Source organism: Pseudoalteromonas sp. MMG006 (assembly GCF_018101025.1).
Taxonomy (GTDB): Bacteria; Pseudomonadota; Gammaproteobacteria; order Enterobacterales; family Alteromonadaceae; genus Pseudoalteromonas.
On the sequence record NZ_JAGJEJ010000001.1, the window covers coordinates 1 to 57,671 of the forward strand.

Consider the following 57,671-nt stretch of genomic DNA (forward strand, 5'->3'; position numbering starts at 1 on the left):
TTTGACCCCGTCGGTCACCTGAATGTATGAAGTCAAGATTTGACCCCGTCGGTCACCTTTTCAAAATTTAAAAGCGTGCTAAATAAATTCAGTGCGTTACTTGCACATAGGTAACTTAATGAGACATATTAAACTCCCCGAATACCTTATACTACGAAAAGAACGTTACTATTTTTCGTTATGTTTTCCGTCGTAAATTTATCTGCTCCGATATACGCATTTCACTTAAAAGCAAACTATGAAAAGTCCTGTTTTGTTCTCATTTTTCTTTAAATTTTATAGCTAAATTCTGCTTTTTAACGTCTCACTTTTGCATTTACTTTACATGAATGAGAACTTTTTATTTGGTTACCTATGTTAATTATATATTTCTTGTCGACAAAAAAGGTAATATAATAAAAATAGTTATCATTTATAATTATTAATGTGGAGTTTAGTTTTATGGGTTTTTATCCATCGAAATCGTTATTAGCGTGTGCTATTTCGTTCGCTTTTTCAGGTTTGGCATTTAGTAGCATGGCGCATGCTGATGACATTAAAAAAATAGAAAAAATAATGGTGAAGGGTCAAAAAATAGACCGTACTTTACAAGATACGCCAGCAAGTGTGGCGGTTTTAACGAGCCAAACTATTGAAAATGAAAACTTAAACGACTTTTTTGATGTATTAGCACGTACGCCTAATACTTCTGGCACTGATGGTTCGGGTTTTAATATTCGTGGTATTGATGCTTTTGGCGTTACTGATGGCGGCTCTGGTGGTCTTGCTAGTGTTTATGTTGATGGTGCGCCTATACCGTTTCGTATGATGCAACAAGGTGCATTTTCAACGTGGGATATTGGTCAGGTTGAAATTTTACGTGGCCCGCAATCTACATTACAAGGGCGTAACTCACTGGCCGGTGCCGTGGTAATGAAAACCCGTGATGCAGTGCAAGAATATGATTTTAAAGCGCGTGTTGGTATGGGGGAATACGGTAGAAAGGAAGCGGGAGTTGCCTTTGGTGGTGGGTTAATCGAGGATGAGCTTGCATTTCGTGTGAGCGCTGAAAAGCGTGACTTTGATGGCTACAATACCAATGTTGGTACGGGTAAAGAGTCAGACCATGATAATAATGAATTTTATCGTGCTAAGCTTCGTTACACACCTTCTGCATTGCCCGAATTTGAAGCACAATTGAGCTTTATGCACAGTGAAAACGACAAAGGTGTTCCTTGGGTCGCGCAGCAAAGTGGTGATGCGGCGTTTCCTATTAATAACATTTACGATGACCGCTACGTATATTTAGACTCGCCAACATTTGAAACAACAGATACTGATTTATATATTTTAAATCTTAATTACGATATCTCAGATGAGTGGTCTTTCTCTTCAATTACGACTTACTCAGATGCTCAATACAGTTATGAATGGGACGGAGATGCAAGCTTACTTCTACCGCAATCAGTATTAACTGATACACGCACAGATGAAACGACGACTCAAGAGCTTCGCTTTACTTATGAAGGCGATAAGTTAACAGGTTTAATAGGTGCTTATTACTCTGATTTAGATGTGTTTGATAGCAGTACGGGTGAACGAGGTATTACATTTGAACAGCTTGGTGTGCGTACGTTATTAACTGCGCCTGCTGAGTTTGGTGGTTTGGGGCTACCGAGTGCGTTGGCTGATCAGGTACTGCAATTTTATGTAGGTGCTGATCCCGTTTTTATTGGCCAGTCTTCTGACTTTACACAAAAAGTAAAAACAAAAGCATTATTTGCTGATTTTACGTATGAAATAAACGATGCGTGGGATGTTTTTGCTGGTGTTCGTTACGATAAGGAAGAGCAATCAAACGGGACGATTGCTGACGTTTATATTACCGATGAAACCAAAAATGCTTTACCTAATCCAAGTGATTTTGCTACAAATCCTGTACTAGCGCAGTTAATTACAGGTATTAATCAACAGTTGTACGCTATGGCTGATGGTGCTTCAGGCGATGAACCCGTTGAGGATGCGTCTTTTTCTGCTTGGTTGCCAAAGTTGGGTGTAACGTACCGTTTTAACGATGATGTGTCGAGTAGCTTTACTGTTCAAAAAGGGTATCGCTCAGGTGGCGTAGGTACCAATGTTGCCCAAGCAACTGCGTTTACGTTTGACCCTGAATATACATGGAACTATGAGTTAGCATTACGCTCTGTTTGGCTTGATGATTCATTAGTTGTAAATACAAATATATTTTATCTAGATTGGACCGATCAGCAGGTATCCGTTTATTTATCAGGGAATCAGTATGACCGTGAAACGCGCAATGTTGGTGAGTCGCATGTTCAAGGGTTTGAAACTGAGATTAGTTATGATTTATCACCAACAATAAATGTGTACGGTGGTATTGGTTATTCAAAAACAGAGTTTGATGAGTTTAGCGCCAGTTTTAATGGTGAGGAGCAAGACTACAGCGGCCTTTCGTTTGCAGGCGCGCCAGAATGGACCGCTTTGTTTGGTTTTGATTATGCAAATGACGCTGGGTTTATAGCAAATATAAATGCTAGTTACACTGGCAGCTCGCAGCGTCTTGCTACGAGTAATGACCCTCGAAATGACGCGTACTGGTTAGTTAATACACGTGTTGGTTACGAGTGGGGTAATTATGGTGTATACGCGTTAGTAGATAATGTATTAGATGCTGAGTATATCGCGTTAGCCCCGGCTGGTTTTGGTAATCAAACACTTGGTGATCCACGTACTGCAAGCGTTCGCTTTGAAGCTAAGTTTTAATATGAAAAATGGCTGCTCATTAAGTAGTCATTTTAGGAGTTGTAATGAATATAAAACGCACTTTCTCAGCCACTAAGCGGCGCCATTTAACGGCTTGTGTGCTGGCGTTAATAACCGCAGTGGTTATGATCCCCGGTATGACGACTTATTTGCCATTTGCGATGGAGCAGCAAATATTAATACCCATTATGTTATTTCCGCTTATTTGGGCGGGGTTATTTATATATGCCTACATGGCTGAAAAAGCATGGGTACCTTTTGTGCTTATGCTGGCAATTATTGCAAGTCATGCGGGTTTAAGCTTTTTTGCATTATCAGGAGCGCAAGGATGAAGTCTATTTCGTTAAAAAAGCTATTTTTACTGCATAGCTGGGTAGGGATTGTTACCGGAATTTTACTTTTTATTGTATGTTTTAGTGGGGCAATTGCTGTGCTTAGCCGCCCGGAGCTTAAAATTTGGGCGAACCCAGAGCTACATCAATTAAGTGCACTGCCTAGTGAAAAAGTAACAGCGCTTATTAATCAGTATCATCAGCAAGTACCGCCTTCGTTTGGTAAAAATATACATGTGTATTTACCCTCAGGGCATAACACGCATCTATTGACTATTTTATTTGAATCGCATGAAGGTGATGAAAACTATGATGAGGAGGCTGCGTATGTTTATCAGTTTGATCCGCGTAATTTTGAGCTAGTTAACCAATATTATGGAGCCGCTGATTATTTTTATGAGAATCGTAAAACGGATGCACCATCGTTTATTGGGCACTTTCATGCTGATTTACATTTAGGCCGGCCTATTGGCTTGATTTTAACAGGATTTTTAGGTCTTACATTACTGGTATCTACTATTACTGGGCTTTTTATACATCGCCAACTAATAAAGGAGCTATTTACGTTTAGACGTAATAAAGACCTGGATGTTGTGGTTAATGATGCCCATAAAATTATGGGCATTTGGGGGAGTTTGTTTCATGGTGTTATAGGTTTTACGGGCGCATTTTTGGGTCTTGCGACAGTTATACTATTGCCTGCTGCTGCGTTTGTAAGTTTTGGTGGCGACCAAGATAAATTGGTTCAAAAATTTACAGCTATGCCCGAGCCGGTTATTTCTGAGCAATACCAAATGACTGATATTAATTCTATTTTAGTAGACGCTAAAACGCGTTACCCTAAAGCAAAGGTGGTTGATCTAACTATCATGGCGCACAATGACCAAAACGCAGAGGTGTATTTACGTTTAATTGGTGGCGATGCGGTGGCCTCTCAGCTTTTGCAATATCATGGCTCGGGTGAGTTTAGCAAAACAATGAGCAGTTTTGGTGATATTCCTGGCCCTGCGATTAAAGTGCTATCACTTTTGTTCCCTTTACACTTTGGCAATTTTGCTGGTGTATTCGTGAAAATAATTTGGTCTCTACTTGGATTAACAACAGCATTACTACCTTTGTCGGGCATGATGATGTGGTTAGCTAAGCGCAGCCGTGGCAGTAATCCCACGTTATCACAAAGCGCTTATCAAGCGTGGAATCGGGTTATTATTGGAAGTTGTGGCGGGTTAGTGCTTGCAACCGCTATTTTGTTCCCAGCTCAAGTGTTATTAAATCATTTTGTTGCGGCGCAATTTCATAATGCCTACTTTGGGCCTCTATTCTTTTATTCGTGGTTAGCTTGGTGTTTACTCGCTATTTTTCCACTAAATTATCATCGTTACTTACAGATGACTTTAGTTATAACCGGTCTTGCGTGTATTACGGTTTTACCTTTAAACCTTTTGTTGTCAGAAAGTCATGCATTTATGGCTGATAACTTATTAGTGACGGTGGTTGATATTAGCTTTTTAATTCTTGGAGCAGGAATTATATATCTCAGCCAACGTGTTGTGGCAAATCGCTTTGAGTTAAAACAACAAACAGTACTTAAACAGGAGCCTGTATGACTACATTTTACTTAGCTGTTGCGTGTATTTTATTGTTAATTAGTAGCCTGTTACTAAGAAAGGCCAACACTCTAAGTCGCTTTTTAAGCCTATGTGTATTTATCATCGCTGTGATGTGTTTTATTGCAGTGTATGGTGCGATAGGGGGCGTATTCGTTGGCATTGCTGCTGCACTATTAATGGGTTTAGTAACGGCTTTTGCATTAGGCAAGTCTGTTAGTAATAATTAAAATTAGATAAAGCCAATTCGTAATATATATAATGTGGAAGCTAAATCGTTATTTTCCTCAATTAAAGGGCATGACGATACGAATTGGCCTAACCGAAACTCTTTGGGTTAATTAAACGTTAGCCCAAAGACATTAAATAATATTTTTACCTTGCTCTGGATCGCGTGACTGTTCTGCTTGTTCACGTATTTCATTTGTATCACTGCTTACATCATCAAGCGTTTCACTTTGTTCTAAAGTTTCGCTTTTATTACCTTGTGCGGGTAACGGCTGGGTAATGTTTTTATCAACGTCGGTACTCTCTTTATCGTCATTTAATAAAATTCTCTCTCGTGCATCATCAGGCATGCTGATATTTTGCGTGGTAAATTCATTTACTAGCACACGCATTAGCTGAGAGGCCACTTTTAATGGACTGTGTTGTTCACTATTCACCCAAAAAAACAGGTTGAAATTAATAGTAGAGGACCCTAAGTTTTTAATAAGTACCTGAGCAGGGGGATCGCTAAGTACCGCACCTTGCTGATTGATAATTTTTAGTGCGAGAGTTTGTGCGCTGCGAATATCGTTATCATAACCAATGCCTATTTCGACCTTGCCACGCATTTTTGGGTTAGCCGTGAGGTTTTTAATAATATTTTTGTAAACTGTCGCATTAGGAATTTGTATGTGATTTCCATCGTAATCAACAAGCGTTGTAGCTCTTGCCGTTACTTTTTTAACAACCCCTAAACGCCCATCAACTTCAATTACGTCGTCTATTTTAAAAGGGCGTTGTACGCTTAATAATAAACTCGCTATAAAATTTTCAGCAATATCTCTAAAAGCAAAGCCCAATATTAAGCCAATAAGACCTGTGCCGCTCATTATGGCTACCGCAAATTCGGTTAACCCGGCAAGTCGTAAAAATAAATACATACCCAATAATAAAATTAAAATACTTATGCCGCGTCTAACAACTAAATGCACTAATTTGCTATCGGTCATGTAATCAATGGGTTTTATGAGTATTTTAGAAAGTGGAGAGGCTATAAAATAACTTACTGCGAGTAATATAAAACCCAATAAAAGGGTGGGTAATATTTGCGCTGTAGTATGTAGCAATTGCACGCTTTGATCGTAAAAATACTGCCAGCTAAATATATTTATGTTGGTTGATATCTTACTTGCAGCTTCATTATTTAGGGTTGTTAGCAGGTTAAAGTGACTAAGCATGCGTACCGTCCTTGAATTTTAATTACCCTTGATTTAGCAAGCTTAGTACCAAATTAAAAACCAAACCATGTATTTGCAAATGTTTGAGTATTGGCAAACATATTGCTGTATATCTATTATAAAAATTAAGGATATTAGTATGATCAAAGCAAAACGTGGACAGCAGGCAGAGCAACCAGTTCATATTCCTATGCGAGGCTGGTGGGATATAACAAAGCGTATTTTTAAACAAATGAGCGACGATAATTTATCGCTGGTGGCTGCAGGCGTCGCATTTTATGCATTATTAGCTATTTTTCCCGCTATTGCTGCGATTGTCTCTGTTTATGCTTATTTTTCATCGCCTACCGATATTAGTGAACATTTAAGCAAAATTGTTACTTTACTACCGCAAAGCACCAGCGACCTTATCCTTTCTCAAGTCTCAAGCCTTGCTCAAACATCTAGTGCAAGCCTGAGCTTAAGTGCAATAGGGACTTTAATTCTCACTATTTGGAGTAGCTCAAAGGGCAGTCAGGCACTTATCACAGCGTGTAATATTAGTTATAGAGAATACGAAAAACGCTCTTTTTTTCAGGCACAAATAGTGCGTTTTTTATTTTCGGTTGGCGCTATTGTGGTCGCCATTTTTGCACTACTTATTATTGGTATTTTACCTATTGTACTTAATTTAGTGGGATTAAAAGAAAGTATAGATTTACTTATTAAGCTTATATCGTGGCCATTACTTGCGTTTACTTTTAACTTTGCATTAGTTCTTTTGTACCGTTATGCACCGCACCGAAAACCCGCTAAATGGAGATGGATCACGCTGGGATCGTCTATTGCTACGATATTATGGATATTAGCCTCTATCGGTTTTTCGTTTTATGTATCACGTTTTTCTAGCTATAACGAAACGTATGGATCGCTTGGTGGTGTGGTGATCATGCTAATGTGGCTATATATCAGTGCGTATATAATCACTTTAGGCGCTGTAATTAACGCTGCTACTGAGCAACAAACAGCTAAAGACAGTACAATAGGGCCTGCCAAAAAGCGCGGCCAACGAGGTGCCTACGTTGCAGATCATCTCGATGTAGAAAATGAATAATGGCTTTAGTTGTTTAAAGCCTATTTAATTATAGCAAGTAAGTGCGACAAGCTGTTGTTTAAACTCTTGTGCGGCAGGGCCTAGCCTGTCTGTATCGTTACACATTAAATATAGGTTTAAAGTACGGGTAGTACCTTGCTCTAAGTCGAGTGTAATGAGGGTTTGGCTTTCAATTAAATCTGCTATTTGAGTTTTTGGCAGCCATGCATAGCCTAAATTCTGGTTTACCATATCAATAGAGTTTTGTAAGTGGCTCACAGTCCAGCGCATATCCGCGCCTAACCAGCCTTCATCTTGATTACTATGATTTGCTGAATCGCGTACTACTATCTGCCGATGTAGTTTTAAATCGCGAAAATTAAGCTGCTCTGTTTGCTGATGCAGTGGATGATCTTTATGGGCAACAGCAATAAATTCTGCATCGCACAACATGCTACAGCTAATGCCGTATATAGGAATTGATGAAATCGCTAAGTCAACAACACCATCGTTTAGTAGCTCATTTGCGCCTGTTAATACACTTTGCACTAGCTCTATTTTTAAAAGAGGGTATAGCTCGCTGGTTTTAGCCAGTGCTTGATATAAAGTGGCGCTCGGGAACACCTCGTCAACGGCTATTTTTAATGTGCTTTCTATGCCTTCGCTTAGCGTGCTGGCAACCGATTCTATTTTACTCGCTTCTTCTATTAAAAACTCAGCACGACGCAATATAAGTCTTCCGCTGTCGGTTAAAAATGCTTTTCGACCTTTTACTTCAAGCAGCTTTATTTGCAATGCGGCTTCTAGCTTTTGAACGGCGTGATGTACCGTGGATTGGCTCTTGTGCACAGCGACGCTTGCTCCCGCAAATCCACCATGTTCAACAACGGCTTTAAACATTCGCCATTGCTCTAGTGTTGCTTTTGCCATATTCAAATCCTATTACGACTCTATCGATTGAATAACTTGACCGCACACAGCACATTTTTATTGCGTAATAGCTTATTTATTGTCAGAAATAACCACTTTATTGCTACTTAGCAGTGTCATAAATTCTTTTTTAGGCATTGGTTTGGCAAACAAGTAGCCTTGACCGTAGTCACAGCCCGCTTTTAATAAAAGCTCCATTTGTAATGGCGTTTCAATTCCTTCTGCAATCACTTTAAGCCCAAGCTGATGTGCCATCACTATAATAGCTTCACACAAAGCTAGTTCTTGGCTGCCTGCTTTAATGTCATCTACAAAACGTTTATCTATTTTTAGATAATCAGTATCCATTTCTTGAAGGTAGGCAAGCGATGAATACCCCGTGCCAAAGTCATCAAGTGCGAGTTCCATACCCGATTGAACCAACGTTTTTAACCTGCTCTGCGTAAGCGCTTCTGGGTTTACCATCAGGCCTTCGGTAATTTCTGCAACAATAGCCGATGCTGGTAGTTTTGCAGCGGCCAACATATCGCACCAGTCATCGATTCCGCTATCGGCAGTCGAGAGCTGTATTGGAGATACGTTAACGCTAATTTGGAACGGTTGACCGCTTGCTGTTTTTATTTCTGTGAGTGTTTGAATAGCCTGAGAAAATACAAATTGGCCTAATACATTTATTTGCCTTGTTTCCTCTGCTAATGGGATAAAAGAATCAGGTGAGACCAAACCATTTATAGGGTGGTGCCAACGTATTAGTCCTTCGGCTTTGTGTATATGTAAATCATTTAAGGCTACGATAGGTTGATAAAATAACTCAAACTGATGAAGGTCTATTGCGCTTCGTAAATCTTTTAATAATTGCATACGGGCTTGTGCACGAATACGCATGTCTTCTGAGAAAAACTCAAAGCCATTACGGCCATTGCTTTTAGCTTTATACATAGCTTGGTCAGCGGCTTTTAAAAGCTGCTCAGTGCTTTGCCCATCACTAGGTGCGCAGGCTATTCCCATACTCGCACTAATAAATACTTCTTCGTTTTCAAGCATAAGGCCAGATGAAAGGCTTTGTAATATATTGCTCGCTATTTGGTTTATATGGCGATTACTTTTTACGTGATTAAAAACAATCACAAATTCATCACCGCCAATACGAGCTACAAACTCGGCATTTTTGGCTGAGTGCACAATACGTTGAGAAACCAATTTAAGCAGGTTATCACCATAATGATGGCCCAGCGTGTCGTTAATATCTTTAAAGCGATCTATGTCGAGAAGCATAATAACAAGGTTATTATCTTCGTTTTGAATAGCGTTAAAGCGCTGGTTTAAACGCTCTTTGAGTTCTAAACGATTAGGCAGGTCGGTTAGGTGATCAAAATGAGTTTGTCGCCATATAGTTTCATCTGCTCGTTTTTTATCTGTTAGATCAGTAAAAATAGCGACCCGACGAGTGGGTATGTTTTTATCATCATAAACAGTATCTATTTTTAGCCATTCAGTATAAATATCACCGTTCTTTTTACGGTTTATTATTTCGCCTTGCCACCGGCCTGTACTTCTAAGTTCTGCCCACATTTGTTGATAAAAGTCTTTAGAGTGCTCACCTGATGATAAAATATGGCTAGTTTTGCCTATGACTTCTTCTTTACTGTATTGAGTCGTCTTGCAAAATGCAGGGTTAACATCATAAATAATACCGTTTGGATCAGTGATGGCCATTCCTTCGCTACTATTGCTATACACAAGAGAGGCTAAATGAAGCGCTTTTTCGTTAATTCTTTTTTGACTAATATCCCTCAAAACGATAATAAATTCATGATTACTTTCCAGCGCATTAATACGGGCTTCAAAAAAGTGTTCATTGGTATTAATTCTTAATTTAAACTCAATTGCATGCGAGTTATCTAAGTCATTTAAATGTGAAAGCAATAACTGCGCGCTCTCTTTGGGCAATACTTCAGTTAATTTTAGCGAACCTTGTGTATTTACGCTGAGCAGAGAACTGACATGCCCACCTATATACAACACATCGCCAAGTTCATTTATACGCATATAAGTATCGGGTAAAGCATTTAATAAACTCATTAATTCATTGTGTTTATTTTTTAACTTGGCTTCTGCAGATAGGCGAGTTTGAGCCATTACCTCAAAACGACTATAAAGGGCATGTAATTCAGGACTGTTTGGTTTTTTTATATATTTAGGCATTGTGCCATTTGCAAGCTCATCAGTGGCATTTGATAAGTTGGCAATAGGATTAAATATACTAATTTTAATAAGGCGCCTTGCAAGCAGTACGAGCAAAGCAATAGCGGTTAAAAAAGCGAAAATCGTTTTTATAAAATTGGCGTTTACTTCGTTTATAAAATCTTCTACTGATACGGCTATATATATATCTAAATTGTTATTATGTGCGTCTTCGTAAATAACAGAACGATGAAATATTTGGTTTTCCCCTTGCGCATTTTTAAACACTTTTAAAGAGCTTTTATTGTGGAGCAAGTCTGTGTCTGTAATTTTTTTACCTAGTCTGCTCGGGCGACTTGGGTAATTGGCAATAATTAAGCCATTAGGGTCGGCAATAACGGCTTTAGCGTTATTAGGAAATTCAGCTTCATTTAATGCAATATTCCACCAGTTCAAAGCAATTACAGTAACTAAGGTACCTTTTAATTTATTATTAGTATCAATTATCGGGTATGCAAAATTCACGCTTTGAGCTTGAATACTTCTATCGTATTGAAAATACCCAACAGAAAAGTCTCTATTACTAATCGCATTTTGAAAATACGTTCTATCACTAATATTAATGTTATTACTGCGGCCATTTGTTACGCATTGCAGCTCACCATCGGCGTTAACAATACCTATATTTGCAATATTGCTGTAAAGGGCTTTAATTTCAAAAAAATAGTCTGGGCAGGTGGTTGGTAGTTCTTCATTGCTTGGCGTTTTGCCAGCCAAAAATATAGTTAAACGTTTTACATCATCAATCATATTTTTCTGATGTAGGGTCAATTGCTTAGCTATGCTAACTATTCTTTCCTCACTTTTTTCAATAGCAGCATCACGCTCAAACCAAAGCGTAAATACAGTAACAGCTGCACCAGGAATGCTAAGTAGGATCAATAGTCTGTAAAGCTGGCTTTTAAGCGATGAAGTAAAAATAGTTTTTCCCTAAATCTTAATTTCCTAAAAAATGATTGTAGACATAAAATCTGAAAATAACCATACAATATATAGGGTTGTATCAAATAAAACTAAAGTTTAAGTACTTAATAAATAAGTATGTATTTATTAAGCGTTTAATTAAATGTTCCGAATATATAAATAAGAAAGTTATTAAGAGTTTATTCTAAAAAATAGAATGTTTAACTCTATTTAAAGACATAGTTGTTTTATTAATAGAATGCTTTAATAAAAACCACTTAATATTGTTTATCGTGAACTTGAAATGAAAATATCTAAAGTCTTAACAGCTTACGCAACCCAAGATGGTGACGGTGTGAATATTCGTCGAATACCTGGATTTGATGGCAAATATTTAGATCCTTTTTTGATGATTGACGAACTAAAATCGGATGACAAAAACGATTATATTGGCGGCTTTCCTGCTCACCCGCATAGAGGCATTGAAACATTTACCTATATTTTAAAAGGTGGGTTTGAACACCAAGATCAAATGGGAAATAAAGAAGCCATAAGAGCTGGAGATGCACAGTGGATGAGTACTGGCAAAGGTGTAATGCACAGTGAAATGCCTTTAGCTGATGAGATAGATGGCTTACATGGATTCCAAATATGGATCAACATGCCAAGCGATGAAAAAATGCGTGAACCACGTTATCAAGATACCACCAAAAATCCTGTGCCAAGTTTTACAAATGAGCAAGGTGTCACGCTAAAAGCACTTGCAGGGAATTGGCAATTTTCAGAACAATCATTAAATGCCAGTTTACAAAGCTTGGCCGCCAGTGCTGCATTAGCTGATATACAGATACCTGCGGGAAAAAGTATTCAGTTATCACCATTAGTACAACAAAAGGTGATGATTTATGTGCACAGCGGTTCAATAAGTACCAGTGATGAGCAAGATTTTACTACAGGAAAGCTGATTATTTTAGAGCGCAATAGCGACATAAGCTTAAAATCAAAAGAGGGCGCTGGTGTATTAATACTTGCTGGGCAGCCATTGAATCAGTCAATAGCGCATATGGGGCCATTTGTAATGACCACGCAAGATGAGATTAAACAAGCTGTTCGTGATTTTCAAAATGGTGAATTTGGCAAAATTTAGGGAGAAAGAAATGGGTTTATTAGTAGATGGTCAATGGCAAGATAAATGGTATGACACCAATTCAAATAACGGAAAATTTAAATGCGAAGATGCACAGCTTCGTAACTGGATAACGAGTGATGGCAGTGCAGGAATCACAGGAGAAGGGGGTTTTAAAGCACAGCCAAATCGCTATCATTTATATGTATCACTAGCATGCCCATGGGCTCACAGAGCGCTAATTTTTAGAGTACTGAAGCAGCTTGAAAGTATAATCTCTATTTCGGTTGTAAGCCCTGATATGCTCAATAATGGTTGGAGCTTTGATAAAAACAACTACAGTACAGGTGATGATTTATTTGACAGTGAATACTTACACCAAATTTACACAAGAAATAATTCTAGCTACACAGAGCGAGTAACTGTACCTGTGCTATGGGATAAACAGCAAAATAAAATAGTTAGTAACGAGTCGGCCGATATTATCCGTATGTTTAATAGCGCGTTCAATGAGGTAACGGGCAATATTGATAATTATTATCCCAAAGATCTGCGTACTTCAATAGATGAAATAAATGCACTCGTATATCCAAATATAAATAATGGCGTGTATAAAACGGGGTTTGCAACAACTCAAGCAGCCTATGAAGAGTCATTTGATGCGCTATTTACTGCGCTTGATGAAATCGAGGAGGTTTTAAGGACTAATCGTTATTTGACGGGTAGTAGTTTGACCGAAGCTGATTGGCGTTTATTTACCACTCTAATACGTTTTGACAGTGTTTATGTAGGGCACTTTAAATGTAACTTACGCTCGATTGAAAGTTATCCCTTTATGCGAGAGTACCTGCGTGAGCTTTATCAATTTAAAGGCATTGATAAAACAACTAATTTTTATCATATCAAACGCCACTACTATTTTAGCCACGCTATGATAAACCCAACGCAGATAGTGCCCAAAGGGCCACAAATAAACTATAAAAGGGCCCATAACAGGGAGGGGATCAAATAATTACTTTAAGCCAATAACTTCGCAAGCCAACCATATTTCCTTATGAAGCTTGTATCGCTCTTGCCTGCTTGTACGGTAACTCCCGCCATAAAGGCTGATGTTAGTCCTACCTTAGTAGCGACAAACCGTTTAATACGATACTTGAACGCTGCGTGATGCTGACGCTTTAGTTCGTCGCGCATATCCATCTGCTTTGAAAGAGCTTCAACGTTTTCATTGGGTGCTTTAATTAAATAGTTAACTAACATATCAACTTCCTTATAAATTAAATAACTGTTTTAAGCTTTTGATTGTCTTACTAAAACCAATCTTATTACTCAAATACACCGTATTTCTCCACAGCCATACAAGACAAATAATTTGCGCTAAGGCAGCTGTTGCAATACTTAGCCACACTGAGCCAAACAAGTCGTACATGCCATAGCCAATGGCCCCTAATAAACCAGCCCATAATAAAATCAAACCACTGGCAAAACAGCCTAAAAATATAGTAATTAAAGCCATCGATCTAAGCGATAATTTCCACTCAGCTTTAGCAAGTTGGTGGGTGATCTTTCCTTGAGTGTGGTAATCCTCCTTGAGTTGCTTAGAGTATTCAATGATCTTAGCTATATGATCCTGCCAATCGTCCTTTTGGCTTTGCTCGTCAGTGGTTTGGTTTTGAGCAGCCTCATCCTTGCGGGCTGCTTCTGTATTTGAGCTATTCATTGTTAATTACTTACGACGTAATAATGAAGTAAGTAACATACCTGCTGCAAATGCAATTCCGGCAGTTGCTAATGGGTTTTCTGAAGCGAATGCACGTGTCTTGGTAGTACATTCAGAAAGCTTTTCACGAGCTATGAGTTGTTTCTCACTTAGTGCTTCCGCTGAACTTGAGGCACCTTTGCGTACACTTGATTCAGCAACCGATGCTTTGCTTGAAAGAGCATCAACTGCTTCATGCGCTACAGAAGTTGCCTTTTCTGTAAATGGTGCTTCGCTTTCGGTTTGTTTAAGCTCAGGTTTAATATTCGTCTGAATATTTGTATCAGTATTTGCTTTAGTATTTGTTGCAGTAGCCATAATCAATCCTTAATAAGTAAATAAAAAAATTTAACTGGTAGTTTTACTAATGCAACGTTTAAACCAATAGTTTTGAGTTATTTAAAATGTTGATTTTTATTGTTTTATTTATTTTGTTTTATCTGCTTTTAATTATTGAGTTGATATCATGAAGTAACAATTTCTGCTTCTTTGAGTAAATTTTACATACTAGAGCCTGTTTATCTTTCAAGGTTGAATTTGCAGCAGGCTGTTTGGTATTTAAGCAAAGCAGAGCAGAGCTAAAATAGTGTGGTCATTCCGTATAAGTAAGCGATAGCGTAGAATAATATCCAAATATGTGCTGCCTAGAGGCAATTTATTCTTTGTTGTCTAAATGGATGTATCAGGGGGCGAGAGCAGCAAGCGGAAGCTTTGTTCGGTTTTATTTATTCTTACATGGATGTAAGCCTGTAGGGTAACGCAGGAGCACTTACCGACCCCATTAGGTTACAAACCTAACGCCGTGATTAAATTGTCCCCAAATTTAATAAATTTCAATCCTGAAAGGTCAACTTGCCCTAATAATTAAGGTTTAATTATTTGTAATTATTCACTGGTTATTCAGCAAGTAAAGAGTGTAAACAAAAAGTTACCAAATGGATGGTAAATAATTTTTATCCTTTAATTCCACTTTTTCCCACTTAATTCAACCGCTTTGCTTGAACCCTTATTTTTATTAGCTTTGAGAGTCGTTAAAGCTGGTCAGCTTACTTGACAAATGAGCTTGTCAAGCCCTAAACTGGAGCACTGTGGTAAAAAGTGGTTTTTAGTGGATCTAACTGGATCAAATTAATCGAAAGTCGATTACACAACTTAAAAGTAGGCTTTTCATGTTTCGTGGCGCGAGTTCACTGAGTTTGGACGATAAAGGACGTTTTGCGGTACCTACCAAGTACCGAGATACGCTGCTATCTGAAGATCAGGGAACGGTTATATGTACCGTCGCATTAAATGAGCCGTGCTTATGGTTGTATCCACTTGCTGAGTGGCTTGAAATTGAAAGCCGTTTGGCCAAAATCTCTAATATGAATCCTCGCGCTCGTCGCATGCAGCGTATGTTGCTTGGTAACGCCACAGAGTATCAACTTGATAAAAATGGTCGAATTTTGCTAGCGCCGTCATTGCGGTCGCATGCATCACTTGGCAAAAAAATAATGCTGGTTGGTTTGATGAATAAATTTGAAATTTGGGACGAGGCGCGTTGGCACGAGCAAATGCAGCAGGACACTGAGCTTGAGAGGCTTGGTAATTTTGAACCTAACCAAGATTTAGATAATTTCACACTCTAACGGCACAAAAAAAGGCAAACAATAGCTAATGACAGCGCAATTTGAACACGTATCCGTACTTATGGACGAAACCATCGATGCCCTTGCAATTAAGCCAGACGGTATATACATGGATGGTACTTTTGGACGTGGCGGTCACTCTGGACAAATTTTAGCACGCCTTGGTAATGAAGGTCGCTTACAAGCGATAGATCAAGATCCACAAGCTATAAAATCAGCTGAAAAATTTGCAGACGACTCTCGTTTTGCGATTGCACACACCCGCTTTTCAAACCTATACGACGTAGCAGAGCAAAACGATCTGTTAGGTAAAGTAGATGGCATTTTGCTTGATATAGGGGTGTCGTCACCTCAGCTTGATGACGCGGAGCGTGGTTTTAGCTTTATGAAAGACGGCCCGCTGGATATGCGTATGGATCCAACCAGTGGAAGAAGCGCAGCGCAGTGGCTTGCAGAAGCAGAGCTTGAAGACATTACCCATGTAATTAAAACCTACGGCGAAGAAAAGTTTGGTAAACGTATTGCGCATAAAGTACTCGAGGTACGTGAACATACACCAATTACGACCACTAAGCAGCTTGCTGATTTGGTTGATGAAGCTGTGCCGGTAAAAGATAAGTTTAAGCACCCAGCGACACGTACCTTCCAAGCAATCAGAATTTATATAAACAGTGAGCTTGAAGAGATTCAAACTGCATTACAGTCTGCAGTTAAAGTGCTTAAACCTGGTGGGCGTTTAGTGGTTATTTCGTTTCATTCTCTTGAAGATAGAATTGTTAAACAATTTATTAGAAAACAGAGTAAGGGAGAAGCATTACCCAGAGGTCTGCCTTTAACCGATGCACAAATAAATAAAAATCTGACGTTAAAAGCAGTGGGTAAAGCTATCAAACCAAGTGCTGCAGAAATAGAACGTAATCCTCGTTCGCGTAGTTCAGTACTTAGGATTGCACAGAGGCTGGGATGAGTAAAAAAGCGAATTATCGCCAACCCAATTTATTTTTAGAAATATTAAAAGGCCTAGGAGCTAACAAGCTAACCTCGGTCTTGTTGGTTGTGATATTCGCATCAAGCTTAGCTGTTGTGCAGGTAACTCACTTAGCCCGTGGACAGCTCATTAAGCAAGATACGCTGCTACAAGAGCGTGATGAACTTGATTTAGAATGGCGCTATTTACTTGTAGAAGAAGAGTTTTACTCACAGCATGCACGTATTGAAGAAGTAGCTACATCGCAATTAAAAATGAAACGACCTACCAGTCAAGATGAGCAGGTAATAATAGTACAATGAGAACAAGTAGAGGCAAAAAACCAGCAGCAAACTTAATCACATGGCGCTTTATGTTAGTGTGTGGTGTGGTGTTTATGGTGTTTGTTACACTGGTGTCTCGCGCTGCTTATTTGCAAGTAATTGAGCCTGATAAAGCGCGCTCAGAAAGCGATAAACGTACTGTACGAGTAGAAAAACTGCATGTACAACGTGGGATGATATTTGACCGACACGGTAAAGAACTGGCCGTCAGTGTACCTGTGGTGAGTGTGTATGCAGATCCAAAAGCGCTGCATAAATCACTTGTTGCTAAAGTAGTTAAACAAGCGCGTAAAGATGGTGAAGATCACCTAGCACTTGCTGAAAATACCGCAGAGCTAGATAAACGTACCAGCTTATATTATAAAAACGATTTACGCTGGCGCGAGCTTGCTGATGTACTGCGCATTGACCCTAAAAAGATCAATTCAAGACTTTTGAACGATCCTAGCCGTCGTTTTGTGTATTTAAAGCGTCAAGTTACACCAGCTGTTGCAAATTATATTGGCGATCTACGCTTGCCAGGCATTCATTTACTTGATGAATCTAAACGTTATTACCCAGCAGGTGAAGTAACAGCCCATATTATTGGCTTTACAAACATTGATGGTAAAGGCATTGAGGGCATTGAAAAGCTCTACGAAAATGCACTGACAGGTGAAGAGGGTCGCCGTACTATTCGTAAAGATGCCCAAGGTCGTGAGGTTGAAGTACTAGATGAACGTGAGCGTGTAGAGCCAGAAAGCATTCAACTAAGTATTGACCAACGTATTCAAGCCATAGCTTATAAAGCAGTAAAATCTGCAGTACTCACCTATAAAGCAACATCGGGATCGGCCATGGTGGTTGATGTTAAAACCGGTGAAGTTCTTGCCATGGTGAACAGCCCTTCATTCAATCCAAATAACTTAAATGACGCAGCGCCACATAAGCGTCGTAACCGTGCAATTACCGATTTGTTTGAACCTGGCTCAACCGTTAAGCCACTAGCCATTTTGGCTGGGCTAGACTACGGCGCAATTAAAGCTGACGACACGATTGATACCTACCCAGGTTGGATGCGTTTAGGTGGAAGCTTAGTAAGAGATACCCGTAACCATGGTGAAATGACTCTTCGCGAAATCCTAAAATACTCATCAAACATGGGCGTAGCTAAAGTAACGCAACAAGTGCCAAAAGATTACCTTGTAGGGCTATACCAAAAAGTAGGCTTTGGCAGCGATACCGGCACTGGCATGGTGGGTGAAAGTAGTGGTTTATTTTATCCAAATCGTCGTTGGTCAGACTTTGAAATTGCAACGCTGTCGTTTGGTTATGCTATTTCGGTAAGTACCGCACAAATGGCGCGTTTTTATACCATGTTGGGGGCAGGTGGTGTAAATCGCCCACTTACTATTTTAAAGCAAGATAATGTACCTGAAGGCGAGCGTATCTTTAAGCAAAAAGACGTAGAAGCCGTAGTACACATGATGGAAAGCGTGTTTGAAAAAGATGGCACTGCGCGTAATGTAAAAGTTGATGGATACCGCGCTGCTGGTAAAACAGGCACTTCTAAAAAGGCTGTTGCTGGTGGTTATGGTGATGAATATGTAGGTTATTTTGCGGGTGTTGCACCTGCAAGTAACCCACGCTTGGCTGTGGTAGTTATGATTAACGAGCCTGGTGGTGATGTGTACTATGGAGGTGCCACTGCTGGCCCTGCATTTGCAGAAATCATCTCTAACGCATTAAGAATATTAAACGTTGCACCAGACAAGGAAGAGGTTGCGTACGTAAAAGGTAAAGATAACGATGCGTGATTTAAAGGCGATTTTAAAATACATCGAAATAGATGCACCTTCGCAGGTAGTTAAACATCTACGACTCGATAGCCGTGATGTTACCCCCGGAGATGTGTTTGTTGCTATAAAAGGTCACCAATTAGATGGTGGACAGTTTATTGAAAAAGCAATAGAGAACGGCGCTACAGCTATTATTGCAGATAGATTATGTGAATTTGACGTAAGCTTTGAACCTCTTTATTTAGTAACAGAGCTTGATAAAAAACTGCCAGAACTAGCAAGTCGTTTCTATGACCAACCTAGTCATGATTTAGATTTAATTGGTGTAACGGGTACTAACGGCAAATCAACCACAACAGCAATGATTGCTCATTTAGCGCAATTTTGCAGTACAGATTCGGCCATTATAGGCACGTTAGGGTATGGCCACCCTGATACACTTACGCCCCTTATTAATACCACGCCTTCGACTGTTGATTTACAGCATATATTAAACGACTTAAACCAACAGCATAAAGAACTGATTGCTATGGAAGTCTCATCGCATGGTTTAGTGCAGCAGCGTGTAGCACAGTGCCAATTTAAAGCGGCGGTGTTTACTAATTTATCGCGTGATCACTTAGATTACCATGGTGATATGGCAAGTTATGGCGATGCAAAACTGATGCTGTTTCGCGATTTTGAACCACAGCATGTAGTCTTCAATCAAGATGATGGGCAAGCAGAGCAGTGGCTAGAAAAATACAATTTTAATAACTTAGTGTGTTTCGGGCGTAAAAATTTAGCCCCTGCTAATGCCAAATTTGTGTATTTTTCTGACGTTGAATATTCTAACAATGGTATTTCGGCGCAATTAATCACAAGTTGGGGTGATGTTAAGATAAAATCACCGCTGTTTGGCGAATTTAATTTATATAATTTAACTGCCGCGCTCGCTACATTACTTAGTTTAGGTTATCCGCTGGAGCAACTTGTTGCAGGTTGTGCGCATTTACAGCCTGTTGCTGGGCGCATGCAAGCATTTAGCGAAGCAGGCAAGCCAACATGTGTTGTTGATTATGCACATACACCTGAGGCGTTAGCACTTGCATTACAAGCGCTGCAAAAGCATGTGCCTGGCGGTGTAAGCTGTGTGTTTGGTTGTGGTGGCGATAGAGATAAAGGCAAGCGTGCTTTAATGGCGCAAGCTGCAGAGCAAAATGCTAACAAGGTTATTATTACTAGCGATAACCCACGTTCAGAAAACCCAGACGCCATTATTGCAGATGTGGCAGCAGGTTTAACGCATCCTGAAAAGGCTCATTTAGAGGCCGACAGAGCAACCGCAATTAGTTACGCAATAAATAATGCCGCAGCCGGCGACGTTATTTTAATTGCTGGCAAAGGACATGAAGATTATCAAATAATTGGCGATACGCGCATAGACTTTTGTGATCGCCGTTATGTACAAGAACAACTAAAAAAAGCAGTAAGAGGGATAACTCAATGATCCCAATGGATTTTGATTGGCTGGCTAATGTGCTAGCAACCGATTATCAAGGTGATAATCAAAAAGTGATTAATATAAATACTGATACCCGCAGCATTTGCGAAGGTGAAGTGTTTTTAGCACTTAAAGGCCCTAATTTTGATGGCCATAAATTTATAGAACAAGCAAAACAAAAAGGCGCTATTGGTGTCATTGTTCAACATAAAGTAGCTGTTGATATTGCACAATTTGTTGTTGGCGATACGCGCATTGCATTAGGTGATATTGGTGCAGCGGTAATGGCGCAAGTTGCTCCTAAAACAATTGCTATTACCGGCAGTGTGGGTAAAACCACAGTAAAAGAAATGTGCGCTGCTATTTTATCTGTGCATGGTGATGTACTTGCCACTAAAGGCAATTTTAATAACGACATTGGTGTACCACTTACTTTATTGCGTTTAGAGCCGCAGCATCGCTTTGCTGTAATAGAGCTTGGAGCAAACCATTTAGGTGAAATTGCTTATACAACAGCAATGGCTAAACCCGATGTAGCTGTTGTATGTAATGTGGCGGCTGCTCATTTAGAAGGTTTTGGCAGCTTAATGGGTGTTGCTAAAGCAAAGGGTGAGATTTTTGATGGCCTAAAAGATGATGGCGTTGCCATTGTTAATTGCGATAGTGAATTTAGTCAATATTGGCTTGATAAACTAATAGGTAAAAATGTTAAGCGCTTATCAAGTACAGAAAAACTCGATATTTGGGCTGAAAATATTAGCCTAGACGAAAACGCTAGAGCAAGCTTTACCCTGTGTACCAACAACAAACAAGTACCTGTAACTTTGGCGCTTCCGGGTAAACATAATATTAGTAACGCGCTAATTGCCGCAGCACTTACCAGCGAATTTGACGTATCTCTTGAAGAAATTGCTAATGCACTTGCCACTATGGGAGATGTTAAAGGCCGCGTAAATCTAATTAAAGTCAGTGACGTATTAACGGTAATTGATGATACCTATAACGCAAACGTTAAGTCGGTAAAAGCCGCTATTGATTTGCTTGGTGATATTAAAGGTCACCGTATTTTAGCGCTTGGTGATATGGGAGAGCTTGGTGAAGATGCTCGTATGTATCATCAAGAGGTTGGCGAGTATGCATTAGAGCAAGGGATTGATGAGCTATTTACCCTCGGTGTGCTTAGCAAGTCAGCCAGTGATGTATTTGAAAAGCCTAATCGTCATTTTTCAAATCGTGATGAGATGCTCAAACAAATTCAATTAAGTCTTAGTAAAGTAGATAGTAAAACCACAATAGTAGTGAAAGGATCTCGCAGTTCTCGTATGGAATTATTAGTAACCGATTTAGTAAATGGCCAGCAACATGCCATCAATGGAGTATCATCATGTTAGTTTGGCTGGCAGAGTATTTAACTCAGTATTTTAGTGGTTTTCATGTTTTTTCGTATTTAACGCTGCGTGCCATTTTAGGTATTTTGACTGCGTTAATGATGTCGTTATATTTTGGGCCAAAGCTGATTCGTGCATTACAACGCATGCAAATAGGACAAGTTGTTCGCCACGATGGCCCTGAGTCGCATTTGTCTAAAAGAGGCACGCCTACTATGGGTGGCATATTAATTTTAGGCGCTATTTTTACAAGTACCTTGCTGTGGGCTGATTTATCAAACAAATATGTGTGGGCTACTTTATTTGTTATTGGCTCATTAGGTGTGGTGGGCTTTATAGATGATTACCGTAAGGTTATTCGTAAAGATCCAAAAGGTCTAATTGCAAAGTGGAAGTATTTTTGGCAGTCGGTAATTGCGTTAGTGGTTGCCACAGCACTTTACGCAACCAGCACACAAGCGGCTGAAACCTCTCTCGTAGTGCCATTTTTTAAAGACGTATTACCGCAGTTAGGCTTGTTTTACATTGTAATTACCTACTTTGCATTAGTCGGTACCTCAAACGCTGTAAACTTAACTGATGGCCTAGATGGCTTAGCTATTGTACCTACTATTTTAGTTGCGGCAGCACTTGCCATAATTGCCTACTTAACAGGTAATATTAACTTTTCGGCTTACTTACATATTCCGCATTTACCACTTGCTAGTGAGCTTGTAGTGGTGTGTACCGCTATTGTAGGCGCAGGATTAGGCTTCTTATGGTTTAACACTTATCCGGCACAAGTATTTATGGGCGATGTAGGTTCGCTTGCACTCGGTGGTGCGCTGGGCATTATTGCTATTTTAGTTCGCCAAGAGTTACTACTTATTATTATGGGTGGCGTGTTTGTGATGGAAGCTGTGTCGGTAATATTACAAGTGGGTTCTTATAAGCTACGCGGGCAACGAATTTTCAGAATGGCACCCATTCATCATCATTACGAACTAAAGGGTTGGCCTGAGCCACGCGTTATTGTGCGCTTTTGGATTATTTCTATTGTGCTTGTGCTTGCAGGCCTTGCGACATTAAAGATTCGATAAATGCAGTATTTAAACGAGATAAAAAACAAACAAATAACAGTGCTCGGACTCGGTGTAACCGGTCTGGGCATTGTGCGTTTTTTATTATCTCATGGCTTTTCGCCAATGGTTGTTGATAGCCGCAAAAATCCCCCCGGGATTGATTGGCTAAAAGAGCATGCGCCACAGCTAAGTACTCACTTTGGTGACTTGGACTGTGCAGCACTTTGTAAAAGCGATATGATCATTATTAGCCCAGGGCTAAGCTTAAAAATACCCGCTATCGCAAAAGCTAGTGAGTCAGGCGTTGAAGTAATTGGTGACGTTGAGTTATTTGCTCGCATAAATACTAAACCGGTTGTAGCAGTAACAGGCTCTAATGGTAAATCAACCGTTGTAACCCTTGCCTATGAAGTACTAAAAGCGGCAGGTTATAAAGTCGCGCTTGGTGGTAATATTGGTACTGCGGTATTGGATTTACTAAGCGATGATTTTGACGTTTATGTGCTGGAGCTTTCAAGTTTTCAGCTTGATACCAGCTCGAGCTTAAAACCTATTAGCGCGACGGTATTAAATGTATCTGAAGATCACCTAGATCGTTACGACAGCTACCAAGCTTATATCGACTCAAAATTAAGCATTTATAACAATGCTGAGCTTATAGTAATAAACGAAGATGATATTCAAACTAAGCCTATTAGCCGCTCTTTAGCGCCGCAAATGAGTTTTGGCACTGACCAAGGTGATTATCACTTAGCTGAGCATAATAGTGAGCTGCACTTTATAGCGAAGGGCGAGGCATTTCTACCTGTTAGTACACTTGCGGTAGTAGGTAAGCACAATTACTTAAATACCCTGTCCGTTATGGCGTTATTGAGCCCGTTTAATATTACCAAAGATCAGTACGCAACAGCACTTAGCCAATTTCATGGTTTAGCGCACCGCTGTCAATTTGTAAGCGATAAAAATGGCGTTAAGTACTTTAACGATTCTAAAGCTACTAATGTGGGCGCAACTATAGCGGCAATAGATAGTTTAGCCACAGAGTACGAAAACTTGATTGTAATAGCGGGTGGCGATGCTAAAGGGGCTGATTTAAATGCGCTAAAACCATATATAAAAAATCATGTAAAAGCGCTCGTTTGCTTTGGTAAAGATGCAAATGCATTAGCGGCACTTACTAGTAAATCGCATTTAGTAAATAATATGCAAGAAGCTGTGGCACTTACACAAGTACTTAGCAAGCGTGGCGATATTGTTTTGCTTGCTCCTGCGTGTGCCAGCATTGATATGTATAACAATTATATGCAACGTGGTGATGACTTTGTGCAGTGTGTAATGGAAGGGCAACTATGATTGCTTTTGCTGATTTAAAAGAAGCACTAACACCTAAACCATCAGCCCAGCTTTATGATGTGCCTTTGCTTTATTGCATGTTAATGCTTATTGGGGTGGGTTTTGTAATGGTGACCAGCGCCTCAATGCCTACTGCAGATAGGCTGTTTGGTGATATTTACCATTTTACAATTCGACACGGTATTTTTTTAGCGTTGTCGTTTTGTTTATTTTGGATAACCACGTTAGTGCCTATGAGTTGGTGGAAAAAAGCCAACCCTTATTTATTGCTAATAGGCTTAGTGCTGCTACTCGTAGTGCTAATTGTTGGCCGTGAGGTAAATGGTTCAACGCGTTGGATTCCTGTAGGACCTTTTAATATACAAGCATCTGAGCTAGCTAAGTTATTCTTTTTTAGTTATATAGCCGGTTATTTGGTACGTAAACGAGAAGAAGTACAAGAAAACATTAAAGGTTTTGCAAAGCCAATAGCAGTATTTGCTGTATACGCATTACTTATTTTATTACAGCCCGATTTAGGCACCGTGGTTGTTATGTTTGTTACAACGGTAGGCCTTTTATTTTTAGCTGGCGCAAAGCTTTGGCAGTTTTTTGCATTAATTTTAACAGGCGTTGCGCTGGTTGTTGGCTTAATTGTTTTAGAGCCATATCGAATGGCACGGGTTGTTGGCTTTTTAGAGCCTTGGGATGATCCATTTGGTAAAGGCTATCAGTTAGTGCAGTCACTGATGGCATACAGTCAAGGTGATTGGTTTGGTCAAGGACTTGGAAATAGCGTACAAAAATTACAGTACTTACCAGAGGCTCATACCGATTTTATTTTTGCTGTTATCGCTGAAGAACTTGGTTTTGTAGGCGTACTAAGCATTTTAATGGTGTTAGGTACTTTGGTGTTTAGGGCTTTATTAATTGGCCAAACAGCACTTAAAAACGGTAAAGAATATGAGGGCTATTTAGCCTTAGCAATTGGCATTTGGTTTGCGTTTCAAACCATGGTTAATGTTGGTGCCAGTGCGGGAATATTACCGACTAAAGGATTAACGCTTCCGTTTATTTCGTATGGTGGCTCGAGTTTATTAATGATGACTATTGCCACTGGTATTTTATTGCGTGTTGATTTTGAAACTAAAATGGCTACCAAGCAAGCCACCTCACGTGGAGGTAAGCGATGAGTAAAAAATTAGTAGTAGTAGCTGGCGGAACTGGCGGGCATATATTTCCGGGTATCGCTGTAGCTGATTATTTAAAAAACCAAGGCTGGGAAGTCAGCTGGATAGGCACACCCGATAGAATGGAAGCCGAGGTTGTGCCAAAGCACAATATTGAGATTGATTTTATTAATGTAAAGGGCGTACGCGGTAATGGCTTAAAGCGTCTTATTAAAGCCCCATTCATGGTACTTAATGCAGTATTGCAGGCGCGTAAGGTATTGAAATCTCAACAACCTGATGTAGTACTTGCTATGGGCGGCTATGTAACCGGGCCAACTGGTATTGCGGCTAAAAGTTTGGGTATTCCACTGGTTATTCATGAGCAAAATGCGGTTGCTGGAATGAGTAATCGATGGTTGGCAAAATTTGCTAATAAAGTACTCGCTGCTTTTCCGAGTGCTTTTGATAAAGGCCAAGCTGAGCTTGTAGGTAATCCTGTTCGCCAAAGTGTGGCTGATGTGCCTAAGCGTGAAGTTTCAAACCCTATAAATGTACTCGTTGTAGGTGGATCGTTAGGTGCTCAAGTACTTAATCAGACCTTACCTGAAGCATTCAAAGTTATGGCAAACACATGTGATTTAAATGTGTGGCACCAAACGGGTAAAGGGCACTTAGAGAGCGTTCAAGGCGCTTATAAACTACATCAATTTACTGAGCAGCAAGTAAAAGTAGCACAATTTATTGATGATATGGATGCAGCGTATAGTTGGGCCGACATTGTTATTTGTCGAGCGGGTGCACTAACGGTAAGCGAAATTGCCGCAGCAGGTAAAATGGCCGTATTTGTACCATTTCCACATGCCGTTGACGATCATCAAACTGCTAACGCACAGTATTTAGTAATGGCTAATGGCGCTTTATTGATGCCACAAGGGCAATTTAATAAACAGTCTATTGTTGCGCTGTTGAGTCCTTATTTAGCGCAACCAAAATTAATTGATGAAATGGCTAATAATGCTAAAAAGCAAGCCATTTTAGATGCCACAGCAAGCGTAGCTGCGCACTGTGAGCAAGTAACAAATAAGAGAAAATAAGTGAAAGAAACGTCATTACAAGAAAAATATTCACGACCAGCAATGCGTCGAATAGACACCATACATTTTATAGGTATTGGCGGTGCTGGTATGGGCGGTATTGCAGAAGTACTTGCTTTTGAAGGTTACCGTATTACAGGGTCTGATATTGCGCACAGTGCAATGACAGAGCGCCTGATAAAAGCCGGCGCAGAAGTCTTTATTGGTCATCATGAAAATAACGTAAAAGATGCTAACGTAGTGGTTGTTTCAAGCGCAATAGATGAAACAAACCCGGAAATTATAGCTGCAAAAGCGGCGCGTATACCAGTAGTTCGCCGTGCAGAAATGCTTGCCGAGTTAATGCGTTTTCGCCACGGTATTGCTATTGCGGGTACTCATGGCAAAACAACTACAACGAGTTTAATTGCCAGTATTTATGCCCAAGCTGGGCTTGATCCTACTTTTATTATTGGTGGTTTATTAAATAGCGCAGGCAGTAATGCAAAGGTTGGCAAAAGCGACTTTTTAATTGCAGAAGCAGATGAAAGCGATGCGTCGTTTTTACATTTACAGCCAATGGTCTCGGTGATCACTAATATTGAAGAGGATCACATGGATACCTACGGTGGTAGTCTTGAGAAAATGAAAGACACCTACGTAGATTTTATCCATAACCTACCGTTTTATGGCTTAGCTGTGGTGTGTATTGACTCAGAAGTAGCTAGCGAGCTAATTCCGCGTTTTGCTCGTCCTGTCATTACTTATGGCGAAGCGCGCGATGCCGATTATCGCATGAGCGACTTTAGTCAATCTGCCAATACGTGTACGTTTACCGTAACAAGTAAAAATGGCGATGGCTTAACTGCCACGCTTAATATGCCTGGTAAGCACAATGCATTAAATGCAACTGCTGCAATTGCTGTAGCTAAAGATCAAAACATTGCTAATTATGCGATTTTAGAAGCACTACAAAAGTTTGAAGGAATTGGTCGTCGTTTTCAGCATTACGGTGAATTTGAGAACGAGCGCGGTAATGTAATGCTTGTTGATGATTATGGTCATCACCCGTCAGAAGTAGCGGCTACCATAGCGGCTGTTCGTGAAGGGTGGCCAGATAAGCGCTTGGTAATGGTTTATCAACCACATAGATTTAGCCGTACTCGTGACTTATACGAAGACTTTGTAAAAGTATTAGCCGATGTTGATCAATTACTTTTACTTGATGTGTATAGCGCCGGAGAAGACCCCATCGTAGGAGCTGATAGTAAAAGTCTGTGTCGTAGTTTGCGTCAACGCGGCAAAGAGCCTCTGCACGTAGCTACCAATGCTGAACTTGCAGGTGTGCTAGCAGCAAACTTACAAAACAATGATTTAGTATTAACCCAAGGTGCTGGTAACATAGGCCAACTAGTTAAAACATTAGCTGCCACGGGTATGTCGATAGAAAAACTTAAACAGGGTGAAGTATGACTCAGGTAAATACACAATTTGGTAAAGTAGCGGTACTGCTAGGTGGAAACTCAGCAGAACGTGAAGTGTCTTTACGCTCGGGTCAGGCTGTTTTAAACGCACTACAAAATAGTGGCGTAGATGCAATTGCATTCGACCCTCAAAATCGCTCGCTGTGGGATTTAAAAGAATTAAATGTAGATCGTGTTTTTATTGCTCTTCACGGCCGTGGTGGTGAAGATGGCACTGTGCAAGGTGCGCTTGAGTTTATGAATCTACCTTACACAGGTAGTAATGTGCTTGGCTCTGCGCTGGCTATGGATAAAGTTCGTTGTAAGCATCTATTTAAATCTGCTGGTTTAAGTACAGCACCTTATGCAGTCGTTGATGCTAAAAAAGGTTTTGATGCTAAAGCCATTATGGATGAGTTTAAAAAAGTAATGGTTAAGCCATCACATGAAGGCTCAAGCATTGGTATGGCGCAAGCAAGCACAGCACAAGAGCTAGATGAAGCTTTGGCTCACGCATTTAAGTTCGATAATCAAGTGCTAGTGGAGCAGTGGATAACAGGGCGAGAATTTACCGTTACAGTGCTTGGCGGCGAAGTGCAGCCTGTTATTGAAATGACTACACCTAACGGTTTTTATGATTATCAAGCTAAGTATCAATCAAATACAACGCAGTATCATTGCCCAGCCGATTTATCGGCGCAAGATACTAAGTACTTACAAGCTATATCGCTAGATGCATTTGATTTGGTGGGCGCAAGTGGTTGGGGCCGTGTTGATGCGATGCAAGACGAGCAAGGTAATTTTTACTTATTAGAAGTAAATACAGTACCGGGTATGACCGAAAAATCGCTCGTGCCAATGGCGGCAAAAGCGAATGGGGCAACTTTTGAGCAATTAGTTGTTCGCATTTTAGAGCAAACGCTTTAATATGCATCCCCTTTTAGAAAAAGCCCGACAAATCAGGCTGAACCTAAATTGGTCGCTGGTTTTTGGGGTGAGTTTTTTTCTGATAGTAGTCATCGGCCTTGTGCAAATTACTACGGGTGTATCAGATTGGCTTGTAGAGAACAAAGATGCGCAGATAAAGCACTTAATTGTACAAGGCCAACCAAAGTACACTGAAGAAACAGCAATTATAAAAGCAATAAAGCAGGCTGACTTAAGTAGCTTTTTTGAATTAGATGTAAAGCATGTGCAGCAGCTAGTTCAAGACTTGCCTTGGGTTGCCACTGTTTCAGTACGAAAGCAATGGCCCGATACAGTTCAAGTATATGTTGTTGAGCATAAGGCTGTAGCTCATTGGAATAGTGATTTGTTACTTAACCAAAGTGGCCAAGCGTTTCAAGCAAGTAGTGATAAGTTACACGACCTGCCGCAATTATATGGCCCTGAAGGCAGTGAAGAAGAAGCATGGGTTGCGTTTAAGCAATTTGATGAAATGCTAAAGGTAAATAACCTGACGCTTTCAAGCCTTGCACTGTCTGAGCGGTTTTCGTGGCAGTTATGGTTAGATAACGGAATACGCTTAGATTTAGGGCGTAAAGATAAAGCTAAACGCGTACAACGTTTTATAGATGTTTACCCGCGAATGGAACAACGTGCAAATGCACAAGTAGATACAATCGATTTACGGTATGATACCGGCCTTGCAGTAAGCTTTAAGCCGCTGCAGGAAGAACAATTACAAAATAAGAGTAAGGCATGACTAAGTCAGCAGAAAGAAACCTCGTGATTGGATTAGACGTTGGTACCTCGAAAGTGGTTGCCACGGTAGGTGAAATCACCGCAGATAACAAGCTCAGCATTGTTGGTGTGGGCAGCCAAGTATCTCATGGTATGGATAAAGGCGGCGTTAACGATTTAAACTTAGTGTCTGAGTCGATTCGCCGAGCTATTGATGAAGCCGAGTTAATGGCTGATTGTCGAATTAGCTCAGTGTACTTAGGAATTTCTGGCAAACATATTCAGTGTCAAAACGAAAGCGGTGTAGTTGCAATCAACAACACCGAAGTGACAGATGAAGACATTGAAAACGTCATTCATATTGCGCGTTCAGTGCCTATTTCTGCAGAGCGAAAAATGCTACATGCATTACCGCAAGAGTACAGCATCGACATGCAAGAAGGGATTAAAAACCCACTAGGTATGAGCGGCGTGCGTATGGAAGCGCGAGCACACATAATTACGTGTTCGAACGACATGGCTAAAAACATTGAAAAATGTGTTCAGCGCTGCGGATTAGAAGTAGACCAACTTATATTTACGGCATTGGCGTCATGTTACTCAGTTTTAACTGATGACGAAAAAGAGCTAGGTGTAGCCGTACTTGATATTGGTGGTGGTACAATGGATATCACCATTTATATTAATGGTGCTCAGCGTCATTCAGCTGTTATTCCTGTTGCGGGTAACCAAGTGACGGGTGATATTGCAAAAATATTTCGTACACCTATATCACATGCAGAGTCACTCAAAGTACAATACGCATGTGCAAATAGCCAAATGGCCAGTAGTGAAGACACTATTGAAGTACCAAGCGTAGGCGGGCGACCTGCAAGATTAATGTCGCGTCATACGTTATCTGAGGTTGTTGAGCCTCGTTTTAGAGAATTATTTGAGTTAGCGATGGAAGAAATTCGTCGTTCAGGCTTAGAAGACCAAATTGCGGCAGGCCTCGTTATCACGGGCGGGACTGCTAAAATGACTGGCGCTATGGAAGTGGCAGAAGACATTTTTCAAATGCCAGTAAGAATAGGCAAACCAATCGGGATGGTTGGTTTGACAGACTATGTAGATGATCCTTCGTACGCAACCGCTGTTGGTTTGTTACAATACGGGCGCACTATGCAATCGATGAATGCACAAAAGTCGAAAGCAGAGGATAACAATAATTGGTGGAACCGCATTACTAAATGGTTCCAAGGCGAGTTTTAATACTCAAGTCGGAGAGTAAACATGTTTGATATGATGGAACAGCACGGTGAAGAAGCCGTAATAAAGGTAATTGGCGTGGGCGGTGGCGGCGGTAACGCTGTTGAGCACATGGTAAAACAACAAATTGAAGGCGTACGTTTTATTGCTGCTAATACGGATGCACAAGCATTACGTAATTCAGCAGCAGACATTACAGTACAACTTGGCACGCAAATAACTTCTGGGTTAGGTGCGGGCGCAAACCCAGAAGTAGGCCGTCAATCAGCTGAAGAAGACGAAGAAACTATCCGTGCAAGCCTTGAAGGCGCCGACATGGTATTTATTGCTGCGGGTATGGGCGGTGGTACAGGTACTGGTGCAGCACCAGTGGTTGCTAAAATTGCTAAAGAATTAGGTATTTTAACCGTTGCAGTAGTAACGCGTCCTTTTGATTTTGAAGGTAAAAAACGTGCATCTGCGGCTGAACAAGGCATTAATGAATTGTCAGAAATTGTAGACTCTCTTATTACAATTCCGAACAATAAATTGCTTAAAGTTTTAGGAAAAGGGACTACACTTCTAGATGCCTTCGCTAAAGCTAATGACGTATTATTTGGCGCAGTACAAGGTATTGCCGAGCTGATTACACGTTCTGGTTTGATTAACGTGGATTTCGCCGATGTACGTACAGTAATGTCAGCGATGGGTACTGCTATGATGGGTACTGCTTCTGCGTCTGGCCCTGATCGTGCACAAGAAGCTGCTGAAGCAGCAATTTCAAGCCCATTACTAGAAGACGTTGATTTAACTGGTGCTAAAGGCATATTAGTTAACATTACCGCAGGTATGGACATTGCAATTGAAGAATTTGAAATTGTTGGTAACCACGTTAAGGCGCTAGCGTCTGAAAATGCAACGGTTGTTGTTGGTGCGGTTATTGATCCAGAAATGAGCGACGAGTTACGTGTAACGGTTGTTGCAACTGGTTTAGGCGGCGATCGTCGTCCACAATTTGGTATTGTCGATAACGGTATTAAAAAGGCGTCAGGTTCTGATGTTACTAGTTCATCAAACCAAACAAGTAGTATGTACGTACCAAGCTTTGCAAGCCAAGGTAGTAGCTCTGAAGAAAGCACTGCTAGCACACAAGTAGAAACTAAAGAACAAACAGAATCTACCAGCTCAAGCAGTTCAACTAGCTCTTCGGCGCAAAACAGTAAAAAAGCAGATAAATCAGAAGGCGGTGATTATTTTGATATTCCTGCTTTTTTACGTAAGCAGGCTGATTAACATTAATTAATACTTTTGTTTGAAATATGTACGAATATTGAAAGGCAAAAGGATTTATGTTAAACTCCGCCGTCTAACTGTAACTGATTTTAAAGTGAGCGAACCTATGATTAAACAGCGTACGATTGCACAAGTAGTCAAAGCCATAGGAATTGGACTTCATAAAGGTGAGAAGGTCACAATAACTCTCCGACCTGCGAGCGCAAATACTGGGATTGTATTTCGTCGTGTGGACCTTGATCCGGTTGTTGAATTTGAAACAACACCTGAAGCCGTTGGTGATACGCAGTTATGTACCTGTTTAATAAACAAAGATGGCGTTCGCTTATCTACTACCGAGCACTTAATTGCAGCGGTTGCTGCAATGGGTATTGATAATCTAATTGTAGAATTAGATAGCTCAGAAGTACCTATTATGGATGGTAGTGCATTACCATTTATATACTTGTTACAAAAAGGCGGCATAGAAGAGCAAAATGTCGCAAAACGCTTTATTCGTATTAAAGAAAAAGTACGTATTGAAGAAGGCGATAAATGGGCCGAAGTAGAACCATATGATGGTTTTCATATCGACTTTGAAATTGCTTTTGATCATCCGGCAATTAACGAAAGTCGCCAACGTGTTGGTTTAGACATTACGGCACAAAGCTTTACTGAAGAAATTAGCCGCGCACGTACTTTTGGTTTTATGAAAGATATAGAATACATGCATGCTAACAACCTAGCGCTAGGTGGTAGCATGGATAGTGCAGTAGTACTTGATGAGTTTAAAGTTTTAAACCCTAATGGTTTACGCTACAGCGATGAGTTCGTTAAGCATAAAATACTAGACTGTGTTGGTGACATGTTTATGACAGGGCACAACCTTTTAGGTAAAGTGACGGCATTTAAATCGGGTCACGATTTAAATAATAAGTTACTTCGTAAAGTTATGGCGACAGAGTCAGCATGGGAGTGGGCAACATTTGAAACGCCTGTTACGATGCCTGCACCCGGCCTTGAGTTAGCGACTGCCTAACTTAGTATTTTAAAAAATACACGCTCACATACAGTTATAAAAAATGACGCTAAATAGCGTCATTTTTTTTGCTTTTAATTTAGCTAAATTTTAAGAATGGACTGCAATTGATCTAAGGTGGTTATTGTATAAGTCGGAGTTATACCTTCCGGCAGCTGCTCCCCTGGATGTTGTAGCCAACACGTATCAATACCAGCGTTATTACCGCCAAGTACGTCACTTGAGGCAGTATCACCCACCATTAATATTTGGCTCTTATCGGGGTTACCCATTAACTCAAAAGTATGCTCAAAAATAGCTTTATTAGGTTTTGCTATTCCCACGAGCTCTGATATGACCAACCACTCAAACATATCTTTTAAACCAGTGTGCTCTAAACGCACAGTCTGCAAGCGGGCAAATCCGTTAGTTATGATACCTAATTTAGCGTGTGGCTTGAGTTTATTTAAAAGCTCAATAGCGCCGGGTAAAGGCTCGCAAATTTGCGCCATAGAATCTAAAAAAGCATCATTTAATTCTTTGGCTGATACATCTAGTTTTTCAGCCCATTCGTTGAAGCGGGTTACCTGCAAGTAATCAGCGCTAATTTTTCCATCTTGATAATCTAGCCACAACTGCTTATTGGTTTTTTGATAATGTACATAATCATCTTTAGTAAACTGTATACCGTATGCTTTAAACATACGGGTCATACCCGCGAGAATATCAAATCTAAACAATGTTTCATCGGCATCAAACAGTACATAACTGTATTTCATTAAACTTCCTAAATTAATTCATTTGCTATATAAAGCAGGGTGTAAAAATGGTGCCATAGCTAAAGTAAGTGCTTGAGTGTAAGTACTTTCACGGGTTGCATGGTTATTAGTAAGAAGCCCAATAGCGCCACCTTTTTGCTTGATATTTTGAGTATTAAAGGCTTTATCCATTACGTCGCCAAGCTCCTCACCGTTTAACAGTGCGTTATATAAAACTTGAGGTAAGGGTAAGCTGCTACTGCGTCCTACAGATTGCTCTGAACCGTTATTAATTACTACATAGGCAAAGGTTGCCGCACCGTAACTAAATTGCTCTGCGCCGCCTTCCATTGCACAGAAGTAGTCTGCTTTATAGGTGTTTTTGCAAAAGGTTACTCTGTTTTGTGCACCAATGCGCGTTTGCTCTTCGCCAATAGGTTGATCTGGTACATTGGAGGGGGCATCAACACCTTGGCAATCAATCTCATGCTCAGGAAAATACATTGCAAAAATACGTTTAGCAGCGTTAATTTTTACAGGGTTTTTAGAACCTACAACAATTTTTAATGAGTACGACACAATATCCCTTATTGTTACTATAAATCAGCAGTGTACGTGAGAAGACTCGACCTTAGAAGATTAGTTATATTGGTATATCCAAAGGTGCTAAGTTCTCTAAGGCACGTTTTTTAATAATAATATCTTTAATAAGTGGGGTAAGCACCAGCTCCATCGCTAAACCCATTTTCCCACCAGGGACCACAAGCGTGTTTATACGAGACATGAAGCTGCCTTCGATCATTTGTAAATAATACGGAAAATCAACATCATCAATTCCCCTAAAACGAATAACGACAAAGCTTTCATCAAGTGATGGAATATCTTTTGCGCTAAAAGGATTAGAAGTGTCAACGGTTGGTACACGTTGAAAGTTAATATGAGTACGCGAAAACTGCGGCGTAATATGATTAATGTAGTCATCCATACTGCGTACAATTGAATCCATTACTTTTTCACGAGAGTGGCCACGATCTTGGGTATCGCGGATCAGCTTTTGGATCCATTCAAGGTTAATTATAGGCACCATGCCTATAAGTAAATCAACGTGTTTAGCTACATCATGATCTTGATCAACGACACCGCCATGCAGGCCTTCGTAAAACATTAAATCGGTACTTGATTCAAGATCCTGCCACGGTGTAAACGTACCCGGTAATTGGTTATAAGGCACTGCTTCGTCAAAAGTATGTAAGTAACGACGTAGCTTACCTTGCCCTGTTTCGCTGTATTGGCTAAAGAGCGTTTCTAGTGCACCAAAGTCATTTGCTTCTCGGCCAAAATAACTAATATGCTTACTTTCTTGTTGGGCTTCGCGTATTTTTTTATCCATTTCAGGGCGAGTGTAACGGTGAAAGCTATCTCCTTCGACAAAAGCTGCGTCTATATTTAAGCTACGAAAAATATGTTTAATAGCATTAGTGGTGGTAGTAGTACCGGCACCAGAAGAACCTGTAATAGCAATGATAGGATGTTTAGCTGACATGTTTATTTCTCTTTTTAAGGACCACGTTAGTTATAAAAAGTCTACTGGCTCTGCTCAAGTGACGCCACCAGCAAATAACGTTATCATGAGGTGCTTAAAATTAAAACGAGAGAAAGCATGAAACTTATTAACCCATTACTCGGACTCTTCTCAATAGCAGCGCTTAGCCTAAGTGTGGCGCATGCTAGCATGCCAAAGAGCCAAATATTACTCGCTGATTTAAATACGCCTTTTGGGGTACAAGTTAAGCTGATAAGTGATAAAAAGAGCTATAACAACCAACCTTATCTAACAAATACTGGTATTTACTTTACTCATGAAGTTATCTCTAATCAGCAAAGCCAAACAGATATTGCGTATTATGATTTCGCTACAAAACAAGTTAGTAATCTTACAAACTCACCTGTAAGTGAATACTCTCCCACAGTTATGCCAAACAAAAAGAGTTTATCAGCCATTGTGGTTGAGGAGGATTCTAAGCAAAAACTATGGGAGTACCCGTTAGATACACAGCAAAGCCCACGTCGTATTTTTGATTGGATAGAACCTGTAGGCTACCACGCTTGGGGTATTCAAAATGATTTAGTCATGTTTATATTAGGTGAGCCTCATACATTGCAATACACCTCAGTAGAGGCTGCCAAAGGGCATATTGCGGCAAGTAATATTGGCCGGACCTTAATTTATAATCATTCAATGGCTAAATTTTTATTTAGTTACACTAAAAACGATCAACATATTTTAGCGAGCTTTAATGCACAAACTAAGCAAGTTGAAGACTTATTAAGGTTACCGGCAAACGTACAAGACTTTATTTTAAAAGATGATACAACGATTGCTTATGCAATTAAAAACCGCGTGTATCAACGTCAGCTTACAGGTAATAATGAGGTTTCACAGTGGCTAGATTTAACTACCTACTGCAATACTACAATCACTCGTATGAGCTATAACAATGATAAGCTCGCTTTTGTGTGTGATGTAAAATAAATTCGGACTTTGCAGTGCGTATACGTTACTGTATTGCGCAACTTACTATTATAGGATTTACAACGTGGCTTACAGCGCAGAAGAGCTTACAGAGCAGCTCATTAAATTACAGTGCAGAAGTAATTTTAAAATTAAGAACATTGCAGAGTACATGTTAGTAAACTCTAAAGAAGCGTTTTACACTCACAGCGAAAGTGGTAAAGGTAAAATTGTAATTCGCCCAGCATTCGAAGTGTTTAGCGATGACTTTAGTGATATAGATGGGGTTGTACGCGCCCCCGGTTATTTTCACAGTAGTGAAATGACCCGTTTCCCTACGCGTATATTTAAAAGTGCTCAGCCAATTCATTACGGCGTGGCGTTTAAAATAAACTCAGAGCAAGCTGCAAAAGACTTTGTAGCTAAATTAACTATGATCATTGGTGGTTAATAAAAGGCTTAGTTAAGCAAAAACTTGGTTAAGATATTTATTAAAAAGCCGCTGAGTTTAATATTCAGCGGCTTTTGTATTTTTATAGTTTAATGAATCTAAGAGTTACTTACTTTTTAAGAAGCTATTAACCGATTCAAGCTCGCGTGTTTTAAGAGCGATACAATCGCTTGTGCTTTCTTCTAGTTTACTCAATGTACGTGCATAACCGGCTACATCAGCTACTTTTTTGTTAAAAAAGGCCTGAGTTTTAGCTAAGCTCTGTGCGTCACAACTTGCTGTTGTAAAGTACGGTAAGTTAGGAATAAAGAAAGGTGGCAAGCTTGCAGTTACTTTATCGTAATTGTTGTATACCCAATCTATAAATAGCGCTTGGCGCTCATCAGTATAACGTTGGCCTGATAAAATAGTACGCATATCAGAAGCCGTTACCTCGTCAGTTAGGCTATAAGCCAATACCGCTTTTTGAAGTTTTGGCTCGCCAAAAAAGCTCATTGCAGCAAGCATGTTCGTACGTACTTGTGGATCTTTTGTCGTTTTAAACGTCGTCATGAATTGATCAAGTAATGCTTCATCACCATGAAAAGCGGCAAGTGTTAAGTAGGTGCCCGCTAAATAAGGGTCTACTTTTTGCGGATCTTTTAAGTAAGCTTGTGTTTGTTCTTTCGCTTTACTGATGACTTTTTGATCTTCACCATCAAAACCTAGACGTGATACAACGGCCGCACGAAGTTGTGCAATAGCACCGTCTTCACCCGCTTTAGCTTCTAAACCATATTTTTTAGCAGCAGGTGTTACTGCACCGCGAATAAATTCAGGCCATAGGTCTTTATTGCTATCATCTTTAAAGGTGCGCTGCTGCGATACTAAGTAACCCAGTGCGGTATTTGCTACGCGAGGGTGGTTATCGCTTACAAATACTTCAAGCGTTTGCATTAATTTTGCTGCAGATATAACACCTGCATCAAGTAATGCATCAGTAGCTGAAAGCAGTGCTAGGCGCTCACGATCGCTTAGTACGCTAGGGGCTTTTTTAATAAGTGCGCTAAATTGTGCATCATCCATTACCCAGCGGTAGTAGCCTAAAGCACCTTGGTCAGGGTAAATCCACTCAGGTTCAAAATCTAGATCAAGCGTTTGGCTTTGTTTATTTAGTAAAATATTAGCTGTTTTTACTTTATCGCCGGCGCCATATTTTATAGCTACAGGTACATTCCAAAGTTGTGCAGGGGCATCAACTCCGGCGTTTGCAAAACGGCTTTGCGAAATAGTAAGCTTTTTACCTTGCTGCTTAACATTTACTAGTGGGAAAGACGATTGCTCAATAAACGATTTTAAAACACTTGCTACATCTTTATTTGACGCTTTACCTAACGCTTCCCATAAATCTGCAGCTTCGGCATTTTTAAAAGAAAACGCTTTTAAATAGCTTTGAATACCTTTTTGGAATGCATCTTCGCCAATCCAGTTTTCAACCATTGCAAGCACTGAGCTACCTTTAGAGTATGCTAAGCCTAAGCCATCCATAATATCGGCATCGGTTTTAATAGGCTTACGAATAGGTTTAGTACTTAGGCGAGCATCAAGTGCCATTACGTTGTTTTGCGGTAAATCAAGGTGTGATTCAAACTCAGGGTTAAGCTGCTTAGTAATTTTAGCCGCCATCCAGCTTGCAAACGCTTCATTTAACCATAAGTCGTTCCACCACTTCATGGTTACCAAGTTACCGTACCATTGGTGAGCAAGTTCGTGAGCAATAATAGACACGTTGCGCTGCTTTTTACTGCGAGTTGCAGCGGCTAAATCAACTAGTAAAATATCTTCACGGTAAGTTACCAGACCAGAATTTTCCATTGCGCCAAACGGGAATTCTGGAACTGCAACTGAGTCTAGTTTTTTATAAACATAAGGAATACCAAAGTAGGCTTCAAGTGCGCTCAGTACTTTTGGCATATTTTCTTTAGCGTATTGGGCTAAGTGAATTTTGCCTTGTGGCGTAATAACACGACCAGGAATAGGCATGCCTTCAATGTTTAACTCTTCAAACGGGCCAACAGCCATCGCTACAAGGTATGAAGGAATTGGCGGCGTTTTATCAAAATAGTGAGTGGTCATATCGCCGTTAACGGTTGTTTTTAGCTCTGGGGTATTGGCATATACTTTTTGAGATGTAGGCGCGGTAATTGTCAGTTGAAATGGAATTTTGTAATTTGGCTCATCAAAAACAGGAAACGCACGACGCGCATCATTCATTTCAAATTGGGTAAATAAATAAGGTGTGCCTTGGTCTAACGTTTTATATAAACCGACACTTTGGCGGTTATAAGGCGCAGAAAAATCAACTTTAAGCGTGTATTTACCCGGTTGGATTTGCTCATTACAGCTAAATTTAACTTTACCGGTTTTAAGCATTTCATTACTTAAATCACAGTTTTCTTCGCCAAGTAGTTGCGCCATTTTAACAGCGTAAGCTACGCCGTTTAGCTCAATGTATTTTGTTGGTTTTAGTACTTCTAGGGCTATTTCAGTCATCCCTGTGAATGTATCTTGGCTTGGGTCGAGAGTTAACGATACCTGCTGAGAGCTTGGTTTTGCGAGTTTTTCGATAACGAATTCGTTAGCGTTTGCAGCATTCATTGCTAAAGCAACGCTCACCGTTAAGAAGCTTTTAAAAAACATAATAATCCCTAGATTGTTGTTGTTAGAAACTACCCTAAATAGGCTTTTTTATGCGTTAATTATTTAGAGTGTGGATATCCTAACAGCTTTTTAGAATGGAGTAATTGATTATAGCTTGGATAAAATAGTCAAAAAGAGGCTAAAGAGTAACAAAGTTTGTCAATGACTTTCACGCAGGGTAAAACGTGTCCAATGCACGTGAGAGTTAATGATACGAATTTGCTGAATCACATTATTTAATAATGAAATGTCGTCAAACTTATCGTGCTGATATTCGTTAAAGCCCATTAAGTAGTTAAAGGCATCTTTTGAGCCTGCTTGCAGCGCATAAATACGAATTTGTTGCTCAAAGTTAAGACGCAGACTGCTAATGGCTGTTTTCATTCCTAATTGGTCTACATTAGGAATGGCGCATTTTTGCAAATACCCAGCGCGCTCCCCTTCACCGGAAAACCATATACGTACTTTTTCGCTATAGCGGCCTGTTTTGGCTGGTAAGTCGAACATTAAGCGGGTCTGGTCGCGGGCTTTAATAAAATTAAGGTAGTCATTAAAGCCTGCATCAATTAAAGCCTGATGCACAGGTACTAAGCGCGGTTTTATTTTTCCGTGGGTATGAAAGCTAAAACATAAATTGCCATGCTCATAAACAAGGTCATCAAGTGTTAAGCAACCTATTTCGTCGCTATACGCGCCGCTATAATAAGCGATTAAAGGCAGCCAAAAGTGCCAATGTTTGGCTTGCTCACGTGCAACTTTAACATCACCATATATATATCCACTATAAAGTGTATGCAGTTCCATAGCTGAAAAAGGGCGACGACCAAGATGGGTTTTCAACGTAATACCTTGAAAGTAATGACGTGTTCTATTTTATACTCAAACTATACAAAGATGCGAGTATCGATTCTAGAATTTAGGTTATTTAATTGCTTAAACAAAAACACCCTGCATAAAAATAGGCAGGGTGTTTTTATTCGCTATCAGTTTATAGCGTAAATTATTCGCTTAAAGCGCGTGCTAAACCTACAGGTTCTATTTCTACACATACTTGGTCATCATTCCAATTTAGACCAACTAAAGCACTATCTTCGTTTAAATCCTCAACCCAATCATCTAAAAATTCATCAAGATTGATTTCTGCTGGGCTATATTCAGCCCATTCGTCTTTACATTGAGCTTTAGCTGCTTCTTCGCTTTCCCACAAAAGTAATACGTCAGTTTCTGCAAACTGATTTGACTCACATACAACAAAGCCGCCATCATCGCTGCTTAGTGCCCATACTTGCTCGCTTACACGTACTTTTTCTACAAAGCTAACTAGTTGTGATTCTATTTCGATATCGCTCATGTGTTTACCTTTTTAAATTAGAGACTAGGACTGGTATTTATTGCTGCTTGGCGCTTGCTATATTGCTCATGAAAAGCAACAAGCTCACTGTGCTGACTAAAGTCAGTCAGTTCGCGAAAGCAAATCCAATCAAGCAGGCAGTATAAACTGATGTTGAGGTATTCACAGCTTTTAAATTCATCATCAGCTAAATGTGTATTTAAATAGCTTAATGTTTCAGCAATGCGTTCGTTTTGCAGATTAAAAAATAGTTTATCGCTTTGAGTATCAAAACCAGAGCGTTTGCATAGCACCATTTCAACAAGTGAATCATTGCAGGCATTAACGATTGTGAGTAATTGCTCTTGTGGCCATGTCAGATCAGGCTTAGCTGTTTTTTTAAGAAGGTAGCGTAAAATTGTATTTGAATCGCCTAACGTGAGATCGCCATCAACCAAAATAGGTACTTTGCGTGCAGGGTTATTATTAGCAAGGGTAGGGCGGCCTTCTTCAGAAAATATATTTAAAGTAACAAATTCTAAATCACAGTTGTTTTCAAGAGCCCACATTCTTATGCGCCGAGCATAAGGTGAGGCATCAGTACCAATAAGCTTCATAAATACTCCTAAAAAAAGCCGCATAAGCGGCTTTTTGTTTATTGTAGTAACACAACGTTATTCTGAACGGCTTGTAACTTCAAGTAAATGATAGCCAAACTGTGTTTGCACAGGGCCTTGCACTTGGTTAATAGGTGCAGAGAATACAACTTTATCAAATTCAGGTACCATCATGCCTGGGCCAAACTCACCAAGAGCGCCACCATCTTGACCCGAAGGACAGTTAGAATGTGCTTTTGCTAATTCAGCAAAATCTTCGCCCTGTTCAATTTGTGTTTTTAGGTCTAAGCATTGTGCTTCGCTATCTACAAGTATGTGTCGTGCGCTTGCTACTGTCATCAAAATCTCCTGGATTTAAAGTAATGTTTTTTAATAAAATTGAAACTAGTCTAGTCAGGTTACGCTAATTGTACCAGTTTAGTTATTAGATAGTGCTTTTTCAATTGCGTTAACTAAGCGTGCTGATGAAGGTTCAGTTTTAGAGTTAAAGCGAGTAATTGTTTTACGATCAGCAGATACCAAATATTTATAAAAATTCCAATTAGGTGAACTCGTCTGCTCATTTAAGTGTTTAAATATTGCATTAGCATTACTACCGCGTACTTCGCTGGTGGCAAACATAGGAAAAGTGACCCCATAATTTACAAAACATACTTTTGCCGTTAACTTTTCGTCATTTTCTTCTTGAAAGAAATCGTCAGACGGGAAACCAAGTATTACTAACCCTTCGTCTTCGTATTGTTTGTAAAGTGCCTCTAGTCCTCTAAATTGTGGGGTGAACCCACAATTACTGGCTGTGTTTACAATAAGCAAAGGCTTATTTTTAAACTGGCACAAGTTAATTGTTTGCTCAGAACGCAGCTTTCGTATATCTACATTGGTAAAATCTTGGCATGCTTCTGCGCTTTCATTCGTTAACGCGTGTGCGTGCAATGGTATATTTATACATAAAGCAGCTAACCCTAAAATTATTTTTTTTAGCATAACTAGCTCCTACATTTACGATTGTTTGATAGGGGGAACATACGCTAATATGAACAAAATTGATCAACCCTTCAAGTTACTATGACAACTCGTCTTGCAAATATTAATGATTTAAATGAAATAGTCTCCATTTATAACGAAACAATTGCGTCTCGAATGGTGACCGCTGATACCGAAGAAGTGAGCGTGGAGCAAAAGCGTGAGTGGTTTAATAGCCATACTGCAAATCGCCCCATCTATGTTTATTGCGAAGAAGAAAAAGTGCTGGCTTGGCTTAGTTATAAGTCGTTTTATGGCCGCCCAGCTTACGATGGCACAGTAGAAATAAGTATTTATATTACCAGCAAAGCGCAAGGTAAAGGTTTAGGTAAAAAGTTAATGGAATTTGCTCAAACAAAAGCTAAGCAGTTAGGTATTAAAGTATTACTAGGTTTTATTTTCAGTCATAACGTGCCAAGCATAAAGTTATTTAAACATTTTGAGTTTAATGTATGGGGCGAATTACCTAATGTTGCCATTATGGACGATACACCATATAGCCTAACTATTTTTGGAAAACACCTATAATAGAATGATGTTTTAAATCTGAGTTATATTTTTTTACAAAATAAGTACAAGGACTTATGCTAATTAAATAAAAATGGACTACGCTATTAACATATTAAGTTTATTAATTTTAAGTGTAGCTTGATGGTTCGAAAAATATTAATTGTTGATAGTAGCAGTATCATCGCCATGAGGGTGAAGGTGCTTTTAGAATTAATAGGATGTGAAGTCGAATTAATTCACTTTAGCATGCTAGAAATGTACACTCGGATCGCTGACTATGACCTTGTTATAGTCGCTCATGGTGTGCCTGTAGATGCTATAAAACCGCTTGCGAATGAAGTTGTGCAAGAGCGCTTTATGCTGCTTGCACCTAAAGCTGAGAACGGTGAGCAATTAACTGCCTTTAGTGAGCTAAACCATGTTGCACCTAATGCAACGGTGGTTTACCCATTTTTTTCCAATAAAGAAATCACTTCACTGCTAGAGAGCCTACTTGAACTTGGCTCAAATCATATATTAAAACTGCCAACCATTTTATTAGTTGACCATATCCCTGAGCGCCTTGAAAAAATGAAAACCAGTTTGGTTGGTGCGCACATAGAAACTTATACAGCCACTGATAGCACCCAAGCATTAGAAATAAGTAAAGATAAGCACATAGACATACTCATAAGCGATTTTATTTTAAATGATGGTACTGGGTTAGATATTTTTTCACGCTTAAAAGTTTCGCAATCACATTGCCGCTGTTTGTTATTTACCTCTCGTCCTGATCAAGTTTCGATGATAGAGGCTATTCGCCAAGGCGTAGAAGATGTACTCATTAAACCTTTAAATGACAGTGTTTTACTTCAGTCGGTACATAAACTATGGCAAACAGAGCTACTAAAACGCGACAACGCAGAGCTTGTTGAAAGGCTTCAAGATACCGTAGATGCATTAATCGAAAAAGACAGCCTACTTCAAGTTATTTATAAACATACACCCGATGCCATCATGCTGTTTCAGCGCGGTGGTAAAGTAATAGAAGCTAATGATGCATGTTTAAAGCTGTTTAATTTACCGTTTAATGAACTGGAAGGTAAATCTGTATTTAGCTTTTTAGATGAGGATTCTATTAGCGGTATTAAAGATAAAATTTCAACGCTAAATAGTAATCGTCAATTTAGTTGTGATTTGCGTTTAGCTAAAACGACGGGGGGTTACATTCCGCTGGTGGGTTCTTTTAACGAAATAGATCACCATGGTGATATAGCCCTTGCTGTTATTTTTAAAAATGTAACGCACCTTAAGCAAAAAGAAGATTTACTGTTAGAAGCAAAAGATGTACTTGAGGAACAAGTAAGAGCGCGTACCTCGCAACTTGAGCATGCTAAAAATGTCGCTGAAGCTGCCAATCTTAGTAAATCAGAGTTTTTGGCCAACATGTCGCATGAGTTACGTACACCAATGCATTCAATATTAAGCTTTTCGCGCTTTGGCTTGAGCAAATTAGCTGCTGGCGATTTTGCTAAAGAAAAACTCGTAAAATACTTATCTCGCATTGAAAGTAGTGGTGAGCGCCTACTTTCACTACTTAACAACTTGCTCGATTTATCTAAACTCGACGTGGGTAAATTTCCCTTTAACCCTCGACCATACAACTTAGCAAATATTATAAAAACAAGCATTGATGATGTATCGGGTACTGCTATGGAAAAAGAAATAGAAATAGCTTTTATTGCCCAACCACTACCCGTTATTGCACAGTGCGATGAAGAACAAATAAATCAGTTATTACGAAATGTACTCGGCAACGCCTTAAAATTTAGTGAGCCAAAAAGCAAAATTAAAGTAACTCTTGAGTCAAACAATGAGCTTGCCATAATAGAAGTGATTGATAACGGCATTGGTATACCTGAGGATGAGCTCGAACATATTTTTACTAAGTTTGCACAAAGTAGTAAAACAAATAGTGGTGCAGGCGGTACCGGTTTAGGCCTTGCCTTATGTAGGGAGTTTGTGTCTTTACATCAAGGTGAAATAACCGCGCAAAATAACGAAAACGGTGGTGCAACAGTATGCATACAAGTGCCACTGGAAATAAATCTAGATGAACATTTGGCCGAAGAGCAATTAGAGCAGCAAAACCACTAATTATTTTTGGCAAGCCAAGTAACCTTTTTTAAGAATTTGAATGGATGATAAATTATGGCCTTAACTAAAATTCTTGCCGTCGATGACGAGCCGTTTAACCTTGAAATAATTGAAGAAATTTTAGAGGAACTTGATTTTGAATTGCAAGTAGCAACCAGCGGTCCAGAATGCTTAGGCATGGTTGAAGATTATATGCCTCAGGTTATATTACTCGACGTAAGTATGCCGCAAATGAACGGTTATGAGGTGTGTAAAGCACTTAAGGCTAACCCTAATACAGCGCATATAATTGTTATGTTTGTTTCAGCACGCGGTACTGTTGAAGAGCGAATGGAAGGCTATTCAGTAGGTGCCGAGGATTATATTGTAAAGCCATTTGGACACGATGAACTTAAATCAAAACTCAAAAACTTAAACCAAGTACTTATTGAAAAACAAAGCCTCGAAAAGCAAGTTGAAGACGCGACTTCTACAGCATTTAATGCGATGGCCAACAGTAGTGAAATGGGCGAAATAGTTAATTATGTTGAAAACATCGGGTTTATTAATGAACCAGAAGAGCTAGGTAAAGCACTTATAGATTGCCTTAAATCATTTGACTTACAAAGTAATGTTGAATTTAGGCAGGGCGATGAAATAAGCCATTTTGCGCTAAATGGTGTATGTTCGCCAATAGTCGTTGAGCTATTTGAAATGCTTAAAAATAAAGGGCGTTTACATGAATTTTCGCACCGAATTTTAGTTAATTATGAACTGATTAGCCTGCTTATTTTAAACATGCCAGATCACGATCCAGATAAACACGGGCGCATACGCGATCACGTGTGTTTTATTGTAAGCGTGACCGAGCAACAATTACGCGCAATCATGACCAAAAAAATGCTTGAGTCGCAACAGGCGAAACTTAATGCTGTTGCAAGTGCGGTACACAGCAAATTTCATGGGCTAATTAGCTTATTAAATGAGAACCGCCAAAGTAACGAAAGAGTATTTAAACAATTACAAGAAGAGCTTGAGGAGCGTATTCCTACAATGGGGTTAGATGAAGATCAGGAGGTGTTTATTTATAAAAAAGTAGATAAAACAATCCAAAATTCAATTGCTAGAGAGGAGTCTGTAAAACAGGTAAAAGCAGCCTTTGCTGAAATTGAGCAACATCTTTCGTTGTTATTAAAAAGCTAGTATGTTTTAAATTTTGAGGTTTACTTTCGAGTATTTAAGCATCTCGGGGTAAACCTTTTTCAACGATTCTAATCAGTCTTAGGGTTTTTCGAAGTTGCACACGCTGTTTGTCGTTTTGCTGTGTAAGTGCCCAATTAATATGCTCTAAAACAAGCTCGCTACAATTCAGTGCTTTATCTTCAAGGGCAAAAACTATCTTACGGCTAAAATCGGCATTTCCTAAACCCACCGCTAAATTACGTAGCCATCGCTCATGGCCAATACGGCGAATAGGGCTGCCTTCAGTATTTTTTAAAAACGTTGCTTCATCCCAAGCAAATAACTCAAGTAAGTCTTTATCTTTTAATTGTGTGCGAGGGTGAAAGTCATTTTCATCAGTTATTTGTCCATATCGGTTCCATGGGCATACCAGTTGGCAGTCATCGCAGCCATAAATACGATTACCTAATAAAGCTCTATATTGCTCAGGTATAGCGCCTTGATGCTCAATAGTTAAGTACGATATGCATTTGCGTGCATCAACTACATAAGGCTCTACAATTGCACCTGTAGGGCAAAGCGTAATGCAGGCTACACATTTTCCGCAGCCTTCGAAGGTGTTTTCATCATCAATCGGTAGGGGTAAATCAACAAATAACTCACCTAAAAAAAACCATGAGCCAGCTTCTTGGTTTATTAACAACGAATGTTTGCCACGCCAGCCTAAACCTGCTTTTTCAGCAAGTTGGCGCTCAAGCACCGGCGCTGAGTCTACAAACGGCCTAAAGCCATAATCGCCAATTTCTTGCTCTATTTTTTGGCCTAGTTTTTTTAACCTATTACGCATTAATTTATGGTAATCACGCCCTAAAGCATAGCGGCTAATGTAGGCTTTTTCGGTATTTTTAAGTGTTTTAGCAAAGCTTGCATCAGGGGGGAGGTAATTCATTTTTACCGAAATAACGCGCTGAGTACCAGGAACTAATTCAGCAGGGCGAGCGCGTTTCATGCCATGTGCCGCCATATAATCCATTGACCCGTGATAACCTGCATCAAGCCAGCGCTGTAATTGTGCTTCGTGCTTAGATAAATCAATGTCGGTTATGCCAACTTCGCTAAAGCCAAGCTCTTGCCCCCATACTTTAATTTGTTGGGCTAGTTGTTCATAATTTGGAGTAGGGTTGCTCACACACATTTCACGCTTAAATTAATAGCCGCGTAATTTAACATATTTGCTGGTGGGCGAAAACGCCTGTCAGAGCACAAATCGCTTTAACTGTTGCTGGGTTTGTAAGCTTAATTGCTGAGATTGTTGGCAATCGTTAAGGGCAGTATCTATTTGTTGTTTGGCTTGCTCGCCTAAAGCTACTATCTGCTCTACCGATTGATGGGTCTGTGTTTGAGTGTTTTCTAACGTATGTACTGCATTTACTATTTGTTGGAGCTGTTGTTGGTTTTGTTCAAACTCATTAAGCATTTTAGTAAAGCCATCGGATGTATTACTTATCGCGCTTTGCGCATTATTAGAATGGGTAATTAATTGCTCTGACTCTTTGTTTGTTTCATTTACTAGCTCGTTCATTTGGTTAATAAAGTCGCTAATTTGCCTAGTTGCACCGCTTACTTTTATTGACAGCGTACGTACTTCATCGGCAACAACAGCAAAGCCTCTACCTGCGTCACCGGCTCTAGCCGCTTCAATTGCAGCATTGAGCGCCAATAAATTAGTTTGATCAGAAAACTCTTCAACCATTTTTAATATGCTGCGAATATTTTCGCTGTTTTCTTTAAGCCCTGCTACCGTGTTTGAAAAGCTACCCAGCATATTAGTAATCAAACCAACTTGCTCAACTAAGGCTAAAAGTTCGGATGCAGAGAGCTTTACAAAATTAAGGTGTTCATTATTTACCTCATGCACGCTGTCTGTGTTGCTTACTATGTTTTGTAAGCTTTGCGTTATTTGCATACTGGCATTAATAATACTGCGGCTTAAGTTAATTTGCTGCTCACTTGATTGCTCAGTACTATGCATAGACTCAGTCACTTGAGTGTTACTGTGCGCACTAGCTTGAGCGCTATTGTGCGTAGTGCTTAATAACTCACTTAAATGAGTGGTGAATATATTGTACTGCGTACTTAAATCTTTAAATTCATCATAAGAAAAATGAGGGAGTTTTGCTGCTAAATTGGCATCTTGCTGGTTTATTTGTATTAAAGTGTCTCGCATTGCAGTTACAGGACGTACAATTAAAAAGCGCATATAAAAAAGAGTAAAAACAAAGCCAGCTACAATAACGAAAGTTAGCAACCAAAATAACCCTGTACTTTGCTGTTGTTCGCTTAAGGTTTGATATAACCAAAATAATGTAATTGCTTGAAACAAAAATACAAAACTCAAATTACCCACTATTTTACGGGTTAGTGTAAAAAAGAATGTTTGTTCTACATAATCATAAATTTTCATAAAACCACTCATTGAACTCAAGTCCTGTAATTTTGATTAGCAATAGGTAAGCTACCTTTACTATAACGACGCTAAATAAGCTTTAGTGTGGGCTGGATAGTTGGTAAAAATTCCCTCTACACCATATTCAAGCATCAGTGATATATCTTGCTCTTTATCGACCGTATAAGCATAAATCTTTAGGCCTCGTTTTTTAGCATCATCTGCAAATTCTTTATTTACAAAGTTTTTATCTACATGAACACTAAATGCATTTAGCTCTTGAGCAAATTTTGCGTAGTGAAGCGGGATCGATGATGTTAATGCGCCTATTTTAAGCCATGGTAGTATTTTTTTAAGGTACTGCAATTGATGATGATCAAACGACGACACTAAAATGTTTTCTTTTGATATTTTGCCTGCTGCAATATTACACTCAAGCACCGTTGTAAACTTTTCAAGTTCAAAGGTATGTTTAAGCTCTAAATTTAATAATGTTTTATTGTTATTCCAATCAATTAGCTGCTGAAGCGTTGGTATTTTTTCGCCGTTACCCGCATTTAGTTTAGACAAGTCTTGGGCAGTAAAGTCCCTTACCTTACCTGTGCCGCTGGTGGTTCTATCAAGCCACGAATCATGAATAATCATGTAATCATCAAGCGTACTCTGAACATCAACTTCAATGCCATCAATGTTGGCTTTTAGTGCTTCTAAAATTGCGCTTTTAGTGTTTTCAGGAAAATCGCCACTGGCACCTCTGTGTGCGAATACTTTCATTGTCGAGCCTTTTTAGTGATTGACCAGGTTTCAAAACATGCAGCACTAACAATAAGCGCACCGCCAATAAGTGTCATTAAAGTAGGGCGTTCATGAATAATTACTATAGCCAGTATTGTGCCATAAAGTGGCTGTAAGCAAGAAATTAACCCCGCAGTTGCTGCAGATAAATGCTTTAAACTGGCTGCAAATAACGAGTGTGGTGTAGCGGTAAAAATAATACCCGCCACAGCAATTAAAATAAGGTCGTGGTTACTAACCTCATACACAGGAACTTCAATAAATGCGCATAACATTAAACTTGCCACCAAGGTTTGATAAAACATAGTCTGTGGGCCGCCGTACTGGCTAAAGTAGCGCTTGTGGATGATGTTTCTAATTGAAAAAAACAAAGCCGATACAATTCCCGTAATGACACCAAAGGTTACATCGTCACCTAAATCGGCACTTGGCACGAGTAAATATATGCCAACTACTACAATAGCTGCACTTATTATATCTTTCGCTTGGGGCCTACTTTTATTAAACACCGGCTCTAAAAAAACCGTCATAACGGGGTAGCTAAAAAAAGCCAGCATACCAATAGTAACACCGGCCATTTGCATGCCTGCAAAATAAGTTACCCAATGTAAGCCTACTGCTACACCTAAAAATAGTGCTATTAAATAGTCTTTAGGTTTATTTAGTTTTATTTGTTTTTTTTGAAAATACAGCATCGCCAAAAGTGCCATACCAGCAATGGCGGTTCTGTAAACAGTAATATCAAGCGCATTTAAACCAATTAGTTTTGCAAAAAGGGCAGTGCCCCCAAAAAGTAATACGGCAATATGTAAGTAAATTAAACTTTGCTGTTGTGGCTGCATTTAAACATCATCTCCTTTTTTTAATATGTTATCACTGGGCGAGCGCCTACAGGATGAAATTTATAAAACATGACAATTGTCAGCAAAGTTAATGACATTTCACACTCTTATTAATTTTGGGGTTTGGCATAGTTACCTTACTTACTTGGAGGTTGCTATGAATACATTCGTTTTAATAAGCTTGGCGATTAGCGAGTTTTTGGAATCAATTAGCTTTAGTGTTTCAATAAATGATTACTTTATACTCATTAGTGTTTTTGTGTTATTTATATTTATTAATAAAAATAGTGCTTTAAATAAAAATAATAACTTAGAGGTATGGGTATGAGTGAAGCTAACACACTTTCAAAACCAGCAGATAAAAATTTTTGGAAGTACGCGCCATTAACTTTTACGGGGTTTTATTTATTACCCACTCTTTTTAACTTATCGCATTTGCCAGTAAACACAATTGTAATGAGTGTGGCGTTTTATATTGTATTTATTTTGCTTTATATAAAAGCCATGAACTGTGAAGCAAAAGCTATCTCTAAACTGTTTATAATGATGTTAGTGGTTTGTTTTAGCGCTACATTTTATACCACAGGCACGTCTACCTTATACGGATTTATCACTTTTATAGCGGGTGAATCGTATAGTAAAAGGCACAGGGTATACGCAGTATTTGGTATTGCTTTTGCGGTGTTATTAAGCGCCTACTTAGCTGATATGGAAAATGTAAAATATTTTTTAGCAGGCACATTATTAATTTCAGCCGCATTATTTGCCTTTGGTATAGCTAGTCAAAAAGAGCAGCTGCACAAAATGCGCGAGCAAGAAAGCGCTAACCAATTAGAGCAATTAGCTGCCATTGCTGAGCGTGAACGAATAGCGCGCGACCTGCACGATATTTTAGGTCATTCACTTTCATCAATTGCGTTAAAAGCAGAGCTTGCCAATAAGTTGAATCAGGGTGAGCGATATGAGCAGGCAAATAACGAAATAGCACAAGTTGCTGATCTTGCAAGGCAACTGTTAAGCGACGTGAGAAGCGCCGTAAGTGATTTAAAACAGCTTAATTTAGTTAGTCAGCTGGCGCAGCTTAAACAAAGGCTTATAGAGCAAGAGTTTAACGTTACATTTAACGTGGTTTTAAATACTTTGCCCGCTAAAGTAGAGGGGTTAGCAGGCCTTATAATTAAAGAAGCCGTTACTAATTTACTGCGCCATAGCAGTACAAAAAACAGCGAGATAAATATAGAGCAAACAGCGCAGCAATTACTTATAACGGTTATCGATCATGCACCTTGCAGCACGTTAAGCGCAGGTAATGGCTTAAACGGTATAAAAGAGCGCGCAGAGCAACTTAATGGTAGTGCTAGTTTTACATGTGGCGAGCGCTTTACTTTAAATGTAATACTGCCAATTACAGCTAAGGATTTACAATGATCAAAGTATATTTAGTGGAAGATCAAGCACTGGTTCGCGACGCAGTTGCTGCTTTGCTAAGCCTTGATTTTAATATTGAGGTAATAGGCCAAGCAAGTAACGGCCAAGATGCGCTAACAGCAATAACTAGCCTTACAGACGACAGCATGCCTGATATTATTTTAACCGATATCGAAATGCCAAATATGAATGGCATAGAGCTGAGTGAGCAAATAGCGGTAAAATTTCCTGATATAAAAGTGGTAATAATGACCACGTTTTCACGAGCGGGTTATATAAGGCGCTCATTAAGTGCGGGTGTTAAAGGATTTATATTAAAAGAAGCCCCGAGCGATGAGCTTATCAACGCGCTTAAAAAAGTAATGCAAGGGCAAAAAGTAATTGACCCAGAACTTGCCATTAACGCCCTAGACGATGCAGATCCACTGACCGACAAAGAACGCAAAGCACTCAAGCTTGCAAGCGATGGTCTTAAAACAAGTGAGATTGCTAAGCTGCTTTTTATAAGCGAAGGCACTACGCGTAACTATTTGTCTGATGCAATCGCAAAGCTAAACGCTACAAACCGCGTAGATGCAGCGCGTATTGCAAGGCAAAAAGGCTGGCTTTAGTATCCTTTTTATTAAAAACAAATTCGGTATCGCGTTAAATAACTCACTAATTTAACGCGATAGCCATAAACCACACAATTAACGCAGGAGGGCTTCTTAACTTGCTCTGGGTTTATAAATTATAAGTAAAGTATTACTATGTTACTTATAAAAGTAACGAACAGCGCTTAAAGTTACGCTAAAAAACAACAAGTGAGAGTTTAATGACAGCATTAATAGAGTTTAAAAACGAAAATAACACCGCTATATTAACGATGAACACCGCTGAAAACCGCCACAACCCCGCATTTTTAGCGCAGCTTAACCAACACCTAGATAACATTGAAAGTAACCAAGCCATTACATCGGTAGTATTAACATCATCGAGTGATAAAAACTGGTCACTTGGAATCGACTTACAATGGATGGCAAACTCAAGTAACACACCTACAGATATCGCTAACTTTATGCTTGAAATAACTCAGCTATTAAAGCGTATTGTTACCTTTCCGATGCCTATTATTGCAGCGCTAAACGGCCATACTTATGGTAATGGTGCTGTACTTGCGTGTGCGTGTGATTTTAGATTTATGAAATCAGACAAAGGCTTTTTCTGTTTTCCTGAGGTTGATGTACTCGTCCCGTTTGTGCCTTCTATGATCCCTATTATTCATAAAGCAATTCCTCACACCTACTTTAACCGCTTAGCTATGTCTGGGCAGCGTGTTGGTGCAAGCGATCTTTTAACAAACAATGTAATAGAAGAAGTGTTTACTAATAACAAAGAGCTACAAGCTGGTGTACTTGAATTTGCACAGCAATTTAATAAAAATCGTTGGATTTATGCTCAAAATAAAACACAAATAAACAAACATATTTTACAAACAACAAAACAAGAAGACCCAGCATTTATAGAAAATATTAGTAAACTGCTCTGGAAAAACCTACAGAAAAAGTAGACTTAAATCCTGCGTGTTTAACTTATAATTGAAACAAACACGCAGCATAATTAAGGACGTGTTAAGTCCTGTTATCTTATATTTTTAAACACAAAATTAAGTTGGTAAAAGTTTAATTGCTTTTACCTGTCTCATTTTACGTATATGGGTTAAAATACCTACATAACCAACTAACAAGATAGTGAATGTCAAACCAAGATCCAAATCTCAGTCGAGAACAAGAAAAGTACGAAAACCCAGTCCCTAGCCGTGAGTTTATACTTACTCACCTTCAAGAGCGTTCAAAACCAGCTAACTACGCACAATTATGCGAAGAGCTTGCGGTAAACGATGAAGAGCGCCAAATAGCATTTAAACGCCGCCTTCGTGCTATGGAGCGCGACGGGCAATTGTATTTCAATAAGTTTAAATGTTATGCCTTAATAGACGAAGCCGGTTTAACTAAAGGCAAAGTAATAGGCCACAGAGACGGTTTTGGCTTTTTAGAAGTTGAAGGCGAGAGCAAAGATTGGTTTATAGCTAAGCACCAAATGAACATGGTGCTACATGGCGACATTGTACTAGCTAAAGGCACAAAGCGTGGCTCTGGCTCAAAATGTGATGCTCGCATTATTAAAGTGCTTACCAACGAGCGTGCACCTATAGTAGGGCGTTACTTTGTTGAACACGGCATAGCTGTTGTAGTTGCTGAAGATCCGCGCATTACCCAAGATATAATGATTTTACCAGGCAACGAAAACGGTGCCCGCCATAATCAAATGGTGCAGGTAAAAATCACTCAAAACCCAAGTCGTAATATGAACGCCGTGGGTAAAGTTATAGACGTACTTGGCGAGCATTTAGCCCCAGGTATGGAAATTGAAGTAGCGCTTCGTAATCACGATATTCCTCATGTTTGGCCAGAAGAAGTAGAAGCTCAAGTGGCTCACCTTGGTGAATTTGTGGAAGATACTGATAAAGAAGGCCGTGTAGATTTACGTGACCTTCCGCTTGTCACTATTGATGGCGAAGATGCACGCGACTTTGATGATGCAGTATATTGTGAACGTAAAAAATCAGGCGGTTGGCGCTTATGGGTTGCCATTGCCGACGTATCGCATTATGTAGGCATGAACACGCCGCTTAATAAAGAAGCCATAGCGCGTGGTAACTCAGTGTATTTTCCTGAGCAAGTAATTCCTATGCTGCCAAAAGTGTTGTCTAACGGTTTATGTTCACTGAATCCTAAAGTAGATCGTTTATGTATGGTTGCCGAAATGACCGTATCGGATGCGGGTAAGCTTTCGGGTTATAAGTTTTACGAAGCCGTGATGAACTCTCACGCACGTTTAACTTACACCAAAGTAAACGCTATTTTAAAAGGTGATGAAAAACTACGCGATGAATACTCAGCCGTAGTGCCACATTTAACTGACCTACAGCAAATGTACATGGCACTTAAAGCTGCCCGCCAAGAGCGCGGTGCCATCGAGTTTGAAACACTCGAAACACGTTTTGTATTTAACGCGCAACGCAAAATAGAATCAATAGTGCCTGTTATTCGTAATGACGCGCACAAACTCATTGAAGAATGTATGATTTTGGCCAACGTTTCGGCGGCTAAATTACTCGAAAAACACGAAGCTAGCGCGCTTTATCGTGTGCACGATGAACCAGATCAAGAAAAGCTAGGTAACTTTACTAAGTTTTTAACTGAGCTTGGTATTCAAAGCACGTTAAGTGATGAGCCAACACCAAAAGAAATAACCCAAGTATTAGCTCGCTTAGGCGACCGCCCAGAGGCTGAGCTTATTCAAACTATGTTACTTCGTTCAATGAAGCAGGCTGTATATCAGCCAGATAACATAGGCCACTTTGGTTTAGCACTTTCGGCTTATGCACACTTTACATCGCCAATTCGTCGTTACCCAGATTTAGTAGTGCATCGCGCAATTAAAGCGGTAATAAAAGCACAAGGTCAACAAACGTCAGGGGCGTATGCTTATACCGACGATGAGGTAGATCAATTAGGCGAGCAGTGTTCAACAACAGAGCGCCGCGCAGACGACGCAACGCGAGAAGTTGCCGACTGGCTTAAATGTGAGTTTATGCAAGATCACGTTGGCGACGAGTTCAATGGAGTTATTTCATCGGTCACTAATTTTGGTTTGTTTATACGCCTAGACGATTTACAAATTGATGGGCTTATTCATGTCACTAATTTAGGTGATGAATACTTCCAGCATGATGCTGCAAAACACACCCTAATAGGTGAGCACACACATAAAGTTTATCGCCTTGGCGATAAAGTAACTGTGCAAGTTGCATCGGTTAGCTTAGATGAGCGCCGTATAAACTTAACGCTTAAAGGCGATGTAGCACAAGATAGATATTCACGCCGCCGTGGTGCTAAAGGCGCGGGTAAATCTGGCCATGCACCAGCAAGTGTTCGCTCGCAATTAAAAGCAGGTAAAATACCTGGCAAGTCATCTGCTACGGATGAAAAACCTAAAGGTAAAAAAAAGCCAGCGGGTAAAAGTAAAAAGGCAGTAAAAGCCGCTGATGGCACACCTAAGAAAAAACCAAAGAAAAAGGCAGCTAAAAAGCCTAAAAGACCAGGCAAAAATGCCCGTAAACGTAATAGCCCAGGAGCAGATAATACGTGAGTAATGAATTAATTTTTGGCTTTCATTCTGTTGAAGCAATTTTAGAAAGTGAGCCTGAGCGTTTTATAGAGATTTACGCGCTTAAAGGCCGTGACGACAAACGCTCAACCCCGATTATTGATGAAGCACGTAAGTTTGGTATTTCAGTGCAATTTATGCAGCGTAAAGCGCTTGATAGCAAATCAAAAGGCGAGCAACATCAGGGCATTATTGCAAACGTTAAAGCAGCGCCAACGTTTAATGAAAAAGATCTAGATGAGATCATTGCACGCGAAGACACACCGTTTTTACTTGTGCTTGATGGTATAACCGATCCGCATAACTTAGGTGCATGCCTGCGCAGTGCAGATGCTGCAGGCGTACACGCTGTGATTGTACCTAAAGACAAGTCGGCTAAGCTTAACGGTACTGCACGTAAAGTGGCCTGTGGCGCAGCTGAAACAGTACCGCTTATTCAAGTTACTAACCTTGCGCGTACACTACGTGAAATTAAAGATGCAGGTGTATGGGTTGTAGGCACGGCCGGCGAGACAGATACACACGTATTTGAAGCCAACCTAACGGGCCCGATGGCTATTGTTATGGGTGCTGAAGGCGAGGGGATGCGCCGTTTAACACGTGAGCATTGCGATGTACTTGTTAAAATTCCAATGGCAGGCACAGTTTCAAGCTTAAACGTATCGGTTGCTACAGGTATTTGTTTATTTGAAGTATTACGCCAGCGTAACGCAAATAACTAATAGTTTAATGTATTAAAAAAGCCGAGGTTGAAATTCAATCTCGGCTTTTTTGTGTCTGTAATTTACGCACTTAACTTTACAGCAATTGATGCTCTATTATAGCGATAGGTAAATGATTCAATAACAAGGCAATAATTTAGATGTGTAGTGCTCTCACATAAAAAATTATTAACGCTTTTAGTGAACCGTTTATCTCATACAAAGCGCAAGTAAACGGTTTAATAACAAGGCAATAATTTAGATGTGTAGTACTCTTACATAAAAAATTATTAACGCTGTTAGTGAACCGTTTAACCAGCTTTAAGCTTAAAAGCTATAAGTGTAGCCTACCTGTACTGTACGTGGCTTACCTGGCTGAATACCACCATTAGCGCGGTTAGCGATATAGGTTTTATCAAACAGATTATCTACGGTTAGGTAAACTTTTTGTTTTTCATCAATTAAGTATTTAGCGGCTAAATCCCATACTACACGGCTATCAATGGCATTTAAGCCTGAATCAGTTAAATCAGCATGCGCATTTGATACATAACGCACTTGGCTATTAATTACAAAAGCTGAAAACTCAGCACCTAACGAAAGGGCTACTTGGTTTTCTGGTACGTATGGCATTGCATCGCCTTTTTCTACCGACCCCCAAATTTCAGAATCAAAATCGTTTTGGAACTCTGAATCTGTGTAGGTGTAAGTTAGTTTTACAGGGAACATCGCCGCGTCAGTGGCAAACGTACGTGCAGCACTAAATTCAAAGCCCGATACTTCTACTTCACCGTAGTTGTATTGGTCGCCAATGTTTTCATCGCTACAACCTACAGCTGCAGTACAGTTACCGTGCATGTTGTCGTAATCTGAGAAAAACGCAATCACTTCACCTGTAAAACCAGCGGCGTTAAAGCGCGAACCAAACTCAATATTTACACTTTCTTCTTCGTCTTGGTCTGCGTTACCCGGCGCCGCAGGTGCGTAACCTTTTTGAATG

53 protein-coding genes (1 of these 53 running past the window's edge) are annotated in these 57,671 nt (G+C 39.7%); 33 read left to right on the forward strand and 20 right to left on the reverse strand.

Going from position 1 to position 57,671, the window contains the following annotated elements:
* Nucleotides 1-441 precede the first annotated feature (441 nt).
* The 4 genes from J8L73_RS00005 to J8L73_RS00020 are packed head-to-tail and all read left to right on the forward strand — an operon-like array spanning nt 442 to nt 4,932.
* Nucleotides 442-2,763 (forward strand): TonB-dependent receptor, encoded by a 2,322-nt coding sequence (locus J8L73_RS00005; protein WP_211014028.1) that lies wholly within the window; start codon nt 442-444, stop codon nt 2,761-2,763.
* Between the two features lie 44 nt (nt 2,764-2,807).
* Nucleotides 2,808-3,095 (forward strand): hypothetical protein, encoded by a 288-nt coding sequence (locus tag J8L73_RS00010; RefSeq protein WP_210998971.1) that lies wholly within the window; start codon nt 2,808-2,810, stop codon nt 3,093-3,095.
* On the forward strand, nt 3,092-4,702 hold the full coding sequence (locus J8L73_RS00015) for a PepSY-associated TM helix domain-containing protein (RefSeq protein ID WP_211014030.1): 1,611 nt from the start codon (nt 3,092-3,094) through the stop codon (nt 4,700-4,702). The genes J8L73_RS00010 and J8L73_RS00015 overlap by 4 nt, the downstream gene beginning before the upstream one ends.
* The gene (locus J8L73_RS00020) at nt 4,699-4,932 is read left to right on the forward strand and encodes a hypothetical protein (protein ID WP_211014031.1); all 234 of its coding nucleotides are present in this window, start codon (nt 4,699-4,701) and stop codon (nt 4,930-4,932) included. Before J8L73_RS00015 ends, J8L73_RS00020 begins: the two co-directional genes overlap by 4 nt.
* A 132-nt stretch (nt 4,933-5,064) precedes the next feature.
* Here J8L73_RS00020 and J8L73_RS00025 read toward each other — a convergent pair whose 3' ends face one another.
* The gene (locus tag J8L73_RS00025) at nt 5,065-6,147 is read right to left on the reverse strand and encodes a mechanosensitive ion channel domain-containing protein (protein WP_211014034.1); all 1,083 of its coding nucleotides are present in this window, start codon (nt 6,145-6,147) and stop codon (nt 5,065-5,067) included.
* A gap of 139 nt (nt 6,148-6,286) precedes the next feature.
* On the opposite strand from J8L73_RS00025, the gene J8L73_RS00030 reads away from it, so the two are divergent.
* Nucleotides 6,287-7,240 (forward strand): YihY/virulence factor BrkB family protein, encoded by a 954-nt coding sequence (locus J8L73_RS00030; RefSeq protein ID WP_210998975.1) that lies wholly within the window; start codon nt 6,287-6,289, stop codon nt 7,238-7,240.
* Between the two features lie 24 nt (nt 7,241-7,264).
* Here J8L73_RS00030 and J8L73_RS00035 read toward each other — a convergent pair whose 3' ends face one another.
* Both J8L73_RS00035 and J8L73_RS00040 read right to left on the reverse strand, forming a co-directional pair.
* Entirely contained in the window at nt 7,265-8,149 is an 885-nt protein-coding gene (locus J8L73_RS00035) for a LysR family transcriptional regulator (RefSeq protein WP_211014036.1), read from the reverse strand.
* A gap of 72 nt (nt 8,150-8,221) precedes the next feature.
* Nucleotides 8,222-11,272, reverse strand: coding sequence for an EAL domain-containing protein (locus tag J8L73_RS00040; protein ID WP_348771952.1), 3,051 nt, complete (start codon nt 11,270-11,272; stop codon nt 8,222-8,224).
* A gap of 328 nt (nt 11,273-11,600) precedes the next feature.
* Here J8L73_RS00040 and J8L73_RS00045 point away from each other — a divergent pair, with 328 nt between their 5' ends.
* Together J8L73_RS00045 and J8L73_RS00050 are read left to right on the forward strand one after the other, a co-directional pair.
* A complete protein-coding gene (locus J8L73_RS00045) occupies nt 11,601-12,443 on the forward strand; it encodes a pirin family protein (RefSeq protein ID WP_211014037.1) in 843 nt (280 codons plus the stop codon).
* A 10-nt stretch (nt 12,444-12,453) separates the two neighbouring features.
* The gene (locus J8L73_RS00050; protein ID WP_211014039.1) at nt 12,454-13,434 is read left to right on the forward strand and encodes a glutathione S-transferase family protein; all 981 of its coding nucleotides are present in this window, start codon (nt 12,454-12,456) and stop codon (nt 13,432-13,434) included.
* Nucleotides 13,435-13,439: 5 nt separating this feature from the next.
* Here J8L73_RS00050 and J8L73_RS00055 read toward each other — a convergent pair whose 3' ends face one another.
* From J8L73_RS00055 to J8L73_RS00065, 3 genes are read right to left on the reverse strand one after another with little or no spacing between them, the layout of a single operon-like run.
* The gene (locus J8L73_RS00055) at nt 13,440-13,682 is read right to left on the reverse strand and encodes a hypothetical protein (RefSeq protein ID WP_211014041.1); all 243 of its coding nucleotides are present in this window, start codon (nt 13,680-13,682) and stop codon (nt 13,440-13,442) included.
* Nucleotides 13,683-13,692: 10 nt separating this feature from the next.
* The gene (locus J8L73_RS00060; protein ID WP_211014043.1) at nt 13,693-14,142 is read right to left on the reverse strand and encodes a hypothetical protein; all 450 of its coding nucleotides are present in this window, start codon (nt 14,140-14,142) and stop codon (nt 13,693-13,695) included.
* Nucleotides 14,143-14,148: 6 nt separating this feature from the next.
* Nucleotides 14,149-14,499 (reverse strand): DUF883 C-terminal domain-containing protein, encoded by a 351-nt coding sequence (locus tag J8L73_RS00065; RefSeq protein WP_211014044.1) that lies wholly within the window; start codon nt 14,497-14,499, stop codon nt 14,149-14,151.
* Between the two features lie 851 nt (nt 14,500-15,350).
* Between J8L73_RS00065 and mraZ the strand changes: the two genes are divergently transcribed.
* The 16 genes from mraZ to lpxC all read left to right on the forward strand — a co-directional run bounded on the left by mraZ (nt 15,351) and on the right by lpxC (nt 33,091).
* A complete protein-coding gene (mraZ, locus tag J8L73_RS00070; protein ID WP_210998982.1) occupies nt 15,351-15,809 on the forward strand; it encodes a division/cell wall cluster transcriptional repressor MraZ in 459 nt (152 codons plus the stop codon).
* Nucleotides 15,810-15,837: 28 nt separating this feature from the next.
* Nucleotides 15,838-16,776: a 16S rRNA (cytosine(1402)-N(4))-methyltransferase RsmH gene (gene rsmH / locus J8L73_RS00075; protein ID WP_210998983.1), complete on the forward strand. Its 939-nt coding sequence runs from the start codon at nt 15,838-15,840 to the stop codon at nt 16,774-16,776.
* Complete coding sequence (gene ftsL, locus J8L73_RS00080; protein WP_211014046.1) at nt 16,773-17,099, forward strand: cell division protein FtsL; 327 nt, start codon at nt 16,773-16,775, stop codon at nt 17,097-17,099. Before rsmH ends, ftsL begins: the two co-directional genes overlap by 4 nt.
* Nucleotides 17,096-18,916, forward strand: coding sequence for a penicillin-binding transpeptidase domain-containing protein (locus J8L73_RS00085; RefSeq protein ID WP_211014048.1), 1,821 nt, complete (start codon nt 17,096-17,098; stop codon nt 18,914-18,916). Before ftsL ends, J8L73_RS00085 begins: the two co-directional genes overlap by 4 nt.
* Nucleotides 18,909-20,387: a UDP-N-acetylmuramoyl-L-alanyl-D-glutamate--2,6-diaminopimelate ligase gene (gene murE, locus J8L73_RS00090; protein WP_211014050.1), complete on the forward strand. Its 1,479-nt coding sequence runs from the start codon at nt 18,909-18,911 to the stop codon at nt 20,385-20,387. The genes J8L73_RS00085 and murE overlap by 8 nt, the downstream gene beginning before the upstream one ends.
* Entirely contained in the window at nt 20,384-21,772 is a 1,389-nt protein-coding gene (gene murF, locus J8L73_RS00095) for a UDP-N-acetylmuramoyl-tripeptide--D-alanyl-D-alanine ligase (RefSeq protein WP_211014052.1), read from the forward strand. Before murE ends, murF begins: the two co-directional genes overlap by 4 nt.
* Nucleotides 21,766-22,848 carry a phospho-N-acetylmuramoyl-pentapeptide-transferase gene (mraY, locus tag J8L73_RS00100; protein ID WP_210998987.1) on the forward strand — a complete coding sequence of 361 codons (1,083 nt, stop codon included), beginning with the start codon at nt 21,766-21,768 and terminating at the stop codon, nt 22,846-22,848. Before murF ends, mraY begins: the two co-directional genes overlap by 7 nt.
* On the forward strand, nt 22,849-24,183 hold the full coding sequence (murD, locus tag J8L73_RS00105; RefSeq protein WP_211014054.1) for a UDP-N-acetylmuramoyl-L-alanine--D-glutamate ligase: 1,335 nt from the start codon (nt 22,849-22,851) through the stop codon (nt 24,181-24,183). It begins immediately after the preceding gene.
* Nucleotides 24,180-25,355, forward strand: a complete 1,176-nt coding sequence (gene ftsW / locus J8L73_RS00110) for a cell division protein FtsW (protein ID WP_058547020.1) — start codon at nt 24,180-24,182, stop codon at nt 25,353-25,355. Before murD ends, ftsW begins: the two co-directional genes overlap by 4 nt.
* Nucleotides 25,352-26,428 carry an undecaprenyldiphospho-muramoylpentapeptide beta-N-acetylglucosaminyltransferase gene (gene murG, locus J8L73_RS00115; protein ID WP_211014056.1) on the forward strand — a complete coding sequence of 359 codons (1,077 nt, stop codon included), beginning with the start codon at nt 25,352-25,354 and terminating at the stop codon, nt 26,426-26,428. Before ftsW ends, murG begins: the two co-directional genes overlap by 4 nt.
* Entirely contained in the window at nt 26,429-27,880 is a 1,452-nt protein-coding gene (murC, locus tag J8L73_RS00120; protein ID WP_211014058.1) for a UDP-N-acetylmuramate--L-alanine ligase, read from the forward strand. It abuts the gene before it with no gap.
* Nucleotides 27,877-28,797: a D-alanine--D-alanine ligase gene (locus tag J8L73_RS00125; RefSeq protein ID WP_211014060.1), complete on the forward strand. Its 921-nt coding sequence runs from the start codon at nt 27,877-27,879 to the stop codon at nt 28,795-28,797. Before murC ends, J8L73_RS00125 begins: the two co-directional genes overlap by 4 nt.
* A 1-nt stretch (nt 28,798) precedes the next feature.
* Entirely contained in the window at nt 28,799-29,575 is a 777-nt protein-coding gene (locus J8L73_RS00130; protein ID WP_211014062.1) for a cell division protein FtsQ/DivIB, read from the forward strand.
* On the forward strand, nt 29,572-30,804 hold the full coding sequence (ftsA, locus tag J8L73_RS00135) for a cell division protein FtsA (protein WP_058547025.1): 1,233 nt from the start codon (nt 29,572-29,574) through the stop codon (nt 30,802-30,804). The genes J8L73_RS00130 and ftsA overlap by 4 nt, the downstream gene beginning before the upstream one ends.
* A gap of 21 nt (nt 30,805-30,825) precedes the next feature.
* Complete coding sequence (ftsZ, locus tag J8L73_RS00140) at nt 30,826-32,073, forward strand: cell division protein FtsZ (protein WP_211014064.1); 1,248 nt, start codon at nt 30,826-30,828, stop codon at nt 32,071-32,073.
* 106 nt (nt 32,074-32,179) lie between these two features.
* Nucleotides 32,180-33,091 carry a UDP-3-O-acyl-N-acetylglucosamine deacetylase gene (gene lpxC, locus J8L73_RS00145; protein ID WP_058547027.1) on the forward strand — a complete coding sequence of 304 codons (912 nt, stop codon included), beginning with the start codon at nt 32,180-32,182 and terminating at the stop codon, nt 33,089-33,091.
* An 83-nt stretch (nt 33,092-33,174) separates the two neighbouring features.
* Here lpxC and yjjG read toward each other — a convergent pair whose 3' ends face one another.
* The 3 genes from yjjG to J8L73_RS00160 all read right to left on the reverse strand — a co-directional run bounded on the left by yjjG (nt 33,175) and on the right by J8L73_RS00160 (nt 35,371).
* Entirely contained in the window at nt 33,175-33,849 is a 675-nt protein-coding gene (gene yjjG / locus J8L73_RS00150; protein WP_211014065.1) for a pyrimidine 5'-nucleotidase, read from the reverse strand.
* 18 nt (nt 33,850-33,867) lie between these two features.
* Entirely contained in the window at nt 33,868-34,407 is a 540-nt protein-coding gene (gene yjjX, locus J8L73_RS00155; RefSeq protein WP_211014067.1) for an inosine/xanthosine triphosphatase, read from the reverse strand.
* Between the two features lie 64 nt (nt 34,408-34,471).
* Complete coding sequence (locus J8L73_RS00160) at nt 34,472-35,371, reverse strand: phosphoribulokinase (RefSeq protein WP_210998997.1); 900 nt, start codon at nt 35,369-35,371, stop codon at nt 34,472-34,474.
* 117 nt (nt 35,372-35,488) lie between these two features.
* Here J8L73_RS00160 and J8L73_RS00165 point away from each other — a divergent pair, with 117 nt between their 5' ends.
* Nucleotides 35,489-36,361 carry a hypothetical protein gene (locus J8L73_RS00165; RefSeq protein WP_211014069.1) on the forward strand — a complete coding sequence of 291 codons (873 nt, stop codon included), beginning with the start codon at nt 35,489-35,491 and terminating at the stop codon, nt 36,359-36,361.
* A 64-nt stretch (nt 36,362-36,425) separates the two neighbouring features.
* Nucleotides 36,426-36,791, forward strand: coding sequence for a hypothetical protein (locus J8L73_RS00170; RefSeq protein WP_210998999.1), 366 nt, complete (start codon nt 36,426-36,428; stop codon nt 36,789-36,791).
* Nucleotides 36,792-36,896: 105 nt separating this feature from the next.
* Here J8L73_RS00170 and J8L73_RS00175 read toward each other — a convergent pair whose 3' ends face one another.
* From J8L73_RS00175 to J8L73_RS00200, 6 genes are all read right to left on the reverse strand, one after another.
* Nucleotides 36,897-39,470 (reverse strand): M1 family metallopeptidase, encoded by a 2,574-nt coding sequence (locus J8L73_RS00175; protein ID WP_211014071.1) that lies wholly within the window; start codon nt 39,468-39,470, stop codon nt 36,897-36,899.
* 159 nt (nt 39,471-39,629) lie between these two features.
* On the reverse strand, nt 39,630-40,310 hold the full coding sequence (locus J8L73_RS00180; protein WP_210999001.1) for a hypothetical protein: 681 nt from the start codon (nt 40,308-40,310) through the stop codon (nt 39,630-39,632).
* Between the two features lie 160 nt (nt 40,311-40,470).
* Nucleotides 40,471-40,821 carry a DUF2750 domain-containing protein gene (locus J8L73_RS00185; RefSeq protein WP_058547034.1) on the reverse strand — a complete coding sequence of 117 codons (351 nt, stop codon included), beginning with the start codon at nt 40,819-40,821 and terminating at the stop codon, nt 40,471-40,473.
* A gap of 17 nt (nt 40,822-40,838) precedes the next feature.
* Nucleotides 40,839-41,417 carry a glutathione S-transferase family protein gene (locus J8L73_RS00190; RefSeq protein WP_211014073.1) on the reverse strand — a complete coding sequence of 193 codons (579 nt, stop codon included), beginning with the start codon at nt 41,415-41,417 and terminating at the stop codon, nt 40,839-40,841.
* Nucleotides 41,418-41,474: 57 nt separating this feature from the next.
* The gene (locus J8L73_RS00195) at nt 41,475-41,756 is read right to left on the reverse strand and encodes a peptidylprolyl isomerase (protein ID WP_058547036.1); all 282 of its coding nucleotides are present in this window, start codon (nt 41,754-41,756) and stop codon (nt 41,475-41,477) included.
* 78 nt (nt 41,757-41,834) lie between these two features.
* Nucleotides 41,835-42,401 (reverse strand): glutathione peroxidase, encoded by a 567-nt coding sequence (locus J8L73_RS00200; RefSeq protein ID WP_211014075.1) that lies wholly within the window; start codon nt 42,399-42,401, stop codon nt 41,835-41,837.
* Nucleotides 42,402-42,482: 81 nt separating this feature from the next.
* Between J8L73_RS00200 and J8L73_RS00205 the strand changes: the two genes are divergently transcribed.
* From J8L73_RS00205 to J8L73_RS00215, 3 genes are all read left to right on the forward strand, one after another.
* Nucleotides 42,483-42,968 carry a GNAT family N-acetyltransferase gene (locus J8L73_RS00205; RefSeq protein ID WP_211014077.1) on the forward strand — a complete coding sequence of 162 codons (486 nt, stop codon included), beginning with the start codon at nt 42,483-42,485 and terminating at the stop codon, nt 42,966-42,968.
* 123 nt (nt 42,969-43,091) lie between these two features.
* Nucleotides 43,092-45,086: an ATP-binding protein gene (locus tag J8L73_RS00210; protein WP_210999005.1), complete on the forward strand. Its 1,995-nt coding sequence runs from the start codon at nt 43,092-43,094 to the stop codon at nt 45,084-45,086.
* Nucleotides 45,087-45,140: 54 nt separating this feature from the next.
* Nucleotides 45,141-46,268 carry a response regulator gene (locus tag J8L73_RS00215; RefSeq protein WP_210999006.1) on the forward strand — a complete coding sequence of 376 codons (1,128 nt, stop codon included), beginning with the start codon at nt 45,141-45,143 and terminating at the stop codon, nt 46,266-46,268.
* 34 nt (nt 46,269-46,302) lie between these two features.
* Here J8L73_RS00215 and queG read toward each other — a convergent pair whose 3' ends face one another.
* The 4 genes from queG to J8L73_RS00235 form a co-directional block, all read right to left on the reverse strand.
* Nucleotides 46,303-47,436 (reverse strand): tRNA epoxyqueuosine(34) reductase QueG, encoded by a 1,134-nt coding sequence (queG, locus tag J8L73_RS00220; RefSeq protein ID WP_211014079.1) that lies wholly within the window; start codon nt 47,434-47,436, stop codon nt 46,303-46,305.
* 66 nt (nt 47,437-47,502) lie between these two features.
* Nucleotides 47,503-48,723 carry a methyl-accepting chemotaxis protein gene (locus tag J8L73_RS00225; protein WP_210999008.1) on the reverse strand — a complete coding sequence of 407 codons (1,221 nt, stop codon included), beginning with the start codon at nt 48,721-48,723 and terminating at the stop codon, nt 47,503-47,505.
* Between the two features lie 48 nt (nt 48,724-48,771).
* Nucleotides 48,772-49,467 carry a glycerophosphodiester phosphodiesterase family protein gene (locus J8L73_RS00230; RefSeq protein WP_210999009.1) on the reverse strand — a complete coding sequence of 232 codons (696 nt, stop codon included), beginning with the start codon at nt 49,465-49,467 and terminating at the stop codon, nt 48,772-48,774.
* On the reverse strand, nt 49,464-50,330 hold the full coding sequence (locus J8L73_RS00235; protein ID WP_210999010.1) for a DMT family transporter: 867 nt from the start codon (nt 50,328-50,330) through the stop codon (nt 49,464-49,466). Before J8L73_RS00235 ends, J8L73_RS00230 begins: the two co-directional genes overlap by 4 nt.
* 324 nt (nt 50,331-50,654) lie before the next feature.
* On the opposite strand from J8L73_RS00235, the gene J8L73_RS00240 reads away from it, so the two are divergent.
* From J8L73_RS00240 to rlmB, 5 genes are all read left to right on the forward strand, one after another.
* Nucleotides 50,655-51,758 (forward strand): histidine kinase, encoded by a 1,104-nt coding sequence (locus tag J8L73_RS00240; protein WP_211014081.1) that lies wholly within the window; start codon nt 50,655-50,657, stop codon nt 51,756-51,758.
* Entirely contained in the window at nt 51,755-52,369 is a 615-nt protein-coding gene (locus J8L73_RS00245) for a response regulator transcription factor (RefSeq protein WP_211014083.1), read from the forward strand. The genes J8L73_RS00240 and J8L73_RS00245 overlap by 4 nt, the downstream gene beginning before the upstream one ends.
* 203 nt (nt 52,370-52,572) lie before the next feature.
* The gene (locus J8L73_RS00250; protein WP_211014085.1) at nt 52,573-53,307 is read left to right on the forward strand and encodes an enoyl-CoA hydratase/isomerase family protein; all 735 of its coding nucleotides are present in this window, start codon (nt 52,573-52,575) and stop codon (nt 53,305-53,307) included.
* A gap of 185 nt (nt 53,308-53,492) precedes the next feature.
* A complete protein-coding gene (gene rnr / locus J8L73_RS00255) occupies nt 53,493-55,952 on the forward strand; it encodes a ribonuclease R (RefSeq protein ID WP_211014087.1) in 2,460 nt (819 codons plus the stop codon).
* Nucleotides 55,949-56,692 carry a 23S rRNA (guanosine(2251)-2'-O)-methyltransferase RlmB gene (rlmB, locus tag J8L73_RS00260; protein ID WP_210999015.1) on the forward strand — a complete coding sequence of 248 codons (744 nt, stop codon included), beginning with the start codon at nt 55,949-55,951 and terminating at the stop codon, nt 56,690-56,692. The genes rnr and rlmB overlap by 4 nt, the downstream gene beginning before the upstream one ends.
* 306 nt (nt 56,693-56,998) lie before the next feature.
* On the opposite strand, the gene J8L73_RS00265 is transcribed toward rlmB, so the two are convergent.
* On the reverse strand, nt 56,999-57,671 hold the 3' end of the coding sequence (locus J8L73_RS00265; RefSeq protein ID WP_211014089.1) for a TonB-dependent receptor. Its footprint extends 1,484 nt past the window's final position; the window shows 673 of its 2,157 coding nt (coding positions 1,485-2,157); its start codon lies off the right edge, out of view; the stop codon is at nt 56,999-57,001.

Coding starts and splice junctions, on each gene's coding strand:
- J8L73_RS00005 (WP_211014028.1), top strand. CDS start 442: ATGGGTTTTTATCCATCGAAATCGTTATTAGCGTGTGCTATTTCGTTC.
- J8L73_RS00010 (WP_210998971.1), top strand. CDS start 2,808: ATGAATATAAAACGCACTTTCTCAGCCACTAAGCGGCGCCATTTAACG.
- J8L73_RS00015 (WP_211014030.1), top strand. CDS start 3,092: ATGAAGTCTATTTCGTTAAAAAAGCTATTTTTACTGCATAGCTGGGTA.
- J8L73_RS00020 (WP_211014031.1), top strand. CDS start 4,699: ATGACTACATTTTACTTAGCTGTTGCGTGTATTTTATTGTTAATTAGT.
- J8L73_RS00025 (WP_211014034.1), bottom strand. CDS start 6,147: ATGCTTAGTCACTTTAACCTGCTAACAACCCTAAATAATGAAGCTGCA.
- J8L73_RS00030 (WP_210998975.1), top strand. CDS start 6,287: ATGATCAAAGCAAAACGTGGACAGCAGGCAGAGCAACCAGTTCATATT.
- J8L73_RS00035 (WP_211014036.1), bottom strand. CDS start 8,149: ATGGCAAAAGCAACACTAGAGCAATGGCGAATGTTTAAAGCCGTTGTT.
- J8L73_RS00045 (WP_211014037.1), top strand. CDS start 11,601: ATGAAAATATCTAAAGTCTTAACAGCTTACGCAACCCAAGATGGTGAC.
- J8L73_RS00050 (WP_211014039.1), top strand. CDS start 12,454: ATGGGTTTATTAGTAGATGGTCAATGGCAAGATAAATGGTATGACACC.
- J8L73_RS00055 (WP_211014041.1), bottom strand. CDS start 13,682: ATGTTAGTTAACTATTTAATTAAAGCACCCAATGAAAACGTTGAAGCT.
- J8L73_RS00060 (WP_211014043.1), bottom strand. CDS start 14,142: ATGAATAGCTCAAATACAGAAGCAGCCCGCAAGGATGAGGCTGCTCAA.
- J8L73_RS00065 (WP_211014044.1), bottom strand. CDS start 14,499: ATGGCTACTGCAACAAATACTAAAGCAAATACTGATACAAATATTCAG.
- mraZ (WP_210998982.1), top strand. CDS start 15,351: ATGTTTCGTGGCGCGAGTTCACTGAGTTTGGACGATAAAGGACGTTTT.
- rsmH (WP_210998983.1), top strand. CDS start 15,838: ATGACAGCGCAATTTGAACACGTATCCGTACTTATGGACGAAACCATC.
- ftsL (WP_211014046.1), top strand. CDS start 16,773: ATGAGTAAAAAAGCGAATTATCGCCAACCCAATTTATTTTTAGAAATA.
- J8L73_RS00085 (WP_211014048.1), top strand. CDS start 17,096: ATGAGAACAAGTAGAGGCAAAAAACCAGCAGCAAACTTAATCACATGG.
- murE (WP_211014050.1), top strand. CDS start 18,909: ATGCGTGATTTAAAGGCGATTTTAAAATACATCGAAATAGATGCACCT.
- murF (WP_211014052.1), top strand. CDS start 20,384: ATGATCCCAATGGATTTTGATTGGCTGGCTAATGTGCTAGCAACCGAT.
- mraY (WP_210998987.1), top strand. CDS start 21,766: ATGTTAGTTTGGCTGGCAGAGTATTTAACTCAGTATTTTAGTGGTTTT.
- murD (WP_211014054.1), top strand. CDS start 22,849: ATGCAGTATTTAAACGAGATAAAAAACAAACAAATAACAGTGCTCGGA.
- ftsW (WP_058547020.1), top strand. CDS start 24,180: ATGATTGCTTTTGCTGATTTAAAAGAAGCACTAACACCTAAACCATCA.
- murG (WP_211014056.1), top strand. CDS start 25,352: ATGAGTAAAAAATTAGTAGTAGTAGCTGGCGGAACTGGCGGGCATATA.
- J8L73_RS00125 (WP_211014060.1), top strand. CDS start 27,877: ATGACTCAGGTAAATACACAATTTGGTAAAGTAGCGGTACTGCTAGGT.
- J8L73_RS00130 (WP_211014062.1), top strand. CDS start 28,799: ATGCATCCCCTTTTAGAAAAAGCCCGACAAATCAGGCTGAACCTAAAT.
- ftsA (WP_058547025.1), top strand. CDS start 29,572: ATGACTAAGTCAGCAGAAAGAAACCTCGTGATTGGATTAGACGTTGGT.
- ftsZ (WP_211014064.1), top strand. CDS start 30,826: ATGTTTGATATGATGGAACAGCACGGTGAAGAAGCCGTAATAAAGGTA.
- lpxC (WP_058547027.1), top strand. CDS start 32,180: ATGATTAAACAGCGTACGATTGCACAAGTAGTCAAAGCCATAGGAATT.
- yjjG (WP_211014065.1), bottom strand. CDS start 33,849: ATGAAATACAGTTATGTACTGTTTGATGCCGATGAAACATTGTTTAGA.
- J8L73_RS00160 (WP_210998997.1), bottom strand. CDS start 35,371: ATGTCAGCTAAACATCCTATCATTGCTATTACAGGTTCTTCTGGTGCC.
- J8L73_RS00165 (WP_211014069.1), top strand. CDS start 35,489: ATGAAACTTATTAACCCATTACTCGGACTCTTCTCAATAGCAGCGCTT.
- J8L73_RS00175 (WP_211014071.1), bottom strand. CDS start 39,470: ATGTTTTTTAAAAGCTTCTTAACGGTGAGCGTTGCTTTAGCAATGAAT.
- J8L73_RS00185 (WP_058547034.1), bottom strand. CDS start 40,821: ATGAGCGATATCGAAATAGAATCACAACTAGTTAGCTTTGTAGAAAAA.
- J8L73_RS00190 (WP_211014073.1), bottom strand. CDS start 41,417: ATGAAGCTTATTGGTACTGATGCCTCACCTTATGCTCGGCGCATAAGA.
- J8L73_RS00195 (WP_058547036.1), bottom strand. CDS start 41,756: ATGACAGTAGCAAGCGCACGACACATACTTGTAGATAGCGAAGCACAA.
- J8L73_RS00200 (WP_211014075.1), bottom strand. CDS start 42,401: ATGCTAAAAAAAATAATTTTAGGGTTAGCTGCTTTATGTATAAATATA.
- J8L73_RS00205 (WP_211014077.1), top strand. CDS start 42,483: ATGACAACTCGTCTTGCAAATATTAATGATTTAAATGAAATAGTCTCC.
- J8L73_RS00210 (WP_210999005.1), top strand. CDS start 43,092: ATGGTTCGAAAAATATTAATTGTTGATAGTAGCAGTATCATCGCCATG.
- J8L73_RS00215 (WP_210999006.1), top strand. CDS start 45,141: ATGGCCTTAACTAAAATTCTTGCCGTCGATGACGAGCCGTTTAACCTT.
- J8L73_RS00225 (WP_210999008.1), bottom strand. CDS start 48,723: ATGAGTGGTTTTATGAAAATTTATGATTATGTAGAACAAACATTCTTT.
- J8L73_RS00230 (WP_210999009.1), bottom strand. CDS start 49,467: ATGAAAGTATTCGCACACAGAGGTGCCAGTGGCGATTTTCCTGAAAAC.
- J8L73_RS00235 (WP_210999010.1), bottom strand. CDS start 50,330: ATGCAGCCACAACAGCAAAGTTTAATTTACTTACATATTGCCGTATTA.
- J8L73_RS00240 (WP_211014081.1), top strand. CDS start 50,655: ATGAGTGAAGCTAACACACTTTCAAAACCAGCAGATAAAAATTTTTGG.
- J8L73_RS00245 (WP_211014083.1), top strand. CDS start 51,755: ATGATCAAAGTATATTTAGTGGAAGATCAAGCACTGGTTCGCGACGCA.
- J8L73_RS00250 (WP_211014085.1), top strand. CDS start 52,573: ATGACAGCATTAATAGAGTTTAAAAACGAAAATAACACCGCTATATTA.
- rnr (WP_211014087.1), top strand. CDS start 53,493: ATGTCAAACCAAGATCCAAATCTCAGTCGAGAACAAGAAAAGTACGAA.